At 45.6% G+C, this 45234-nt stretch carries 52 protein-coding genes (1 of these 52 cut by a window edge); 12 read left to right on the forward strand and 40 right to left on the reverse strand.

Going from position 1 to position 45234, the window contains the following annotated elements:
• Window positions 1-447, forward strand: partial view of a restriction endonuclease subunit M gene (locus tag R7Q48_RS19605; RefSeq protein WP_160188496.1) — the 3' portion only. It extends 189 nt beyond the left edge of the window; only the last 447 of its 636 coding nucleotides appear in the window; the start codon falls outside the window, past its left edge; its stop codon occupies window positions 445-447.
• A gap of 52 nt (window positions 448-499) precedes the next feature.
• Here the strand turns inward: R7Q48_RS19605 and R7Q48_RS19610 are convergent, their stop codons facing one another.
• The 25 genes from R7Q48_RS19610 to R7Q48_RS19730 all read right to left on the reverse strand — a co-directional run bounded on the left by R7Q48_RS19610 (window position 500) and on the right by R7Q48_RS19730 (window position 16569).
• Window positions 500-772, reverse strand: a complete 273-nt coding sequence (locus tag R7Q48_RS19610; protein ID WP_160188495.1) for a helix-turn-helix domain-containing protein — start codon at window positions 770-772, stop codon at window positions 500-502.
• A gap of 48 nt (window positions 773-820) precedes the next feature.
• On the reverse strand, window positions 821-1987 hold the full coding sequence (locus tag R7Q48_RS19615) for a ParB/RepB/Spo0J family partition protein (protein WP_160188546.1): 1167 nt from the start codon (window positions 1985-1987) through the stop codon (window positions 821-823).
• Window positions 1988-1990: 3 nt separating this feature from the next.
• The gene (locus R7Q48_RS19620; protein ID WP_160188494.1) at window positions 1991-2776 is read right to left on the reverse strand and encodes a ParA family protein; all 786 of its coding nucleotides are present in this window, start codon (window positions 2774-2776) and stop codon (window positions 1991-1993) included.
• Between the two features lie 263 nt (window positions 2777-3039).
• Window positions 3040-3888: a hypothetical protein gene (locus tag R7Q48_RS31730; RefSeq protein ID WP_375338872.1), complete on the reverse strand. Its 849-nt coding sequence runs from the start codon at window positions 3886-3888 to the stop codon at window positions 3040-3042.
• Between the two features lie 136 nt (window positions 3889-4024).
• Complete coding sequence (locus tag R7Q48_RS19630) at window positions 4025-4204, reverse strand: hypothetical protein (protein WP_160188493.1); 180 nt, start codon at window positions 4202-4204, stop codon at window positions 4025-4027.
• Window positions 4204-5136 carry a ParB/RepB/Spo0J family partition protein gene (locus R7Q48_RS19635; protein WP_210635818.1) on the reverse strand — a complete coding sequence of 311 codons (933 nt, stop codon included), beginning with the start codon at window positions 5134-5136 and terminating at the stop codon, window positions 4204-4206. Before R7Q48_RS19635 ends, R7Q48_RS19630 begins: the two co-directional genes overlap by 1 nt.
• 133 nt (window positions 5137-5269) lie before the next feature.
• Window positions 5270-5617, reverse strand: coding sequence for a hypothetical protein (locus R7Q48_RS19640; protein ID WP_160188491.1), 348 nt, complete (start codon window positions 5615-5617; stop codon window positions 5270-5272).
• A gap of 11 nt (window positions 5618-5628) precedes the next feature.
• Complete coding sequence (locus tag R7Q48_RS19645; RefSeq protein WP_252515612.1) at window positions 5629-6723, reverse strand: hypothetical protein; 1095 nt, start codon at window positions 6721-6723, stop codon at window positions 5629-5631.
• Window positions 6724-6764: 41 nt separating this feature from the next.
• Window positions 6765-6962, reverse strand: a complete 198-nt coding sequence (locus tag R7Q48_RS19650) for a hypothetical protein (protein WP_160188489.1) — start codon at window positions 6960-6962, stop codon at window positions 6765-6767.
• Between the two features lie 48 nt (window positions 6963-7010).
• Window positions 7011-7403, reverse strand: a complete 393-nt coding sequence (locus tag R7Q48_RS19655) for a hypothetical protein (RefSeq protein WP_210635814.1) — start codon at window positions 7401-7403, stop codon at window positions 7011-7013.
• 4 nt (window positions 7404-7407) lie between these two features.
• Window positions 7408-7794: a hypothetical protein gene (locus R7Q48_RS19660; RefSeq protein WP_411979277.1), complete on the reverse strand. Its 387-nt coding sequence runs from the start codon at window positions 7792-7794 to the stop codon at window positions 7408-7410.
• A 17-nt stretch (window positions 7795-7811) separates the two neighbouring features.
• Window positions 7812-9275 (reverse strand): AAA family ATPase, encoded by a 1464-nt coding sequence (locus R7Q48_RS19665; RefSeq protein ID WP_160188486.1) that lies wholly within the window; start codon window positions 9273-9275, stop codon window positions 7812-7814.
• Between the two features lie 331 nt (window positions 9276-9606).
• Window positions 9607-9795 (reverse strand): hypothetical protein, encoded by a 189-nt coding sequence (locus tag R7Q48_RS19670; protein WP_210635810.1) that lies wholly within the window; start codon window positions 9793-9795, stop codon window positions 9607-9609.
• Window positions 9796-9819: 24 nt separating this feature from the next.
• On the reverse strand, window positions 9820-10677 hold the full coding sequence (locus R7Q48_RS19675) for a hypothetical protein (RefSeq protein ID WP_210635808.1): 858 nt from the start codon (window positions 10675-10677) through the stop codon (window positions 9820-9822).
• Window positions 10664-10894 (reverse strand): hypothetical protein, encoded by a 231-nt coding sequence (locus tag R7Q48_RS19680; protein ID WP_210635806.1) that lies wholly within the window; start codon window positions 10892-10894, stop codon window positions 10664-10666. Before R7Q48_RS19680 ends, R7Q48_RS19675 begins: the two co-directional genes overlap by 14 nt.
• Window positions 10895-10902: 8 nt before the next feature.
• A complete protein-coding gene (locus R7Q48_RS19685) occupies window positions 10903-11412 on the reverse strand; it encodes a nitrite reductase (protein WP_210635804.1) in 510 nt (169 codons plus the stop codon).
• A complete protein-coding gene (locus tag R7Q48_RS19690) occupies window positions 11409-11849 on the reverse strand; it encodes a Fe3+-siderophore ABC transporter permease (protein ID WP_210635802.1) in 441 nt (146 codons plus the stop codon). The genes R7Q48_RS19685 and R7Q48_RS19690 overlap by 4 nt, the downstream gene beginning before the upstream one ends.
• A complete protein-coding gene (locus R7Q48_RS19695) occupies window positions 11843-12208 on the reverse strand; it encodes a hypothetical protein (RefSeq protein WP_210635800.1) in 366 nt (121 codons plus the stop codon). The genes R7Q48_RS19690 and R7Q48_RS19695 overlap by 7 nt, the downstream gene beginning before the upstream one ends.
• 63 nt (window positions 12209-12271) lie before the next feature.
• Entirely contained in the window at window positions 12272-13129 is an 858-nt protein-coding gene (locus R7Q48_RS19700) for a DsbA family protein (RefSeq protein WP_160188484.1), read from the reverse strand.
• A 15-nt stretch (window positions 13130-13144) separates the two neighbouring features.
• Window positions 13145-14032, reverse strand: a complete 888-nt coding sequence (locus R7Q48_RS19705; RefSeq protein WP_160188483.1) for a hypothetical protein — start codon at window positions 14030-14032, stop codon at window positions 13145-13147.
• A 4-nt stretch (window positions 14033-14036) separates the two neighbouring features.
• Window positions 14037-14330, reverse strand: a complete 294-nt coding sequence (locus R7Q48_RS19710) for a hypothetical protein (protein WP_193325745.1) — start codon at window positions 14328-14330, stop codon at window positions 14037-14039.
• Between the two features lie 10 nt (window positions 14331-14340).
• Window positions 14341-14814 (reverse strand): hypothetical protein, encoded by a 474-nt coding sequence (locus tag R7Q48_RS19715; RefSeq protein ID WP_193325746.1) that lies wholly within the window; start codon window positions 14812-14814, stop codon window positions 14341-14343.
• Window positions 14815-14910: 96 nt separating this feature from the next.
• A complete protein-coding gene (locus R7Q48_RS19720) occupies window positions 14911-15432 on the reverse strand; it encodes a hypothetical protein (RefSeq protein ID WP_160188481.1) in 522 nt (173 codons plus the stop codon).
• A gap of 2 nt (window positions 15433-15434) precedes the next feature.
• Window positions 15435-15956, reverse strand: a complete 522-nt coding sequence (locus R7Q48_RS19725) for a hypothetical protein (RefSeq protein WP_318132415.1) — start codon at window positions 15954-15956, stop codon at window positions 15435-15437.
• A 4-nt stretch (window positions 15957-15960) separates the two neighbouring features.
• Entirely contained in the window at window positions 15961-16569 is a 609-nt protein-coding gene (locus tag R7Q48_RS19730; RefSeq protein ID WP_193325748.1) for a hypothetical protein, read from the reverse strand.
• 821 nt (window positions 16570-17390) lie between these two features.
• Between R7Q48_RS19730 and R7Q48_RS19735 the strand changes: the two genes are divergently transcribed.
• Entirely contained in the window at window positions 17391-17912 is a 522-nt protein-coding gene (locus R7Q48_RS19735) for a hypothetical protein (protein WP_411979278.1), read from the forward strand.
• Window positions 17913-19137: 1225 nt separating this feature from the next.
• Here R7Q48_RS19735 and R7Q48_RS19740 read toward each other — a convergent pair.
• Genes R7Q48_RS19740 through mobI form a run of 3 tightly spaced genes read right to left on the reverse strand, consistent with a single transcriptional unit; the run spans window position 19138 to window position 21060 of the window.
• A complete protein-coding gene (locus tag R7Q48_RS19740) occupies window positions 19138-20208 on the reverse strand; it encodes a plasmid replication protein (RefSeq protein WP_354665765.1) in 1071 nt (356 codons plus the stop codon).
• 20 nt (window positions 20209-20228) lie between these two features.
• Window positions 20229-20519, reverse strand: coding sequence for a hypothetical protein (locus R7Q48_RS19745; RefSeq protein WP_193325750.1), 291 nt, complete (start codon window positions 20517-20519; stop codon window positions 20229-20231).
• A gap of 1 nt (window position 20520) precedes the next feature.
• Window positions 20521-21060, reverse strand: coding sequence for a conjugative transfer protein MobI(A/C) (gene mobI, locus R7Q48_RS19750; RefSeq protein WP_193325751.1), 540 nt, complete (start codon window positions 21058-21060; stop codon window positions 20521-20523).
• Between the two features lie 498 nt (window positions 21061-21558).
• Here mobI and R7Q48_RS19755 point away from each other — a divergent pair, with 498 nt between their 5' ends.
• Genes R7Q48_RS19755 through R7Q48_RS19765 form a run of 3 tightly spaced genes read left to right on the forward strand, consistent with a single transcriptional unit; the run spans window position 21559 to window position 23273 of the window.
• A complete protein-coding gene (locus R7Q48_RS19755; RefSeq protein ID WP_160188478.1) occupies window positions 21559-22542 on the forward strand; it encodes a ParM/StbA family protein in 984 nt (327 codons plus the stop codon).
• A 16-nt stretch (window positions 22543-22558) separates the two neighbouring features.
• Window positions 22559-22852 carry a hypothetical protein gene (locus tag R7Q48_RS19760; protein WP_160188477.1) on the forward strand — a complete coding sequence of 98 codons (294 nt, stop codon included), beginning with the start codon at window positions 22559-22561 and terminating at the stop codon, window positions 22850-22852.
• Window position 22853: 1 nt separating this feature from the next.
• Window positions 22854-23273: an H-NS family nucleoid-associated regulatory protein gene (locus R7Q48_RS19765; RefSeq protein ID WP_160188476.1), complete on the forward strand. Its 420-nt coding sequence runs from the start codon at window positions 22854-22856 to the stop codon at window positions 23271-23273.
• Window positions 23274-23331: 58 nt separating this feature from the next.
• Here R7Q48_RS19765 and R7Q48_RS19770 read toward each other — a convergent pair whose 3' ends face one another.
• From R7Q48_RS19770 to R7Q48_RS19785, 4 genes are read right to left on the reverse strand one after another with little or no spacing between them, the layout of a single operon-like run.
• Entirely contained in the window at window positions 23332-23883 is a 552-nt protein-coding gene (locus R7Q48_RS19770) for a FlhC family transcriptional regulator (RefSeq protein ID WP_160188474.1), read from the reverse strand.
• Window positions 23880-24488 carry a transcriptional regulator gene (locus tag R7Q48_RS19775; RefSeq protein WP_210635790.1) on the reverse strand — a complete coding sequence of 203 codons (609 nt, stop codon included), beginning with the start codon at window positions 24486-24488 and terminating at the stop codon, window positions 23880-23882. Before R7Q48_RS19775 ends, R7Q48_RS19770 begins: the two co-directional genes overlap by 4 nt.
• A gap of 8 nt (window positions 24489-24496) precedes the next feature.
• On the reverse strand, window positions 24497-25030 hold the full coding sequence (locus tag R7Q48_RS19780) for a transglycosylase SLT domain-containing protein (RefSeq protein ID WP_210635788.1): 534 nt from the start codon (window positions 25028-25030) through the stop codon (window positions 24497-24499).
• The gene (locus R7Q48_RS19785) at window positions 25030-25245 is read right to left on the reverse strand and encodes a transcriptional regulator (RefSeq protein ID WP_375379170.1); all 216 of its coding nucleotides are present in this window, start codon (window positions 25243-25245) and stop codon (window positions 25030-25032) included. The genes R7Q48_RS19780 and R7Q48_RS19785 overlap by 1 nt, the downstream gene beginning before the upstream one ends.
• A gap of 761 nt (window positions 25246-26006) precedes the next feature.
• On the opposite strand from R7Q48_RS19785, the gene R7Q48_RS19790 reads away from it, so the two are divergent.
• The gene (locus R7Q48_RS19790) at window positions 26007-26369 is read left to right on the forward strand and encodes a permease (protein WP_193325752.1); all 363 of its coding nucleotides are present in this window, start codon (window positions 26007-26009) and stop codon (window positions 26367-26369) included.
• Window positions 26370-26405: 36 nt separating this feature from the next.
• Here the strand turns inward: R7Q48_RS19790 and R7Q48_RS19795 are convergent, their stop codons facing one another.
• The 4 genes from R7Q48_RS19795 to R7Q48_RS19810 form a co-directional block, all read right to left on the reverse strand.
• The gene (locus tag R7Q48_RS19795) at window positions 26406-30008 is read right to left on the reverse strand and encodes a conjugal transfer protein TraG N-terminal domain-containing protein (RefSeq protein ID WP_193325753.1); all 3603 of its coding nucleotides are present in this window, start codon (window positions 30006-30008) and stop codon (window positions 26406-26408) included.
• A gap of 12 nt (window positions 30009-30020) precedes the next feature.
• Window positions 30021-31454, reverse strand: coding sequence for a conjugal transfer protein TraH (locus R7Q48_RS19800; RefSeq protein ID WP_160188469.1), 1434 nt, complete (start codon window positions 31452-31454; stop codon window positions 30021-30023).
• 1 nt (window position 31455) lies between these two features.
• On the reverse strand, window positions 31456-32457 hold the full coding sequence (gene traF / locus R7Q48_RS19805; protein ID WP_411979279.1) for a conjugal transfer protein TraF: 1002 nt from the start codon (window positions 32455-32457) through the stop codon (window positions 31456-31458).
• Between the two features lie 149 nt (window positions 32458-32606).
• The gene (locus R7Q48_RS19810; protein WP_193325755.1) at window positions 32607-34118 is read right to left on the reverse strand and encodes a UvrD-helicase domain-containing protein; all 1512 of its coding nucleotides are present in this window, start codon (window positions 34116-34118) and stop codon (window positions 32607-32609) included.
• Window positions 34119-34472: 354 nt separating this feature from the next.
• Between R7Q48_RS19810 and R7Q48_RS19815 the strand changes: the two genes are divergently transcribed.
• The 3 genes from R7Q48_RS19815 to R7Q48_RS19825 all read left to right on the forward strand — a co-directional run bounded on the left by R7Q48_RS19815 (window position 34473) and on the right by R7Q48_RS19825 (window position 35942).
• Window positions 34473-34898 (forward strand): H-NS family nucleoid-associated regulatory protein, encoded by a 426-nt coding sequence (locus R7Q48_RS19815; protein WP_193325756.1) that lies wholly within the window; start codon window positions 34473-34475, stop codon window positions 34896-34898.
• Window positions 34899-35009: 111 nt separating this feature from the next.
• Complete coding sequence (locus R7Q48_RS19820; RefSeq protein WP_198089511.1) at window positions 35010-35156, forward strand: hypothetical protein; 147 nt, start codon at window positions 35010-35012, stop codon at window positions 35154-35156.
• On the forward strand, window positions 35157-35942 hold the full coding sequence (locus R7Q48_RS19825) for a hypothetical protein (RefSeq protein WP_255785248.1): 786 nt from the start codon (window positions 35157-35159) through the stop codon (window positions 35940-35942).
• 12 nt (window positions 35943-35954) lie between these two features.
• Here the strand turns inward: R7Q48_RS19825 and R7Q48_RS19830 are convergent, their stop codons facing one another.
• Window positions 35955-36830 (reverse strand): DNA replication terminus site-binding protein, encoded by an 876-nt coding sequence (locus R7Q48_RS19830; protein WP_193325758.1) that lies wholly within the window; start codon window positions 36828-36830, stop codon window positions 35955-35957.
• Window positions 36831-37374: 544 nt separating this feature from the next.
• Between R7Q48_RS19830 and R7Q48_RS19835 the strand changes: the two genes are divergently transcribed.
• Window positions 37375-38283, forward strand: a complete 909-nt coding sequence (locus R7Q48_RS19835) for a hypothetical protein (RefSeq protein WP_255785247.1) — start codon at window positions 37375-37377, stop codon at window positions 38281-38283.
• 115 nt (window positions 38284-38398) lie between these two features.
• On the opposite strand, the gene R7Q48_RS19840 is transcribed toward R7Q48_RS19835, so the two are convergent.
• Together R7Q48_RS19840 and R7Q48_RS19845 are read right to left on the reverse strand one after the other, a co-directional pair.
• On the reverse strand, window positions 38399-38893 hold the full coding sequence (locus R7Q48_RS19840) for a hypothetical protein (RefSeq protein WP_255785246.1): 495 nt from the start codon (window positions 38891-38893) through the stop codon (window positions 38399-38401).
• A 56-nt stretch (window positions 38894-38949) separates the two neighbouring features.
• Complete coding sequence (locus R7Q48_RS19845; RefSeq protein ID WP_255785245.1) at window positions 38950-39948, reverse strand: tyrosine-type recombinase/integrase; 999 nt, start codon at window positions 39946-39948, stop codon at window positions 38950-38952.
• A gap of 475 nt (window positions 39949-40423) precedes the next feature.
• Here R7Q48_RS19845 and R7Q48_RS19850 point away from each other — a divergent pair, with 475 nt between their 5' ends.
• Together R7Q48_RS19850 and R7Q48_RS19855 are read left to right on the forward strand one after the other, a co-directional pair.
• The gene (locus R7Q48_RS19850) at window positions 40424-40885 is read left to right on the forward strand and encodes a helix-turn-helix domain-containing protein (RefSeq protein ID WP_152112795.1); all 462 of its coding nucleotides are present in this window, start codon (window positions 40424-40426) and stop codon (window positions 40883-40885) included.
• Window positions 40885-41460 carry a putative toxin-antitoxin system toxin component, PIN family gene (locus tag R7Q48_RS19855; RefSeq protein WP_193325762.1) on the forward strand — a complete coding sequence of 192 codons (576 nt, stop codon included), beginning with the start codon at window positions 40885-40887 and terminating at the stop codon, window positions 41458-41460. The genes R7Q48_RS19850 and R7Q48_RS19855 overlap by 1 nt, the downstream gene beginning before the upstream one ends.
• Before the next feature lie 219 nt (window positions 41461-41679).
• Here the strand turns inward: R7Q48_RS19855 and R7Q48_RS19860 are convergent, their stop codons facing one another.
• The gene (locus tag R7Q48_RS19860) at window positions 41680-45147 is read right to left on the reverse strand and encodes a hypothetical protein (RefSeq protein ID WP_318132416.1); all 3468 of its coding nucleotides are present in this window, start codon (window positions 45145-45147) and stop codon (window positions 41680-41682) included.
• Between the last annotated feature and the right edge of the window lie 87 nt (window positions 45148-45234).

The following is a 45234-nucleotide window of genomic DNA, read 5'->3' on the forward strand; positions in this document are numbered from 1 at the left end:
GTTTTATCTGCCGCAATGAAACGCGATCCAACCAGCGATGTTTTGGGCTACGTTCTAAGCATGTCAGGCTTCCACAAGAAGGGCACTAATTACTTCCCCACTCCCCCAGAGATTGGTCGCCTGCTGTCACTCATTACCGGAGCTCAATCTTCCGCAGACTTCTATGAGCCCTGCTGTGGCTCTGGTATCAACGCCATTCACTGGATGGAAAACCTTATCGATAACAAAGGCCCTAAAGCCTTAACCAAAGCCTCAATCTACTTGGAAGACATTGATCCATTAATGGTGAAGAGCTGTATGCTACAACTCTTCCATTATTTCGAGTCCCGCAATACCACCCCAAAAAAATTGAGTATCGTCGGCATAGACACACTTAGCCGACAAACTAAGAACATCGCCTACTACGCAGAAAAACCGCCAGCATCCGTCGCCGCCGTTGCTGCATAAAAAAACCCGCCATTAGGCGGGGTTTCCATTTAATGCGCAGCTCTATGGCATCTTACAACTTTCCGTACCGGTTCAAGAACGAAGACCTGTCTAAAATTCCCCAGTCTGTCAGCATGTAGTAGCCGGTTGCACCCCGTTCGCCGGTAGATTCCCTGACGAACAAGATATTCATTCCAAACTCATCACGCAGGGCAGCCAACTGTCTCTTGATAGTTGATTCAGGAATTTTTGTTGCCTTGTGAAGGTCCTGGAGACTTGGCTTCTCCGTTTTATACAGGGTATTCACCAAAGCAAATTTTCTTTTCATGTCCTGTGAGATCTTCATATTCACCTGTTCTTGACAGGCCCAACCACTCTGGCAGGGCCTCCTTTATTAGCCTTCAACACTCAGGAGTTCAATGTCTGACACAGGCACATGAACATGCTTTTCCTTGCCTTCGCTATCGAGCGTTTTAACCCAGACAGTAGACGGAACCATAGCAACACGGTCGGTCATAATGACTCCACGTTTGGTCTCACCATCCAAGTTAATGTTGACAGCAATAATCAAACTGTCAGCTCGGACGTTCCGCCATTCTTTATCCTTCGGCAAAGGAGGAAGAACATCGCCGCAGTCTTCATCTTTGTTCTTGTAGCTGTTAGCTGGCTGCTGGTCAGGTTTGTTGCCCTCTTCACCACGCAAAGCGTCTTGATCATCGTCGTCCTGACCACATGAGTTTTTACCCCCATCCTGTTCTTTCTGGGCCGCGTCACTCTCGCTTTGTTCCAACGAGCCATTTCCACCTGAGTTAAAGGCTTGCTCATCGGTATTGCCAGCTCCAGGCTCATTATTCTGGCCGGAACCAGTCTGAGAGCCTTTTTGCATTTCGTCTTTAATACGTTTGGCATCATTCAGCAGCTCACGACTTTGTTTACGGGTAATCCCATCAGACATAGCCACTGCACAAACGGCGCGACATCTTTCCCCGTTCAGATCGAACAAAAGACGAAGATTATTCAAGGTTTCTGTATCAGAACATACTTCATTATCGTACAACTCGCGCACACAGTCAGGTAACTTGAGCAACGACAAATGCGTAGATACGAAAGAGATATTCTTACCAAGACGATCTGCAATATCCTTTTGTTTCCACCCTTCGTCAACAAACAGGTTTAACGCCTCGGCAATCTCCACTGGAGTCAAGTCATCTCGCTGGATGTTTTCGATCAACTCCCCAGCAGTTTCGTCTAGGGGGTTCTGAACCTTGTCATTAATCACCAAGTCGATGGTTTCAATACCCGCGTGTTTACACGCCCTCCAGCGTCGTTCCCCTTTTTGGATAACGTACTTGCCATCTTCATTCTTCGGGAACACGATGATCGGGGACTGCTGCCCTTCGGTCAGCAAGGTTGCCGCCAGATCTTCAATGTTACGGAAGCGCTTACGGACCTGGACCTTGGATACAACGTCGTCAACAGGTACAGTAAGAACTTCTTTTCCTTTCTTGCCTTTAGCGGCTTTAGCAAGTTCAGACAGGCCTTTTAAATTGTTCAATGCCATCACTTAGCCCACCTTCTCTAATAGTTCTTCTAACACAGCCTCAACCTCTTTGGCCGCGACATGCCCATAGCGAAGTTCCCATACAGGGATGCCGTCAGTAGTCGCCGTATCGAGCGGAGGTCGGTGCATTATTTTGTTCTCAAACAACAGATCTGGGACCGAATCTTCCAGAGACTTGAGGGCTTTATCGTGATTAACTGAACGGTCCATATCGTTGATCACGATACCCAAAATCTCCAAATCTTGGTTGTATGCTTCGCGCACACCAATAATCGTGTTCAGGAGACCTTCTACGCCGTCCACTGCGAAGCCAGAGAGCTTTACTGGACATGCCACATGGGTAGACATCACCAATGCGGCTACCAGCTTTCTACCGAGACTCGGTGGACAATCAATAAGCACGTAGTCGTAGCTATCAAACAGATCCGCTAAATGACGAGCCGGATTCATAGCTTGATCGAGAGGCACAGCCTCCATCTCAAACAAATCTGGGTCATTCTTCGGCGTATGAATAAGGTCTGCGCCGCAAGGACAGTGCATAACCTCAATACCGTCCAGCTCATAAGCAAACAGCTCTGCGGTTTTGGTTCCAGTAAGGATAGGCTCGTAGTCACCATCCTCAAGCTCTCGTCTGGGGGCCAGTCGAGAGGATGTGTTCCCCTGACCATCCATATCCAAAACTAGCACTTTCTTTTTCTTCCGTAACGCCAGATAAAAGGCCTGCTGGATACAGAGGGTGCTTTTACCCACTCCGCCTTTCTGGTTGGCGAAGCTGACTACTTTTGCCATATCCACCTCTATTTTGGTTTCTCGCAGGTGATCCTGACCACCCCCAAACTTTCACATGTGAAAGATTGTAGCGATCATAAAATGATACTGCAATATCTAATTATGGTTCTGTAAAAACAAACTTGAAACAAAAAACGGCCATAAAGGCCGCTTGATGGCGAGGTTTGCGCTGTCATTACAATTGATTTGCTGCCCCAGCCCCATTCTCCAATAACTGCTCGGCATCGTTTTATTTTCCTCAGCCTCTTGAGGCATGAAAGAGGCTACTCATCACGCCCCTCCGTACCCTGAAAGATGCCATTGAGTACAGAGGTCGCTTCGGCGCTCTTTACATCATGCTCGGTGTAGAAAGGCCACAAAGTAACCCCACCACCTTCAAACCATGAGCATCGGAACTGGATTGTCTGATCAGGAAGGACTTTGAACTCGATATGCTGAGGTTTGTCATAACGGCACATTTCACCCAGGTCTAGGCCAAACTTTTCTTTAACCCATGTGGATGACATCGCCCCCTGGCTCAAACCTTTACTATTAACCCAATAGACCCGGTTCATCGCACTAGCAATACCGATGAATATGAACGCCAGTATTGCCCACCAGGCAAAAATCCTTCCTGCTTTACGAATGGGACTATGCCACCGAGAGGGCTTGCCTCCCAAACTCTCGTTAAAACAGGCCAGCCCATTCGCCAATAACTGCTCGGCATCGTTGAACAACGCAGAGCCACGTTCCGGCTTGAGCAATTCCGGCATATTTTCTTGCGGCCAAGTACCGGCAACTTGAATGAGCAAACTTGCAGCCCAGTGAATCTGCATTTCTTTACTTTCATCGGCCAAGGTGCATATGATAGGAAAACCAAACTTACGACCCCAACGACTCACCTCTTTGAACGATACCAACTCAGGATTTTGCAGATCTCGGCTGTAGGCCTCAGCTATCAAATTATTCAGTTCTTGAGCGTCCATTACCCCACCTTTAAATTTTTCAAATTCGTCTTCAAACATCGTTTTTAATGTGTTTCGTAAATATTCATCTTGGATGTCATAGACATCAAAGGTGATGGCAATAACCTCACTTCCTCTAAGAAACTCTACTGGACTGTTTACCGGCATAGTCGAATCAGGGAGAACCCCAAGCGTGCAGCATTCCCACATATACTTGCACGGATGAGTAAAACAGCGATGACAGCTCAAACTTGCTGGTACTGACGCCTCAGCCTGTCTACTGTCTACTTAGGGCGATTTATGGTCACTGTTCATCATCAAGCTCTGCGAGCTGGACGCTGACACTTGCTGTCGCTGGAGGGGAGAACTGTACTACCAGTCCAGATTCAAGCCTGATAGAGGAAACCACCAGCGTCCCGAGGCTGGATAACGAAGATTCAACCGCAATAATGGTTCCTCCTTCCAGAAACTGGATGGCATCCATTACTGATTACCCGCCAAATCTTGTTGGTCTTCATTGAGCTCTTCGGTCTTAGGCTCCAACTCAGCCAACTTAGCTTTCAACGCCTGCAAAGCATCTACATCTTCCCTGCTCAGAATTAGAGTGAAGGTTTCACCGTCGTCGTTCGGCTTGATCTTATCTAGGCGACTGGTGATAGAGCTCACGCCTCGGCGCATGGCTTCAACAACTTTTTTCCCCAAACGAGGACCTTTCTCTACAGACTTTTTGGTTAGTTTTTTGGGAGCCGTCTTGCCGTCATTGCCATTGGCCTGCTCTTCCAGCGCCTTTTTCAGGATCTCAACAGCGTTAGTGCCGTGCTCGTTGTAGAGCTCCTGAGCATAGGTAGCAGCTACAGAGCCTTCCTGAATCATCCGTTTCAGTTCCAGAGGCATCTCTAGAAGGGCGCGGGCTATACGAACATGCTCAGCCGAGCGGCCAACGCGCTGGGCAATCAGCTGGTCACTCCACCCCCAGTTTGCAAGCCGAGCGTAAATCACAGCTCGCTCAAGCGGAGAAAGAGGGAGTCCGTCGTTGCTAGTTGCGATCAGGAGATTCTGTTCGGCTTCATCACCTTTGTGCTCTACAACCTGCACCAACTTGATGTCGGCACCTTCTTCGATAGCAAGCATGATTGCCCGGCGACGGCGATGACCTTCACGGACATACACCTTTCCATCAATAACCTTGACGATGATCGGCGGAACATAATCACCACGCTTGTAGGCATCAGCCAGCACTCGAATGCCAGCCTTGATGTCTGAGCGCTCGTAGTAGTTATCGCAGAAAGCACCACGGGTGTTAAACCCCTCTTCCTCCAGCAGAAGTTGGGGGGAAATAGTGAATCCATCCCCTTTTTTCAGTTCTTCGGGAGCGGCTACGCCTTTGAGAGCGCGGAGTGAGTTAATAGCAGCCATTCGTTGGTTCTCCTTGTGTGCTGCTTACTTTATAGCATCACTTTATGATACTGTAAACAGGCAACATAAAAACCACGACACGACTTATCTTTTCCTTGTAGAAGATAAGTACCGACACTGATACGGAGAAGCATCATACTGCCGCCTTGTGTGGGTTCCCGATAAAGAATTTGCCTTGTTTGTAGATCTCATCCTTCTCGAACACGATAGCATCTGCACGATTGCTGAACGGACCATAGCTCTTACCGTCTATCAAAACCTTCCATTGGCAACGCCAAACACGAGTCCATGCCGCAACTTTTGACTCGTCGGAACAAAGTCCGCGAATAACGTAGAATGCAACCATTAGAAAGCCATTTGTCGGTACGATGCAGGAAACTCTTTTTTTATTGTATTCCTGCACGTCAAGGCCCTTGAAAGAAACTTCATCAGCAAACCCGCAGACCACACCATTTTTGATTACAATGCGTTTTTTGCTCATAAATCACCCTGCTAATCTAAAATAACTTTGCGTTTGCCTGGCCGAACTTCGATTGGCTCTTCCTTTTGCACTTTTGGTGCCGGAGCTGACGAGCTGACAACCACAGGTTCTCTTCCTATGTTTTGTTGCTGACGTTCGTGAAGTTCACCCACTGATGGAGGCTCATTACTTTCGCGTTCAGCTCTTTCAGTACGCTGGAATTCTCTTAACACATCCCCAATTTCAGGGTAGCGCCGGTAATTAACAAAGGCTCTACAGACAAAGAAAATCAGCACCGGTAGTAATGCCACTAAAACGAAAGGAAATGAGATTTCGCTATCTTCCAATGATTTTGCGCTAGCTTCCCCAGTATCGAACATGAACCCAAGAACAGTTGGCATATTCATGAGTGCGAGAGAGGGGATGATTCCCATAACCACGGCCCAAACACTCCGTCTCATCACCCCTCCAGCAATCCCAACCACCAACCCCAATACCGCTATAACTTCACAAGCGTTCGCGATTAAACCAATAATGGAATCAATAGGCCTTTCAAATCCACGATCTACATTCTGCTTAGAAGGGTCAGTCTTTGAAACGCTCAAGCTGGCCGGTGTAGATGGCTGAGGAGCGACTTTCGGCACATCAATGTCTTGTTTCACCACGCCCAGGTTCTGAGTTTTGACATGCGTTTGTGCTGGTGGCGCTAATAGATATTTGACTGCCAAGTTGTTGCCGTGGATCTCAATGGTTTGCAGGGTGATAGGTTTACCTTCCATCTTAGTTAGAGCTTCTTGGAGAGTAAGCTCCTGAGCATCAGTCATCGCTCCCATAAAACCACTAAAGCCATCCTCATAGACACGACAACGTTGCCTTCCCGAATAGCTACGGTATTCACCAGGGCAAACAAAATAGCCTCCCTGAGGACCATCCAACTTGCGCCATTTGTTATTTTTTAAGACCTCCATTTTGGTCACAATCGGCTGACCATCATGATACTCAATGACCGTTTTACTCTCCGGGTCAGAGTTATTTACCTTCTTGCTACCAGAGTCATCTGAGAGCAGTTGCCCCATAATTACGCCAGTAACAAAATCACTGGCAAAGGCCGCAGGAGTTGCGACCATGAGCCCAACCAGCATAAGAAAGGGGAAACACCCTATTCTTCTCATAACCATTCGTTCTGTTCCGTTTCATGATGAGTTTGACCGGCGTTGAAGTGATACTCGGGTTTCAGCTCTTTTTCTTCGACTTCTAGCTCATTCAGGCGGATACGCTGTTCCAGAGCCTCACAAGTCTTCCCCTGAAACCCCGTAAAATCGGCAGCAATCTTGCCGCCCTTGATCTTGATGTTTACTTTTTTCACTTTGTCACCTCGTTGTTAAGTTCAGCCAATCTGATTGCCTTAGTGCTATTACCAAACAGCTTCCTCGGCTTCCAGTTCCAACGTGCCATCGTGATGCTGCGTCACCGTCACGCTAAAACCTTCCTCTTTCAACTGCTGCTCGTAGTGGAAAGCAATGTAGCGGTCCTGAACCTTACTGCTTGCCTGCTGCGTCCAGCGCCCATGAGTGCCGTAGTTTTCCTGATACTGCTCCCAAACACCGTTTTTTTCCTTGTAACCAATCCGGTGCTCCTTGTTGCTCTGATCAATCAGAACTATCGGATATTTCTCAAAGGTGTAGCCAACTCCAACGCGGTACAGCTTTTCGTTTTCAACAACGACACCAACACCCTCCAAAGCCTTCAACAGCAGATCTTTGTCTTTGTAAGCGACTTGCACCTTGCCTTTTACGATATGACTCATCTCATTACTCCTGAGTTGTTTCGGGCGTCATGTCGTGTTCCGACATGACAAAATTAAGCGCGGCAATGGAATAGTCTTGGCCTAAAGAAACTTCGAGCTTTCCTTCTTTCTCCAGCTTTCGGCCAAGTTCGGTAAGGTTTTCCATCATGGGGATGAGTTTGAACAACGAACTCATGTAGGTAATAGATGTGGAAACGTCTCGGGCAAATTGGTCCTTAACTTTACTCTTATCGATAACCAGAGGCTCCGGCCTATCCACCCCATCTTTTTCGGACTGGAGCTTGCTGCACAGCCTGAGCAGCTCAATTCCCTTTTCAATGTCTTGTTTGTACATAACGGTCGATTCTCGTCTTCTGAGTGGAATATCAATGACGCGGCAAGAAAGATCCAAAAACTTCACTCCATCGATTAGTCCGCGATGGCGAGTTTGCGTCCTGGGCCGCTCTGATCTTGTACATCGAAGTTATTGGCCGGGTAGAATCCTTGATCTCGCAAACTGCGGATCTGGTTTATGTCTTCTCGGCGAGTTTCACTGGTCGGGGTAATGCTAGCGACCGCATCCACCAGCGCTTCATTGTTGAGCTCTTTGTCTTTGGCGTTCGCCAGATACATTGCGTCAATGACCGCTTGCTCAATCTCTGCTCCGGTATATCCTTCGGAGGTGCGCAGTAGCGTAGGCATGTCAAACGCGGCGATGTTGGCTTTATGTTTAGCAAGGTGGATCTCAAAAATCTTCTGACGCTCAGCTTCGCTTGGCAGATCAATGAAGAATGCCCGGTCCCAGCGACCAGCTCGCATCAATTCAGGAGGCAGCGACTGAACCCGGTTGGCTGTTGCTACAATAAAGATCTTCTTTTTGCGCTCCTGGAGCCAGTAAAGGAAAGAGCCCAGCAGGCGCTTGGATACTTCGTGTTCACCATCAGCATTACCAAAAAACTTCTCCATCTCGTCAATCAACACTACAACGGGTGCTATCTGCTCAATGGTTTGTAATGCACGGTTAAACTGTCGCTCAGTTTCCCCGAGATACTTGCTGTAAAAGCGGCCCATATCCAAGCGAACTAAGGTTGTACCAAGTACACCGGCAGCAGCTTTGGCCGTCAGCGATTTCCCGCCTCCAGGTACACCAGCTAGAAGGACACCTTTCACCGGAAGGTCTTTATCCCAACCAGCTTTACGGATCTGGAGGAACTCTTTAAGATTTTCGAGACCGCCAACATTCCCAATATCAATAGCCTCAAGCACATCAAGACCGACATCACGTAAGATGTGAGCTTTTTCTTTTCGGATCTCACTCAGATATTCTTCCCCCTTGTATTTCAAGTAGGCGGAGTAGGTGAAGACGTTTTTCATCTGAGTGTGTGACAAACCAAGAGCATGATTTGCGATGACAACCCGCTCGTTGCTCTCAAAGACGCCACCGTCTTTCACGTTATCTTCACAAATTTGGAGCAGTGTCAGGATTTCTTGATTGCTCATAGCTGGGAGGTCTATGTGATAGACGAACTCTTCATTGAAGACGTCTTTGCCAGCAATGATGTAATTGATCCCCTCATTCTCCAGATAGATCAGAGATGACTTGAGAGCTGGAAGTGTTTCCGGGTTTGCGCGTTGACGGTCGAAAAAGAAAGTGTCGAACACGACAACACCGTTTTTGGAGGCCTTCTTGGCCTCGTCCGCTATTGTCTTCATCGTGCCCGGATCAGGCAGCTTCTTGAATGGCATTACGATAAAGTGCTTACCAACTTTCTTTGCAATTTCAGAGAAAACGTTCTCTGCACGACTCAGCTCAAAGGTGCTAACGTTGATAACTGGAAAAGACAACTTGATAGGTATCTCAAGTTTGTCCATTTGCTGCGTAATATCGCTCATAGCTTATCCTTTAAATAGATTTCGGCATGTTGAATACCTCACATCATAAGATCACTTTATGATACTGTAAATGCCTATTTCCAACTCTTTAGGTATTCACGACTGACCATCCACCAAATAACTTTGAATCGCTTACTCCATCCCGCTCACCAAAACTTTCACATGTGAAAGTTCACTCTTTCTTTGTTCTGCCGGTACAAAGTATTTTGCCTCACAGCAACTTATTTCCCCTCCCCCGCTCACGCCCATTTTGGGCAATTACAGGCTCAGGGATTACAGGTGTATGGCCGTAGAGCTGTTTATTAATTAGCTAATTAGCATTCCAATCAAATTACTTGTTTTTTGCAGCAGGTAATCCCTTGACCCAGCAGAGCCTTGTTTCGTCCACTTTGCTGTCTACTATTCGACAGGCATCCCAGTTACGAGATGACCAGTGAGCAATAGCGGAAGCCAACCAGTACCAGGGCGCTGTAAACTCCGGCAGCCCACCTTCCTTTGTTTTAAATATCTGGTATCGCATGTTGCGCCTCCTTTTGAATAAGGATTAGGCCTCGTAATAGAAATTTTTGGTTTCTGGATAGGGTTTGAAGCAATGAGCTGTGACGTTCCCCAAGGAAAGCATCGTAGCCTCAGCTACCGGCACCTCCTCGGTGTCTTCATGAGACCGCCCCCCAAGCTGCGTCACCCATTCAGCAGCGAGTTGCACCCCCTTATCAAACGGAACTTTGTTCTTTTGAAGCTCGTCCAGATAGGAAAGCAGCAAGCAGTTAGGCGTAATGACGGCGACGCTCCAATCAGTTGCGAGTTGTGGTTCGTCCATGTCCGCATACCAGGCATCAACCTGATGTTTTAATCCGATCTCGGCCATCATGCCGTGCTTACCTGCGACCTTTCTGCCTTCCTCTACGACATCAACTGGTGCATCCCAGTAGAAGACTTCCCCGCTCGCCTCTTGGGTTGCACACGTTGCTCCTTGCGGCCAATACCTCCGTTCCATAACAAGCTCGCAGAGTGTTTTGTTGCCAACAGGAGCCATGTAGTCCTCGTCGAGATTCACCACACTGATTTCCTGCTCCCGTTCAACCGGTGGCAAGTATCTGGCGACCAGAGGCATCGTTAAAATCACAGCCCCCTCCATGTGAAGGGATGTCGGTGCCTTTACTATTCGGTCCACCATCCAGCACCAAGCATGAAACAACCGATCCTCTACCTTGTCGTCAGCTTCAATTTCTTGAACAAACTGGTTGAAACGAACCTGATTATCTTTAAACAAACCTGAGCTCTTACACTTATCGCTGATCGTATGAATGAGCGCTGCCTGCTCCAGAAGCATCTCTCGGGTGACTTCTTCTGCATCACCAAATGCCTCAAACAAATTTGTCATGTAATCACGGAGTTGCATGTTTTTCCCCCTCGGCATCAAAGTGCTTTGCAAGCTCAGGATCACCCGCCCAGCGAAGGGCATCTCCCATGTGTGTGAAAGCGCGTTCATTGTCATCCGACTTATTCACCCTGACTGGCGTCTTCTGATCACTAGGTTGTAGCAGCCAGTATCCTTCTTCTTCCTTGATTAGTTCTGCAATCACCAACAAACCGCTTTTCGTTGCAATAATCATCATCAGCTCCCCTAGTTAATCCAGTACGCGTAAATAGTGATGACAAAGCCCCCAACAAGCACAATTACGATAGCGGCACGCTGACCCCACTTCGATGTACCAAACCGTGCTAGATGCCTCCCCAGGAACTGAAATAGTGCTGTTTTTCCGATAGTCCGAATAACCCAAGTCATTGCCAATAAAAGGAGGGCTATAATTGGGTATATGCCCACAACAAAGAGATTCATCTCTCCGACCACGAGCTGATAGATGAATGCAAGTAGCATCGCTACCCCCGTCAACTCGGCTACGGCTTTGATCCCGTTCTTCCAGTCCCACGCTTGACGTGCATCACAGGTAAAACTCACCATCGAGACTAGGAACGGTATGAATGACAGGTTCATGCTGGTGGGTTGACCCATTAATGCGTCAACCCCCACAAATATCACTGTCATAGCTACATAGAAAAACAGAGCGGGGACAAGCATGTCGCGTAAAGACTTAATCTGGTTGGTATTTGCGTCTTGAGTATTAGTTATCATTGTTTTTGCCCCTTCAATATTCCCCATAGCTGACAGTGGAGATCAGCGATTACCTTGAACGCCCCTTTTACCGCTGGTTGTTCAAGGGTCTTGAGCATCCACAGCGCAATGAACAGATTGGAAAGCAGCACCAACTGAATGTTGTGGCTACTCAAGTAGACGGCATAACCGTTTAAGCAAACACTCAGTAACAACCAGATCTTGGCAATCATCAATCCCCATTGGTGATAGGTAACAAGAAGATAAGCAGTTACGACAGAACATAGTGTCGTTGCGCTTGATGTGGCTAGATAGACGCCCCATGTACTTGCCTCTCCAGTTACGTAAGCGCCACTGACGGAGAAGGGTAAGCCAAAGATCCAAATTGCTGCATTACGGAGCAGGGCATCAACAATGATGTAACTGGCGGCAAGATTGATAATTCCGCGTTTTAGCATTGTTCCACCCCCTTATTCAGATACCTGTCGAGTTCAGCCTTGAGCCTACTAATTTCTTCTGTTGCTTCGGCCAACTGTTCCCGATACTTATTGATCTGCTGAAATGAATGCCAGGATTGCCCTTTCGATACTGACTTTGTGATGGCAGCGACTTCATCTAGCGTCAGCCGAGTAAGGTGTTCTTCTGGGTAGATCAGGATTCTGTTACTGTCCCAATCAAACCCAGCATGAATTGCTTTAACTCCTACGGTAGGGGTTCTACCTATTCCTCCTGGCTGGTGGATGACAAGCCTCAAAGGCGCTGATGGATTGAGAAGATTAAGGTTATCGAAAGTCTCTTTTGCTTCTTGTAACTCCATAAGTTCACCTCATAGTGAAAACAGGCCCCTAAGGGCCCTAACTTTCACATGTGAAAGTTTTTATTAGTTCGCAGCTTCGTCTTGTTGCGACTCAATCATCATTTTTCGCATCACCGCCATGATTGCTTGCGCCGGTTGTGCGCCACCGAGGAGCTGGCTCTTACCGGTTTGGTTGTCCACTACAAAAGTGGCCGGAGTACCGTTAACGCCATAGCTCTTGGCTTTCTGGATGTCAGCTTCAACCTTATCTTCGTATTTACCTGAGCGGAGGCACTCTCGGAACGCATCCAGATCAGCACCAACTCCAGTGACAACAGAGGCCAAATCTGCAACACCTGCTCCATTGCCTTGGCTGTGATAGAAAATGTCATTCACGAAGACCCAGAAGCCTCGGTTTCCCTTCTGCTCAGCAATACACTCAGCGGCCAATGCTTCCTTGCGAGCGGCGGGATTATGAAAATCGAGAGGCATGTGCTTCCACTGCACATTCACATTACCTTTACTTGCATCCACAATTTGCTTAGGCGTGTCGTGGAATTGCTTGCAGAACGGACATTCCATATCTGAGAACTCCACCAGCGTGAACCGAGCACCAAGATCCCCGTAAATGTGTTTGCCGTCTTCAACCTTCTCAGATGCCCCCTGAAACAGGACATACTTCTGTTCAATGTCAGCTTGTTGCTTCTGCGCGACAAACTTGTTGATGCTTTCCGCCACAGCAGCTTCAAACTCAGCCTTGCTTTTGAAGGTGATGCCTTCGGCATCCATCACCTGCTTGACCGAAGATTTCACGCTAGCGATCTCTTGTGCTAGCTCCTTCTCTTTCACGAACTGGTAAATGCCGAATCCGGTCCCTACGAGCCCCAAAAGAATGGAGGCAACAACCCCGAGACGTAGTGATTTGCTACTTTGTTCTGTCATATAAAACTTCTCCTATCAGTAAACTTTCACAGCGCTGAGTTCTTGCACGAAGTATTTCCTTTTACATGTCTCGATTATCTGTCCCCAGAACTCCTCATCAGCGCTATCAGCTCGGTCTTTGACTTTCTGGTAAACAAGGTTGGTGTTGAGCTGATGCTCACGACAGAACTGAGCAATGTTGCTGTAGGTCTTGCCCAGATAGGTGAATGGCTTTCCTTTACCTTTTTTCTTAGCGAGGATGAGTTTCCACTCATCATTGGTTAGCTTATCTGCGCCCTTCTTGGTGTCAGCAATGCGTCTACGCACCGTTACCGGATCAAGTCCATGCGCTCTGGCTATGCTCGTAACGCAATTGAACTTTCGACCGTCAATCATGACTGTTGGCAAATCACCAGTGGCAATCTCCTTGAATCGAAAACCTCTGTAACCGGGTTTGAAGATCCCAGGAGCAAGTTGCTCACGGAACACGATTGATTGTTCTGACCTGACAAATTTGCTATCGATTTTACCGAGCATGTACTTAGCCCGTGCGATGATCTGGTAAAGCGTCTTCTCCAAGAGCATGGCGTCAGCAGCTCGACTAGGAAGACCGATGTCGCCTTCTTGTTCGATACCTAACATCTCTGCATGGCTGGAGCCTTCGGCATGTCGAAAACAACCGTCGTACTCAAAAAGAAAGGAGGCTAAACCTCCTCTCAGTTTGGCTTTGAACCGGGTATTGGCCACGTTCTCTGGCGCAGGTGCTAGCTCGGATACGCCAACCCCCAACTTAACGGCCAACTTCCGTAGTTCGTCTTCTTCAATCCAGCATCCCGGTTGCATAACCTGAGCTAGAACGGACTCATCAACACACCCTCGTTCTTTCAGCTCAGCCAAGAGGTAGGGAACGCGTACTCCCCCCATAAGCTCAAGCTCCCCGAATCGCGTGAACCACTAGCTCACAGAGTTTCCCGTATACAGGAGCCAAGAGGAGTGAAGCCATCACCATACCAAAGGCTTTCGCTGGAGCTTCTTTAGCGAACTTTGTTAGCCACGGCATCATGCCGCACAGAGCGGCGATCATTGAGCCAACCCCTCCCAAGGAAGGGAATACAATCACTTGAGCCAGAATGAATAAACACTGGGCGTATGCCGCGTGGGTCATCGCCTTCTTATCTGCTGCCGTGAGCTCTACAACATCTACGTTTTTGATTTTTTCCATCACATACCCCTCATGCAACATCAGGTTTTCCGAAAAATCTCTCATACACTTCGAGATCGAAGGCCAACATGGTCTTTGCTGCGCTTTCACTAAGCTGGTGGAGGCTAAGCATCTGAACCTTTTCAGTACCAGTCACTTGTAGGTCCACTGCGAACCACGACCCACCTTTGGTTACGGCCAAAACTTGTACCATCCAGGGCTTATCCAGTCGTTCGGGCGGAGTGATCATGCTCGACACCTTTGCGACCATCGCGGTTGAACCTATCCAGTGCTTGTCGAACGCAATGACGTTCAACGCTTCAAACGCATCCCTCGCCGCTCTAAACCGGCTCCGTACAGCATCTTGTTGCTTCCAAGCCATGAACTGGATAATGGTCATTCCACCAGCAATAAGGGTGATAAGACTCAAACCATTGGCGGCAGCTACGACAGTCGCCAACAAGGCCCCCGCCATGACGTAGCTGTTATGTTTCAGCTGGGTCACTGTTCACCTCCTATATCAACTAGCGTACAGGACTTTTCAAAAATGCAACCCCGCCAAACGGCCCAATTCGGGCAATCCTGGTTCAATCTAAAAGTTTCACATGTGAAACTTTCCGCCACAGGAACAGGTGGTTTTTACCTGACCAGAACGTATGGAATGGTAGCGGTGACACAGCTTGACCACTTCTTTTTCGCTGAGAAGGTTTGTTTTGATGTAACGGACTTTATCCCCGTTAGCCGTCTCGACAACGGTTCGGACATAGCCGAATTTAGCTACGGGGGCTTTGTACTTATGGGAGAGAATTACCCGGTAAACTGAAAGCTGAATAATGTCCGACTCATAAATATGGTTTGATTGGCGCAGCTTTGTATCCAGAGGGATGAGAATCCCTCTCTTGGTTTGGTATACTTGATCAACCCTGCCGTGCATGGGCACCGGATGTGTGGTTGATATGTCTTGTTCAGACAAAAACAGAGAGGCCGAACGCAGCTCGTAAGGCATGTTCTCTGATTTCCACCATGCCCAAGTATCTCCGATTTCGCGCTTACGCCACTGGTCTACTTTTGCAATGACGAAAGGTGCAATGATTAGGGCGAATATCCAGAGAACAGTATTCATGACTACTTCCGGCTCCTAAACCACTCAGGATGATTGGACACATCCATGTTCTTAACCTGTGCTGAGAAGGCCTGTACTTCTTGGATTGTCAGGACGGTCTCAGGAGCACGAGCGATGAAAGGCCTCAGCAATCCAGAACCTGCGTAGATATTGATGATCATATGCAATCGCTCCGTTTCCTCAGACACTAGCCGCCAGCGTCGGTAGGCTTCCGTTGATTTGGCATAGCAGACCAAAGTAGGAGCTAGTGTGTCTGACTCTTTAGTATTCAACTTCCCTTTTGCTGCCTTTGATACAAACTCTGCGATCACTGAAGCCAGCATGTCGGAGGTAAGGTGAAGAGGCAGCTTTATCGTATCGAAGCCACCCTGCTTGATAGTGAACAGACGGATGTGATCGTTGCCGTAGTCTCGTACATAGATAACATGGCTATCGAAAGGGTTAGAGTGGTTAAAGGCATCCATACCCCAACCGGCGGCCTCAAGATGTGCGCTTGATACTGACTTGTCGTAATTAAATTCCACGCTATTACTCTCCGTCTTGTTGTTCAGGAATTTTCACATGTGAAAGTTTTCCGTCGGTCATGATGTCCAGAACGGCTTTGCCCAGTCTCATCCCTTTATGGTTTTGAACCGGGTCTCCTTTGTAGAAAAATCCTGGCTCGTTATCGGGATGGAATACCCCGTGAGGAATGTTGTTGTGATCGCCAAGCCACATACGTAGCCTCAGATCCACCAGCCACCCATCACCCAGAACAACCCAGAAATGCGGAGTCACGATGTCCTTGGTCTGTTCGTTTCGCACAAAGCCATACATGCAGTCATGAGGTACACCCGCTTCATTGAGTAGGTGGCTAATTGCCCATGTCATGCCGTCACATTCCATCTGGCAGTCATCCAAGGTCATAAGGACTGCTTCCAGTTCCCGGTGCCACTCCGTCATTTGCTTGGCCGCAGGTTTTACCACCAGCTCGTTTTTGTTTTCAGCCAAGATGATGTCTTCCTCATCAATATTGCATTCGTCTATCGCTTCCGAACGGATGGATACCGCTTCATCCCAGTCATCGCTCGATCCAAAAATGCTCCAACCCTCAAGACTGTAATTCACCCATACGATGAACCGCTTTATTGTTTTCATGTGCGGCCCCTTTTAACCGTGCAACGTTCCCACATATTGACCACCTCAAACTGTAACCCCATCCAAAAACCACTTCTTGATGATGTAAAATCAAGAACAACAGGTTCCCGCTGAACCGACATCACCGAAAAGCCACCGCCTGATTGCTTTTTGATGCTTATAAAGTTCTCCTAAGTAATTAGGAGTTTTGAGAACCTCACAACTCATCGAATCATTTTATGATACTGTAAAACATAAAAATGACCCAGTAAAGAAAAAGAACAACCGATTATTGAGATGAAAACATTAAAGTGATTTGTTCGATGACCAGTGATACTGCTGTTCTAGGTGTTAGTTCTCACCGGAATATCTTCTAGTCAGCGTAGTAACGATAGAACAACGTACTTCCTTGTTTATCTAGCGGTAAAGACTCGATAGCGGCGTATTTTCGGATGGTGAGCATAGGTTTGATAAGCCACAGATGGAGTTCTTAGCTCTGCTATGTTGATGAATTGGACCTTCATGCGTGATTACAACGTCCGCTTGGAGAGTGACTTAGCATCCGAACGTGCTTCTCGCGACATAAGCGCGGTTTTGAGAGCGAAACGCTCTTACTGCTACCCCTCCATTACGTAAAGATGATTTAGACGCCTCTAAGGCTTCCTGTAGCCGTTAACGTTCTAATTCTGACACTAACAACCAGTCGCTATTTAAAGAGAAAAAAATCCTTTTCATCACTGGTAAGCACTGGGAGGACAATTGAGTCTCGTATCTGGAGCAGAATATATGGGAAAGCTGCACGCTTAGTGGGTCATTGTTTATGACGACATCTCTCGGTTTATTTGGACCAAACTATTGGCGATATTGAGGCGTTTAAACAGGTATCCCAAGAAAACTGTATGTTCCTAATCTTTGTAGCAGAGGTAGCAATGTTGGATTTTATTCTTTTGGTGTTTATAGGTTTAGGAATATCTACGGTGCTGGTGCGTTGTTCTTCCCAAAAGGGGATGGACATTGAGCTGACATGGTTCCAGTCACTGAAAGTTGTATTGGTGCGAGGTTCTGTTGCATTGGGTCTAGGGTTTGGTATTGGAAGGCTGGCCTTGCTGGGTATGGAGTATGGTTTTCTACGAGAGTCTGTTCTGATGGAGCATGTTTTTGTCTCTGTAGCAGTAGTGCTGTTTTGCGGGCTTGGTTCATTCGTTGCGTTTCAGTGGATCGTTGGAAAGATCCTTGGAAGGTCGATTAGTGTCACTTCCGTGATCAAGGCAGTGATGTATGAGTTCAGTTACTTTGTGCTGTTGATGCTTATCTTGTTGGTAATACTGATTTTGTTTGGCTTTGCATATGAGATTCTTTTCTAAAGAAATAGAGTTGATTGTTTTTTATTCGGTGATCTAAAGGATAAATATAAAGATCTTTAGATCTTTGTATAAAGGATAGAACAGGATAAAGATCGGTTAGATGAGCTCAGTTATGCCTCAACACCTTGATAATGATATTGTTTTAGTGTTTCTTCCGTGCAACAAACCCATATAGTTACGTGCAACGTTCCCATATGTTGCCGTGCAGCGTTCCCATATATGTTTGGATCTTTTCCATTTTTATCCACACAGCTACCCCATTTTTTCCACAAAATTCTTGAAAAACAGAGTGTTCGTGCAGCGTTCCCACATATTCTGGTGGGCATTCCAATGCATCTAAGGCCATTCGTGCAGCCGCCCCATATACTATTTTCTAAACGTGCAACGTTCCCATATAGTAATTTCGGTCGTTTTTTGTACCGTGCAACGTTCCCATATACTATCGTGCAACGTTCCCATATAGCAAAACCCAGTTATGCACAGAAAATGTGGATAACTTTTAGCCTATTTTAATGTGATAAAGATCACTTTTTTAGCTGTCTGAGTCATTTTGGCCACTTTTTTAGGTTTGTCCTGTTCTGTCAACCTTCGTTCTGCTTCGTCAACCGTGCAGGCTTCCCATATATCGAGAGGTTTATGACCTGCTTCCGTGCAACGTTCCCACATATTAAATCTGTATACCGTGCAACGTTCCCATATATATGCCCCTTTATTATCAATGAGTTATGTAATACTCCCTAGGGAGTGACCGGTGTAACATAGCTCTTATCCTTCACAATTTCTTCTGCTTGCACGATACCAAGACCCCACTTGCTACTACCGTGCAACGTTCCCATATATTAAATCTGTATACCGTGCAGCATCCCCATATATCAGCCCCTTAATTATCAATAAGTTATATTGCAACCTCTCCGTATTCGGCTACCGTGCAAGGTTCCCACATATTAAAATTCATAATGTGCAAACGTGCAGACTTCCCATATATTCACCCATTAATTATCAATAGATTATGTAAGCCGCTCTATGGGCGTAACCGGCGTAACATGGAGCTTATTCTTCATAATTGCTTCTGCTTGCACGATACCAGGACCTCACTTGCTACTACCGTGCAATATGGGGATATTCAGTTGTTGGTACTGCTTTGATGGAGTTCACTGCATTCTCTCCCGGCATAAAAAAAGGCGCTGACGCGCCTATCTTTCTTTTCCCTAGGGAGAATGGGAAGCTACCTTCTTCTCTTACTACGCGGAGATTCATCAATGATGTCGTGGTCGATCAAGCTGTGCTCGATGGCTCGTAGTTCTGTCAGTTGCTTACGCTTGTTGGATGCCATCACCTGTTTCACAAAGTTCTGGTGAGGCCTTATGACGTACCGCACGTCAATGACTTTGCGGCCATCCCTGATCTGGTTTGCGTCGTAGTCGCTTATGACCTCTTGTTTGATGAGAGCCTCCAGAGCGAGCTTCATGGCTCTGACATTTTCTGGCATTCGTGGGCTCAATTCACGAGGGCTCTGGGTCAGGAAACTAATAAGCGATGGCGTGTACGGCGAATCTGGCGATGCTTGAGTCCAGTAGTGGCTCATTCTCTTGTAGATGTATCGTGCAAGAGGAGAGCGGATTTTCATTCCGATTCTGTAGTTATACTGACGAAAAGACAGGTTCATGATCGATTCGTTTACCATCGGGTTGAACTGCACATAGCACCTGGCATTTCCACCTTTCTTGCGAAATTCGCCTCTAGTGGTCAATCCCACCATCGGGAAGAAGCTGGTGCTGATGAAGGATTCACCGTCATCACTGATACATTCTAGTGTTGCTCCACGACAAACCTGAATTGCTTCTTTGATCTCGGTCAGATTGTACCCGTGCCCCATCTTTGCGAGCTCCTTCTGGAGTTCGTACAGAGTGAACATGACTCCAGCCTTGCCTTCGATGATATGGCCTTGCCCGTTTACAGCGAGCTTGCGTAGAGCATCCTCAAGGATTTCCTCTCTCTGTCCCGCGTAGATTAGTACGGTTCTTCCATCATCCTTCTCGATGATGGCTGGCTTCATCTTCACTGTGAACTGCTGACCTCTGATGGAGCATTGTCGTGTTACTATTGCGTTGGATAAGTCTTCGTGCTCGCGCTTTTGGTCCCAAATGTACTTAGGCAACGCATCGTAGATCTCGATGGTATTGGAGTAGTCGTCTTTCTTGGTCGGAGATTCAATGATCGCAAATAGACTCATTTGCGGTGAGTCTTTGATTATGTGGAGTTTCTCCACGTCTTTGTCTTTGGTTGTCTTGCTCATGATTGTTCCGTCAATACTTTCTAGCTGGTGGTCCATGCCGCCAGAAGTGCCAAAACTCCCGCGGCTACCGTTGCTGAAAACACTAACTGGTAGATACGACGCTTAGCTCCCTCAGTGCTGCTCATGAAGCGCAGAGCCGCCGCTTCATACCGGAAATGGGCAAGCTCGCCCCGAAGGGTCCTATCTGTTGTTCCTTGTGGTGATTGTGGGCGCTTTGACAGGGTTGAGCGAGGGTGACTGGTAGCTTTCTTGATCATAGCTTCACATTTCCCCAGCTTTGCCAGTTCAGTTGCCGCTACAGATGCTGTCATGTCACACCTCATCGCTATGTGTCTTGTTAAGCAGACGCTCATACTCGTTCAGCGCCCGGCGCATTTTCGCTAAGGCGGAGGCTCGTTGTCTTAACGCGGCATATCTGCCTTCTACTTGCTGGATCAACTCTTGTGCCCAAGCTGGCTCTTTCTTGAAGTGCGACATGCTATAGGCGTGACCTCGGCCTTTCTTGATATGTGTTGATAGAACCCTTTTCTTTTGTCCGGGAACTTGCTCAACAAATCTGTTGCGATACCACTCTGCAACGAGTGATACGCCAAGAATGCGAACCCGTGTACCGACGCGGCCTTGTTCGTTCGCTGACGCTTCTTCGCGCGCCGATTTGTGCGCATTCCAGTACATGTCCGCTTCTTGCTGTGCCTCGACAGCAAGAACCGCTAAGGCGTGATCCAGCTTGCTTCGTATCTCTGCGACAAATTCCCGACCTTCTTCCTCTAGCAGATCCTCTGTTATCTCGGATCGTTTTTCTTCGAGCTTAGGATCTAGCAGGTCTAGCCATCGCTCCGTTGGTAGACTCACCTCAAAAACCTCCCAATTCCTATCCAATTCCTATCCACAATATTATCTATCTGGAATGTAACCCTAATTATTCCAATACTGGAATCTAACGTTGTCACTAGGCTAACCTATCTTTGGAATTTGTCAAATATCACTCTATCTATCTGGAATCTTACTTGCCTGATTCTTCAAACTCCTAGTTCTGTATGAATTTATATATGAATATTCCAGATATATTGGATAAACATATAAAGATTCCAGTTTTGTCGAAAAATCCTTCTCTCGATGCGATGGTGGACGCGCGGTTCTGAGTAGAGGAACGGTATGTTGCTCTAAACCTATTCGTGCAGCGTTCCCATATGTTTCCCTGTTCATCTATCAAAAAGCTACCGAAAAGCTACCTAAACGCCCCTTTTGGGCAATTACAGAGGCCATTTTTCCTCGCAATAGGCTTTATTCTCTATCCAACATTCGACAAACAATCGAAAAGCAATCAAAAAGCAATCTTTGGAGGATTTCATGGGGCAATTTGTTTTGGGTTTGGATATTGGTTACTCCAACTTGAAAATGGTAATGGGACATAAAGGTGGGGAAGTTCGTACTGTCATCATGCCTGTGGGTGCTGGTCCACTGGAACTAATGCCACAACAGTTAACTGGTGGTGCTGGAGCCAGCATTCAGGTTGTGATTGATGGAGAGAAATGGGTTGCAGGTGTTGAGCCTGATCGCTTGCAAGGTTGGGAGCGTGAGCTTCATGGTGACTACCCTTCAACTAATCCATACCGAGCTCTTTTCTACGCAGCACTCCTGATGTCTGAGCAGAAGGAAATTGATGTGCTGGTGACAGGTCTGCCAGTGAGTCAGTACATGGAAGTTGAGCGCAGAGAGGCGTTGAAAGCTCGATTAGAGGGTGAACACCAGATCACGCCAAAACGTTCGGTGATGGTTAAGTCTGTGGTGGTTGTGCCTCAACCTGCCGGGGCATATATGGATGTTGTCAGTTCAACTAAAGATGAAGATCTCCTGGAAATTATCCAAGAAGGCAAAACAGTTGTAATTGACCCAGGATTTTTCTCTGTAGATTGGGTGGCTCTTGAAGAGGGAGAGGTCCGCTACCATTCATCGGGCACCAGTCTCAAGGCGATGTCGGTCTTGCTACAGGAAACAGATCGGCTGATTCAGGAAGACCACGGCGGAGCGCCAGGCATCGAAAAGATCGAGAAAGCTATCCGTGCAGGTAAGGCCGAAATTTTCCTTTATGGTGAAAAAGTATCGATCAAAGACTATTTCAAGAAAGCCTCAATTAAAGTTGCTCAAAACGCGTTGATCCCTATGCGTAAGTCAATGCGTGAAGACGGGATGGATGCTGATGTTGTTCTGCTGGCCGGTGGTGGCGCGGAGGCTTACCAAGACGCGGCTAAGGAACTTTTCCCTAAGAGCAGGATCGTACTGCCTAACGAATCCGTGGCATCTAATGCCAGAGGATTCTGGTTCTGCGGCTGATTAATAGGAGGTCGTCGTGGCTGGTAGCAAATGGGATGGAAAAATATCTAATCTGAATATATCAGAGCAAGCCTTTCCTGAGCTCTATCGTGAACTGTCCCAGATGCAGCATAAGGCGCGTAGTGATCGGCTCCGCGCCCTTGCTCTATTGGGTCTTTATTCTCTTCGATTTTCTGGCAACATTGGGTCGTTTGAACAGCAGAGTTCCGAGACTCAACCTGCACAACATCAAAAGCAGCCTATGCAGGTTGATGCAAAACTGAACTCTCAACGCAATTCACTTAAAGGAAAACTGATGAGCTCAGTATGATATGAAAGATCACGAAGCGTTATCTACGCTATCAGCGGCTGAACGTAGAGAGTTAATAATCGCAGAGTTAAAGCGTAAAAGCCGCATTCGCACTCTGTTGCGAGGGATCTCTTTAGATGAAGTTCGGGAGATTATTGACAGAATGGCTGGCGTTCTCAATGAACTGGAGGAGGAGTATAAAAAGCGAGAAGAAGATGAAAAAGAAAAAAGAGTTCAGGCCGAGCGGATAATGAACGACATGGAATCCTGTGGTGTGGACATTAGCTTGCTTAACGAGATGTTCACGAGCAAATCAGAACCTGATAATGCTAAATATTCAAAAGACGGCGTTTCGTGGAGTGGGCAAGGTCGTCGCCCGGATGCTTTTAAAGGATTGGGCGCTGTCGAGTTGGAGCGCTACCGCATTCCACAAAAGAAGTAAAAAATGAGCGCCGCAAGGATTGGGCGCTCAATTTCTGGTTTGAAATGTCATAACCTACTCAAGCACACTCTTTCTCCCCACCTCCATGTCTTCCTTGTTCTTTGCAGAAAGGACATTCAACGCCGGTTCTTTGATTAACAGAGGTGAAGTACGTACACTTGCAGCTATCGCATTCCTCCAACATTGCCTCTCCGCTTCTCAACTCCGAAGCAAGACACCAGGCATCAGTAATATCAAACGGAGCCCATCTAGCTCCTTTCATTCCTGGGACTTCTTTTCGGATAGCGTGATACATCCTAAATGCCTTGTTCAAGGCTTTGATGTTCACAGACCGCAACACAGCTTCCCCACCAATGTTGAAGTAGAGTTGTATTAGAAGAGAAGCCTGTATCTTGGATGTGTGACTATGAATAAGTGTCGCACCACCACGGAATGTTCTGGATTTTCGCTCTAGGGTATATCCGTCCCTTTCTAGGTCCTGGTAAAGCCGTCTGACCTGTTTGTAAGTCAGGCCAGTCTCGATCATGATGATTTTGGTGATGTACCCTGCAAGGGCCATGTGTCGAGCTGTAACCCAGCGACCCAATGTACCAGTGTTGCCAATGTTCATCTCCACCTCCCACGACCCTGTAGAGATTGTTGCAGTTTTTTCAATACTGGATGTGTTAGCTCTTCTCGGCTGTCATCGATAATTTCCTCAATGATGCTGGGAGCAAAACGAAGCGTAAAATGCGTAACCGTTGTTCCAGACATATGGCGCAAATGGCTGTCTGTTGCCGTAGCCACCAGCTTCGCAAGTTCTCGTGAAACACCAAACACTTCCTTTGCCATCTCTGGGTCTCTCGATGCAACGCGATTAAATAGTAACCAGTAGGCGGCATCAAATGCGTCAACGCTGTGATTGATGAAAACTACTGGGTCGTACTCACCAGAGAGTCGTGTGATGATGTTTTGCTCTGCTGTTTCGAGCTTAAAAGAGATCAACACGCCAGAGGCTAATGCTTCCAATTGGGAAGGTGTTGCCATTGACAGCTTCTGAACGGTGCTCATACTCAAAGAAAATTGTGAGGCTGCATCCTCCGGGCGTTCTTTTGCCAGAGTGCATAGTAGGTTCCACAATGTCAGATCAAACTCGTAGACGTTCCTATCAGCTTCTTCTTGGGCGAGGTTGACGGCCCTTGCATCCAGCGCACCAATAATATCCAGTTCCAACATCACGCCCCTCACAAATCCCGAAGGTTGCGATAGATAGCTAAAACTCGGCTACCATAGTTTCTTGCTCTAATTTCGTTTTGCCAGGAGTGATAGCGACCAATGCCAAGCTCCAAGTCATTTGGAGATGACTGAATGGCTTCTGATAGTACCTCTGTCCCAATCTTGACATTGGTTTCTGGGTTGAGAAGCTCTGCTGGAGAGGAAACTCTATGACCATTCCAGCGGATGTTCACTTGCATGGGCCCGACATCAATGTAATGACCATATTGCTGTTGAAACTCAGCGAGTTTAGCTTTTGCCTGCTCTTCTGATTTGGCATAGAAAGGAAGACCGGGAGCGCGAATCGTCCAAGGCCAAGGACTTATATTACCATCACCTCTCCCTGATGCTGATTCGGCCAATGCGACCGAATACACTAGAAGAGGATCGAGGTTATGTTCTTTCGCCGCTTTGTCGAAGATGGTTCCGTTCAGGTCAATAGCATTCGCTGCTGATGACAGGAGTGCCGTAGATAGAACCAGAGCTTTGAATTTATTTCTCATCAACTTTCCTCCTGATGTCTGAGGGGGATTCCATGTTCTTTGTCGTACCGTTCCGGCCATAACTCCGACGGCTTCATACCCAGAGCGGTCGCTATTTCATGCTCCCAGCGTGGGCTTGGCTTGTAGAGTGCCGTTGACACCACTTGCCGAGATGTATTGTGTTTTCTTCCTAATGCGGCCAGAGATAGCCCTTGGATTTTGAGTTTGTACTTGATCCACTCACGTTTTTTTCTGGATCACTCGGAATGTCAATTACTTGGCTCTTGTTCATTGGTTGCCACCGCTAAACTGCGTTATTGCGCACATAAAAATGCGTTATTAAATTAATGCTTTTAGAGTATTTCTATTGTCGTAAACTGACATATTTTGCGCATTTATAAGCCCAATTAATGATACTGTCAACAATAAAAAACCTTTAAAAACATGAACTTAACTTTGTACCGACGTAACAAAGTTGCAATTGTGTTAGCAATCAAGTGGATACGAGTTTTTTGTGGTGGTGATGAATGTTAATTGAAAGTGCGCCAAACATATGGCGGAAATAGCGCGCATTTGGCGCGGTATTTTTGATATTGAATAGCGTTTAGGTATAAGTGATTTTAGGGATACAGCGAGGGCTGAAATTGCGAATACAGCAGGAGCTGATGAGGCCAGAGTAGGCAAAATGCGCCCAGGCCACATGAGGATGATTGTTTTACTGATATTTGGGAAAGGTGACTCTGCTGTATTGCAGATGGGAACCAAAGCGTTAGCAATGGCCTATTCAATAGTCTATGCGATTTGTTTGATATGTTCAACTATGTAATGCTTTGTCAACAAATGCCTTATTCTGTAAGGGCTAACTTTCACATGTGAAAGTTTCAGGGCAAAGCATGAAAATTGCTAATGGTATGCTTATTTAGCCAAAAATTGTTGGGCTTCATGGTTGCATTTTTTGATGCCGTGATAAGCTGGATATAAAGGATGAGGGGGGCGTATGAAACATGTGATCAATATTTTTCTGCTGGGAATTGTCCTTCTAGGGATAGCTATGATGGCTGATACCCCTTGGGGACTTGCTGTCGCCCTAGCTCCTTTTGCTGTTTGGGGCGCGCGTTTCCTGTTTTTTATTCACAGAAGCCTTTGGGCAGCGGTTATCTTCTGGGGGGGAATTGCTTACTTCCAGTGGCAAGTTGCTTTGGCAGTAGGGGGGCTATTTGGACTAACATGGTTTATCCGTGTTGCACGGTCGGCATATCAAGAAGCTCAGCCAATTCGGCGAAGAAGAAAACATGCTGGTGGATTTCAAGATTCCTATGATTTTGATCAGCGTTACCATATTGGAGTGGGAGACGAATAAGGGAGCCTGTGGCTCCCTTATTATTTGGTTGGGCTTTTAGAACTGTTGATTTGCTATGTTGTATCCTCTGACGGCAGTCAAATAGCTTCCAGAACGATCCCCAGCTCCCGTTGAGTTTTGCAATACGTTTACCAGCTTGTCTGTGAACTCTTCGTTTTGCTGAGAAAGAACAGGCTGACCACCTTGCATCATCACTGAACCGTCCGGATTACGTTCGGCATATTCCATTTTTAGATTCTGAACTGCCTGGCTCATGCGACCTTCGTTTGTGTCAAAAGATTCAGCATAAACAGCAGATTGCGCTTGAGTCAGTCCATAGCGATTTTGAGCAATTGATTGCATAGTCTCTTTGAACTCATCGCCGTACTGGCTCATAAACTGTTGTGCTGCTCCACCACCGGCTTCTGAGGCAGAGGATAGAGCTGCTGCATAGAACGCTCCACGTTCCTCAATGCTCATCCCCTTAGCGGCCTCCGATAGGTCCGATTTACCAGTTAACCATTCTTTTGCTGCGTTATATCCGCTTGCCGCAGCTCCCATGACGTTGCGGCCAAGTTTAGCCATTCCAACCATAGCATCTCCGGCCCAGCCAAACTCTTCTTTGACTGCTTGGTCGCCACGTTGAGTTGCTGCGATGAATTGGTCGCGTTGCTCTGGTGTCATTGTTCTCATTTGATTCATTGCTTTTGAGAACGCATCAGCACCAGCTTGACCACCAGCAATGAGTGCTCCACCTGCTTGTTCAGCTCTGCGGCCCATCCAGTCGCTGGAATTATCCCATGCCCCCCATGTCGAAGCGCTCCAAGACATTTTGGGAAGCGAGTTGATCAGGTTATCTTGGGATTTTTTCATTTCAGGTGCAGATACATTTCGTTCTGTTTGCTGTGCCTGGTTTTGAAGAGCTGACGTACCGGCTGCATGTTCGTTTTGAACAAGGGGGCTATTCGTTGGTAACTGACCTGCCTCTGATGCTGGGTTAGTGCCTGCCATCCCAGCCACATTTTCTCGGAATCCGGTTGGGACGTTAGGTCCACGGCCTACAGCGCCTTGAACTTGACCTGGTAGCCCTTGAACATTCGGGCCTTCAATCCCCCTATTTCCGTAGGCGTCACCACTAAAGGCTCCATTGCGTCCAGACGCGGTATTGATCGCCTGTAGTGCGGCTTGATACCCACCAAGCTCCTTACCGGGTTCGTAATTTTTGGAGTTAGTCATTGCTGTCATTCGCGCTGCTGCTTGGGCTACCTGAGGTGACATCCCGTAGGCTTGGTATCTTTGCTGTAGTGACGCTGACTCGTCTTTAACTGACTGCGGCGCGGCATTTCGGAAATAGTCATTCAGTTGGTTCATAGCTGCTGGGGTTTGTGCCACTGCACCTCCGAGAGTTTTAAAGTCGGTGTTAGTCATGGAGCCCATTTGATTCTGAAGTTGACTCATTGTTGTGAAGGTGTCAGATGCAGACACCAGCTCAGAAGCTGACTTGGATAGGTTCTGGGATAAGCTGTCTCCCCAAGTTTGCTTAAATGACTCACTACCAGAACGGCTGAAACCCTGTGCCAATTGATTCGTCAGCGCCTGGCTGTCTGTTTGTGAATAGCCCACCCCTTTCATGAACTGGGACACATCACTCGCTGACCAACTTGAAGAGTCTTGAGCTGAGGACTCTGTTGCTCCCTTCGCTTGCGCTTTGATGTCCAACACATCACTACCGCTATCACCACCAGCAGGAACGAGGTCTGTACTGTTTGATTTAACACCAGCCGCGGCCTTCATTGCAGCTCTGGCCTTACCAACCATAGGCATAAGCATGGATGCAGCTTGGTCAGCATCAAGAGTCCCCATAGCTTGCATGGCAAAAGCACCTTTGACAGCATCTGAATGGCTATCATCTACTTGGAACTTATCCATGAAGCTCTTGGCTTGTTGATTGACCAATTGGCTCTGAGCTGTGCTTTGCGACGAAACGTTACGCCCAACATTGGATAGTCTTGAATAGGCTTGATCCTGACTTACTCCATCAGAAAAACCTCGACCGAGAGTGCTTTGGAACGCCTCCGATTTCTGACTTTGTAATGCTTGCGCGGAGCTTACGCCTGATGCCAAAGTGGAGCCAAGCGAGAAGGTGCCGATCATGCTTTCTGCACCGTTTGCAATCGAGCCACTGAATTGGTTGTGACTATACGCTGGCTGGCTTTGCATAATCGGACCTTGTTTGAGTAGATCTGGCGTTTGCGTCTTTTCGTCAACGTGGTCAGCTCCACTTATTCTCGATGCTAAGCTGGTGAAGGCATAAGTGCTGCCTGTGACGATAAACAGGGAGATTACAGGAGTGGCCGCAGCCAACATGCCGCCGGTTGCAATCCAGTGTTGTAGCACATCTCCAGTTGAGGAAAGTGCGTACATGGAGTTGAGACCACCAGCACTGAGGCTAGACATCTCATTTGACGCAGCTGTATGAATAAACAGGTTGATGATTGAGAGGACTGGCATCCATAGCTGAATCCAGAGGATGGTTTGTACATATTTACCTGCTAACTGGAGGCCGAAGCTGCCCATAACAATAATAAAAGCAATAATCGGGGTGATAGCGTAAATGAAGCCCTCAAAGAACGTCAGCATTGGTCGGACGACAGTCATGAACATTGACTGTTCTGCGGCCCACTGTGTGTTACGTTGCTGAATGGCTTGGTTTATCATCAATGCAGAGCCATAGTCCTGGAGGTCCTGATAACGTCCTGCGGCAGCTTCATAATAAAGGGGCTCCAGAACTGCGGCTTTCATGTAGTCGATTGATGAGGTGGTTGTAGCTCCCATAGCTTGAAGCGCATCAGTCAGCTTCGTTAGAGCGTTATCTCCTGTGGATGTGTCAATACCCAGTAGGCTGTTAAGAGCATCAACAACAACCGGGCTGCTTAGGTTGGCAGTCGCAGAACTAATAGCAACCCATCCATCAGTACATGTATAGTCAGTACCGTCAGGATTTGACGTGGACAAATACAACCGAGTTCCGTAGAGCTGAGAGTTGAACCGCAAAGCTGAGTCGGTTGAGCGATTCATCAACTCATCAAGGGACATTAGATTGAGATCAACTTTGGTCAATGTGCATTCCCGGATGTAATTGTTCCAGGAACGTCTCACGTCAACATAGCCTCCACCATTTGCTGCATTAAGCGCAGTGAAAACCCCGGTATCATAGGCTCGCCGTCTAACGTCATTCAAAAGTTTCAATGTTTCGGAGAAGTGGCTTTCCGTGACATTAGGGACGATTACGCCATATCCGGTTTCAAACAAATAGGTGATGGTGTATCCCACATTGGATATGACTCCTCCAGCAAAGCCTAACCCAATAGGCACATTGGCGACGACTCGGACTTGCCCTGTGTAAGCGTCCTCTATAGTCACCGTTGTGGTAGGGCCGAAGAAACAGGCATATAGAATCCAGCCCACCAGCACTTGCTGGAGGTTGATTTGCTTTGCGCCTTGAAATACGCACTGAATACAGATCATCAAGACCCCAAGAAGCAGGCCAATACTGACCATCTTCTCGAAGTCTCCGGTGCCGGTGATCATTGATACAGCTATCAGGATTTGTTCCAGAAAAGCAGAGTCACCGATAGAGTGGATTGAAAAAACTCCCATTCCAATGGCCCCTTAGTTCGTGCTAGGAGGATTGGACAAAGTTGCCAGCATGTATTTTTGCTTGCGGATGTTGTCCAGCAGGTTGTTGTATTTCTCAATCTGGCTTGATAGATCGCCGTATTGAGAGGAGAGGATTGTGTATTCTTCACGGATTTGCTGTTGCGATTGAGCGAGAAGCTCCAGCGCCTCTTTTTTGTAAGGTGACTTGCTATTAGCCATAGCAATGCGAGCTGCGCGGAAGAACTCTTCCGAGAAGCTATACATCATCGTCAGGGCTATTGCTCCTGATGACTCTGTTGCAAACAGGTTAGCGCCGTCTTGTGAAAGGACAGACAAGTTACGAACGATAGTGCCAATCCCACCAGGTAGGTTAGAAACAAAGGCCTTTTCTGGGTCGGTTAAGGTTCCAGAGTTCGTTGCGTATTTGTATATGACACCCGGCGTAGAGCTCGTTCCCAGTAGCATGTCGGTGATTTGGTTCTTGATACCTTTGAGCACGACATTTTTATTTCTGGTGCCAGCGCTCAGGCAGTTAGTCGTATCAGAATCACAGGAATAGATCTCGATAGAACCGCCTGAAATCAGGTCTGACAAGGTGATCTTGTTGCCTGGTAAGGTTGTCAGAGGGGTTGTTTTCGCACCCGAGCCGCTTGAGTTAGGGTCGTTTACCAGATCACCAATGATGACTGTACCGGTTAAAGACATGATGGCTTCAAGCAGCGTGTTATCCCCGTACTGGAACCATGTGTTAGCGTTATTGCTCTTGAGTTGCTTCCAGACGATATTGCCAATCATCTTGTTGTATTCGTCTGGCTTGTTAGCTTTCAGCTCTTCTAGGGGAGTCTTGCCGCTGGTTTCCTGTTTGGAACCGAAGAAGTCTTCATACAAGCCGGAAGTTGTCGCGGTGATGGAGGCATCAGTTTTGTGTTTGAGATCCATACCACTGGTTAGGTCGTTCACTAAACCTTGAGCGAGCTGGCAGGAGTTGCCCAGATGTTGGTTGAGTGCTTGTACTTTCTTCTGAAAGTTCTCTATCCACTTTGCGCCGTCCGGAAAAACGTTGTCGAGTGCAAGCTGGAAGGCATACCCCTTGGCGTTGGCTGCAACAGCCCGGAGGAGCTGGACAATTTGGTCCGCGTTAATGAAGGAGAGCGACCCGCCAAAGAGATCCACTCCACCGCAACCGGCTTTCCACGAAGGAGGGGCTACGCTAACTAGGTTCTCGTCGAAAATTCGAGTCTTAGCCGTGAATCGGCCACCAGCTAAAACGCCACGCCGTTGGCTTTCATAAACGCCTGGTGGAGTTGTGTTGCTCATTTCATTGAAGAGTTTGTCCATCTGAGATTGGAGGCCATTAGCGGCTATTACCCCTGTCGGAGCTATGAAGAGACTGGCCGCCACACTCAGGGCAAGCAGGCTCCTTTTCACTGTTTTGTGTGTGACCATCTTAGTTCTCCTGTAATTTGTCTTGGATGTACTTCATGAGTTGTTCCGGTGGTACAAAGTTGTCTTTATCACCGCTTGCTTGAGATAATTGTTTGAGATCTGAGCCCAGCTCTGGTGAGGCTAGGCGTTCGGCAATGTTGTTCTCTAGGTTGAGTACCGGACGTGTACGGTTGAACTCTTCGTCTGTGACCCAGGCATTGCGTTTTGCTGCGACCAAAATCCGGTGATTAAGCTCTGGAAGAGACATTGGCCCTTGTCCTATAGGTGCGAACTGACCATCTGGAGATGCGAGGTAAACGGCAGGGAAAGTCACGATGCCAAGTTGTTTGGCATGGCCTTCATCGGTCTTGTAATGGGGGAATAGCCCGCTGGGGAGAGGTTTGCCGTCCATAGAAACAGGAATGATCGAGAAGCCTTCTCCTTGTTCCAACATCTTGATGAGCGGTGCTTGTAATTCACTGTACTCATCATCTGACTTGTAAAAAAAGAATATTCCTACGCGTTCGGCAACGCTTTTGAGCAGCTTGTTTTTGGCGTTACCAGCATCACGATCCACCTGTTGTGAGGCAAACGTGGCCGCAGGTCTTCGAGTAATTTCATCCAAGAACGGATCTCCAACGACCGCCAGTTCTGTAGCATCGGAAAACTGTTCAGAGCGATCTATCGCAAATCTCTGCAAGTAGAGAAATGTCCTGACGTTTTCAACGGTAGGATTGTTCCACGCAAGGTCTTTGTACTTGGGTAAGTTTTCTCTGAACCATTCCGCAGAGAACATTTCAGGACCATTCGGTAGCGGAGCAGCAGGCAACGGTTGTGCTGGTTTTGCTTCTGCTACTGGCTTAGGTTTGGGCTTTTCAGGCTTCTTTTCCGGTTCTTTGGGCTCTTCCTTGTACCAGAACCAGCCTTCTTCTTTCCGCTCATAAAAACCAGAGCTTGTGCCATCTTGAGCCCAAGCCTGATGTGATGCCCCCAGCGTGAGCGCTGCAAGGAGCAGTAAATTCAAAGGTGATCTTTTCATAGTCTCACGCACGTATTTTCCCATACTCGATATGGTAGAGGTGGGATGCGTGAAATAAGGCAGGTGTAAGCGCCCATTTAGGGCGCTTAGAGCGTTTTATTAGTTAACTTTCACATGTGAAAGAATTGACCAAACTATTTGGGCGTACCTTCTTCAATTTCTGTCGCCACTGCCGCTATCTTCATCTGCTTCTCGATCATGCGTTTTTGGGTGATGTAGCGGATGACCATCTCTACAGCGCTGTTTAACGCGAGGATTCGCATCGCTCTGGTTGATGCGACGTAGAGCAGGTTTATTTCATCGTCACGGGCCATTGGATCGAGTTCTGGGTCCAGTACATCAGGGAAATCGTCATAGAGCTGAACAAAGTCCCATTCCAGCCCCTTGCAACGATGAGCAGTTGAAACCGTAATGTCGGCCCCAAACTCTTCTTTGACTGTATTGCGTCGTAGAGTAGTGAGTCGCTCAGGAATTTCATCGTAGCTACTGATGATCTTGACAGCCCTCATCATCTCAGGGTCTTTGGTTGCCTTCGCTACTTCTTGATACTCAAAATAGTCGTCATATTCATCAAGCAGTTTCTTATTTTTCACGCGGTCTGGCTCAGACATCGAGAACCAATACAAATCCTGGAGCTCATTGATCTGATAAGCGTCGATTCCACCAACCCAGAACACCTGTTTTCCGGATGCTGTCGCAGATAGCGCAGTTTCGATAACCCCCATTACTGTTCGGTGAAGAATTGCTCGATGGCTCACATCTTCTGGTAAAAACATGACTACCTGATCTGCGGGTCCTCGACCAACAACAGGTCGCGTTTCTCCTTTGAGTTCAAGAAGGGCGTTTGCCACTAGCGAAACGTTGGGGCCAAAGCGGAAGCTATGAGTGAGATAGAGTTGGTCTGCGTTTATGAGTTCTTTGCTATTAAGAGCGTTGTTTGCACCTCTGAACCTATAGATCTGCTGGTGGCGATCTCCAACTAGGATTACCTTGCAGTTTTGTTGTAGGACGATGCTGCTTGTGACGGGGTTAGCATCTTGGGCTTCATCAAAAAGAATAGTGGTGTAACGCAGAGATAGATTCGGCATACCGAGCTGATATTGTTTGAGGTAGCAGTCGTGTACGGTAGGGAATGGGTCTTGAATGTTGGTCATCCGCTTCCATATCAGTTCAGCACCTTCGATCACCTGAATTTGGTATCTCTCCTGTTTTGACGTAAGCACTTTACCTGTATCGGCGCGTGCAAAATGCGTATAAAGAATCCGCATGTCTGCACTGCACATGAAGGCGTTGAGCGTATCGAGAATGTCCTTGGCAAACGTCCAGTTTTTGGTGTTCACCGCTTGGGCAATATCGGTGAGCCGTAGGTTGCCGGTGAGTTTGTGATGGTAGCCCCTTCCTATGGTTGCATAGGCAAGCTGGTGGGACGTTTTGCAGTCTACGTTTGCTGGAAACTTTTCTCTTGCCTCGTCACGGATGGCTCGATTGTATGCCAGATAGAGGATGCGAGAATTGAGGTTGTTGTGAGCGTATTTCACTAGAGTGGTTGTTTTACCCGTGCCAGCGTAGGCCTTAACGACGAGGCGAGCTCCTTTGTACTGAGTAATCAGTGATTGTTCTGGTGTGTCATTGGGTAATTGTTTCATGCGAACTCCTACACTAAGCTCGTTATCGATGTTAGTGAGTTGACAAGCAGATACTTGCCTCCGGCTAACTCAGGCCCAGAATTTAGTTGGTTTTATACTTTCTCGTATTTTTGTTCTTAACCAACCATCTGTAATTGCCATTTTTAGGCAAATAAGTGTTTTTTTTTGCCACGAGTCAGAATGAAAATATGTTTTTGTTTTGATTGGTTTTGATTTGTTTTGTAGCGGTAGGTGTTCTGCATTAGGATGAAATTTGATTTGCATTCATTAATTTACGATGGCATCGGTTAACTATATAATTATTCACATGGTGTGATATTTCGTTAAATTTCAATATTGATGGAGTCATTGTACATGGACATTGAAACTAAAGATCTAATTAAGTTCTTAACTAATATTCGCTCTCTGCGAGTCTTTGCTCGTGATATGGAAGTTTCCATTTTGGAGGATATGCTATCGAAACTTACCAGTGTTGTAGATGAGCGTCGTGAGTCAATTGAAGCTGAGAAAGCAGCTAATGCTGAGCGTTTAGAGAAGTTAAAAATATATAAAAAGATGCTAGAGGACGATGGGGTTTCTTTAGATGATCTAATGTCATTAACTTTAGAGCAGCCAGCAAAAAAACGGACTCGAACCCCACGCGCGCCGAAGTATGAATACCGTGATGATAATGGAAATATGAAAACGTGGACAGGTCAGGGACGTATGCCGACTCCGATAGCTAAAGCTGTTGAAGCAGGAAAAGAGTTAGATTCATTTTTGATTAACCCTCTTGCCTAATGACATCTTTGCTTGGGGGCTTTTTGCCCCCGTAACGTTACACTGTAACGTTTGGTGTTTGATTCTTTGAATGAATATGTCAGTCACAATCAGTTAGGGTAGGTATGAATAATGAAGTATTACATTAAAAGTGCGAAAGGTTTTTGGGCCCCCGGTGGATTTGGCTATGTGTCAAATCGTGATGAAGCGGGGGTGTTTACTATTGAGCAACTCGCTAATTTTAATCTTGATGGTTGTACTTTAGAGCGGGCTGATTAGATGGTTGAGTCACATTTAAAAAATGGGGATGCTTACATATTAGATGTAAAAATTGACGGCAGTAAAAGAGCTGATGCGCATATTGCTACAATCCTAGTGAAACATGAAGAGTTCTATGAAAAACAAGATGGTGTTATTACTCGGGCTTGGATAAAAATTCATTATCAGAATTTAACGTGTAAGGGCGATGAGCAAGGGCTAATGTTTTGCGGTGGTTATGATGGAAGTTCAAATTTTGTGTCTTTGAGTTCAACAAAGATGACGCATGGGTATATTTTTGTCGGTTTGAACAAACTAGAGGGGTATGGCATTGGCTCGTTCTTTATGAATGAAATTGTTAAATGGGTCAAGCAGTGGCCTGAGTCTAATGTAAAGCCAATAGCATTGACTGACGGGCTTGCGACTCCGGACAATAAAGAGCGGCGAAACCGATTTTATGAAAAATTTGGATTAGAGTTTGAGTATAGTTCACCAGAGAGAGCTTCTGGATATTCTCGTGTTATGCTTGCTAGGGATTTAGTGTCCTTTGATTCTCCACCACCTAATATCTGTGTGATTAAAGTTGAAGAGTATCTGTATCAAATGCTTAAAACAGAGCGGTCACTGAAATTGGAACGGATGAGTTTGGTGAGAGATCAGCGTGAATTGTTTGAGGCGCAGAAACATCCTATTCGATGGATGTTCTATATGATTTTTAATAATGCTAAGAGGTCAAATATTTTTTTGATTATTTCTTCTGTCATGTTACTTGCCGTGTTGTTTTGGTTAAAGATAAGTGCGAATTGAAGGCGTTAATCTTTATTCCTGAAACGCTTCGATAGTGATACCTTTAAAAGTGCCTAACACCTCAGACGCAGCTTTGTCTGAGCGAGTTTTACGTTGTTCCGAAGCGTCGAAGTTATGTAGCATCTTAATTTCGAGCTCCTTGTCCTGAATCACGATCAATGGCATAGGCGCTGTGACGGTTTTAAGCATTCCTGCTGCCATAATGTTTGCTGCGGGCTGAATTTTAACTTTCTTACGTTCTCTTAGGCGCGTTTCCGGCGTGCTAATGATTTTCTGGATAAGCTGCTCAAGTGGTCCTTTAACATCGGGTCCAGAGCGGTCCATTTCCTCTCTAATTCGTTGTAGCAATGCCTCTTTGGCTGGGATCTTCAATGAGTCCTTCTGTTGCCATGTAAAACGAATAGAGTCAATGTCGCCATGACTATAGCAGCGAATTTGCCTGTATAGGTGTAGGGTCATAACCCCCGGACAATCAGCTCGTAGTGCCTCAAACCGTTCCTGCCTGGTTGAATACGTGGAGACAATATAGTTTTCAATGTTGGCTTTAGCCGCGTTAATACGTTCAACGGTTGCGATGATTTCATCAGCGATACCAATTCTTGTAGGTGAAAACCAGAGAACGCCAACAGTACGTCGAGCGGACTTTTGCGAATAGTCCGAGTTAATGTGTAAATCATGATAACAGCGAACTGCCAGCTCGATGGCCTCATGAGAGGTTTGTTCCGTGAGGACAATCTTTGTGACGGGCTTATTCTCAAGTCCCTTTGGAGTGGGGGGAATAACCGCAACTCGGGCGTAGCGCGGAGGGATATGGGCAATGATGGAGGATAGGTGATTTAGGCCCTGTGATAAGGATGAATACTGTTGATATATGTAATTATCAGACATGGGCTCACCTAGTGAAGTTTGTACCAACGCATCATTTATACAAATAATAGCCAAACCTAGACCATCATGCAACGAGGGGGAGGAGACACCGCCTCCTTTGTCGGCGGGAGGTGGCGTTTAGATTTGGATGTTTTGTGGAAACAATGTTGGGTCGGTTGATTTTGATTCTGGTTGAATTTGATTGAGTCCTGGATGGCGTCGCTCGCGGGAAATTAGATAGAGAAAGAGAGAAAAAGAGAGAGAAAGAAGAAAAGCGGCTTTGGCAGGGAGGATGAGGTCTATGATAGATGTGAGGTTGTTTCGGTGAGTGGTTTTGAGCTAATTTGCATGATGGTCTAACTTTGTGTGAGGTTACAAGTGGGACCGCTTGAAAAACGGAAAATATCCTGCGTTCTTTAACTTAATATGCACAAGGAAAAGAGAAATCTTGTAAGGTTGGGATTTTGTGGACAACTGCAAACTATCACTATGATTATGATAGGAAATTGCGTACATGGCTGGAATGGGAGATAATCTCTTTTAGAGATTATTTTAGAGAACTATTATGATGAATCTGAATTTTCGCTCTGCAATAGACTTTGAAGAATTTTGTTGTTACTGGATGACTTATATCATAAAGAAAGGTAACGGTGATCGCGTGCGTTTCGTTCGTTATGGTTCATCAGGCCAGGCGCAGAGCGGAGTTGATATTGTAAGTAGTCCTATCGGAAAATTTCCAGCAGTAGCTCAATGTAAATGCTATTCACGCCCTTTTACCTTGGCAGACTTGAAATCTGAGCTGGAAAAAACTGATAATTATCCTCACCCGATAAAATACTATTTTCTACTGACGACTGCGAATCCACATACTTCAATTCAGAATGAAATGTCTGATGGCTATTTGATACATAAGCGCAAAGATGGCACTTCATTTAAAGTTTATATCTATTACTGGAGCCAACTAGAGAATATTGATTTTTTGCCACAATCTGCATGGCAGCGTTATTTTCCCGAGGTAAAAATTACGCCAGTAATTCATCAAGACCCAAACGCTATGGAGAAACAGTTTGCTCTTCTAAAGCAGCTTTTAGAAGAAAAACTGCCTGTGGCTCATTTAGACTGGCTAGAGGAATGGGATTTCAGTAGTGGCTATATGAATAGCACTGATTTTGAACCGTTTCACGAACTGGTATATGAGTATAATTTGGTTAAGTCATCTTTTGACAATAGAGATCATCTCTTCCTAGATACTCCTCTACGACTGAAAATATATCAATGCCTACCAGCTGGAAATGGTTTCTTTCAAGCTCTTGTCGCGTTTCATGACAGCGTATCATCGCATATAATCGGTGCTTCAATTAATGGGAGGGAATCTCTATCCGTTCTCGACCTGCCAAACAGACATAAAATTACTCGGCAGTGGATAAGCAATGCCGAGTATCTCGCAAAAAAATATCGTGATATAGCCTTCTAACGTGGTCTCTTTCCAGATTTCTGATTCTTGGGACGGGGCCACGAATCAGAAATCACCATTAAATATGCCAGTGCCTTTTAGGGTGATTCAAACATGAAATCTAACTCGCTTACCTTCAACTAAGGTTTTTATCCATCCACGCGAGCTGTCGTAAAAGAGCTATTGTATCGGATGGGCTAACTTTCCATGCTGTGGCAAGTTGGCGAACAGCAAAGACAGCGAGCTCCATTCTGTCGTCATCACGAATAAAGTTCTGGAGCTGACTTCCCCGCTCGCTAAGGATAATCGCCACACCAGACTTACCATTATTGTATATAGCAAAGCTCTTATTTTTAGCATCACCGTGAAAAGCGCCCTTTGCTTCGCTACGTAATCCAAATAGAACGCTACAAAATGCTGTTAGCTCGCTGCGAGTAAGTTGCACCGTAATCTTATTTACCCAATCAGCACTTGCTTTGGGTTCTCTAATTGGGGCAATTTCAATACTCAACGTTGGGTAGTCGTTTCTAGTTAACGTATGCTGAATATTAATTGCTGTCCGTTTAGCGGGGTCTTGTTGTCCATCAGAAAAAAACTTGAGACTTTCGCCGTAAAACTGTTCTGTTACCACAAATATACCCTGTATTTATATTGAAGTAGCGAGTTCCTGTTACTGATTTAACTACATTAATCCACTATATCAAGGCGCTGGCTCGCTCTTTTCAAACGCTCATCTCCACGTCTGTCATATTTCTGAGTAGTGGCAATGCTTGAGTGCCCCATAGCATCCTTTACCGTTACAATGTCCTCTCCGTTATCCAGCATTGATGAAGCAAAGGTGCGCCGTAAATCATGGGGCGCGAACTTCTCCAAACCAGCTTCCTCTCTTCTAGTCTCCAGGATGTGATAGATGGCCTGATCCGACATCCGTTCTACCGTCACATCATCAAACCGTCTGATCCTCGGAAACAGAGGCCCCTCATGGGTTCCTCGAACTTCTTCAACCCATTTATCCAATCTTTTCCATGCGCCACCAGGCACATAAGCGATTCTCTCTTTATTGCCCTTACCGAGGACTTTGAGAGCGCGGTCCTTATAGATCATGCTTTCCATGTCCAGAGCAACGATTTCCGAACGGCGCAAGCCACACCCGAGGAGCACACCAAGAATGGCCGCATCCCTAAGCCCTTTAGCGCTTGAATCACTTTCACATGTGAAAAAAAGGCTGCGAATCTCATGGCGTTCAAGTGCTCGTCCCTTCGGGAGTCTGGAGCCACGAACTGAACGGACTTGCTTAATGTGCTGGAAACTGTCCGTATCAATTTGCTTCATCGTCCATGCCTCAAGAGCCACACCTTTGAGCGCTGACAGGTAGGTGTTGATCGTTGCAGGTGCCTTTCCTGCATTACTTAGCATTTCCAATACCGCCAATATGTGATGTCTTCTCATTGAGCTCCAAGCACAATCACGAAGATTCTGAAAACCGATCATCTTAGCAACGATGTTGAGAAATGAGCTCATAGTTTGCCTGCTACGTTTTGACCCTAGGCTCACTAAGTACGCAATAGCTGGATTAGTCTGAATATTTTGAAATGAGCTCGATGTAGGCAGCAAGGTCTGTTCTGCTAGAACAACGGCTTTCACATGTGAAAGTTGGATCTCTTCATCGTCGTTGGAATGGTACACGGCTATCTCTCCAGCCAATAGGCGATTAATGTATCGACCTCATGTTTTGCTAGGTGTTTTTTAGTCAAAATGCTGATGGCGCTACGTGAAAAATGCAGCACTATCTACCACATCTATCTTAGATTTTTCACTCTACTTTTTCAAACGTACATTTTAATAAGTAGAGATAGGCGCGCAATTTATGATAAACATTATTGCTTCTGTAACACGTCAGTTGCGTATCGTGGCAAATCGATGTGATGTCTCGCAGGAACATACTTGAGAGGAGTCGGCTTGACGTCGATGTTACTTACGCACATTTCGTATATTTCTTTTGTTTCGTTTATTGCGTTTTTCGATTGTTTCGACTAATCTATTTGATAGCAGCAGCAGTCACTCTAACATTGAAACCACAAACTCAGAACGCATTGAAACTACAAACTCAGAACGCATTGAAACCACAAACTCAAGAACGCTCACACTCAGGAATGCAAAAATGACCAACTCAATTCTTGATAACCTTAGCCTTCCAGCTAAAGGGGAGATTGAGGCAGCTGTACGCGGACAAAGAGATCTTGCCGCCTACCTCTCCACAAAAGTGGAAACACAAAAAATTGCAATTCAGGACGCAGATAACGTAACCCATCATATCGAGTTGCCAACATCTTCACTGAAATTGCTTGAGGCAATTTTAGGTGAATTGGCCCTCGGTAACGCGGTTCAAGTTGTTCCTGTACATGCAGAATTAACTACGCAGGAAGCAGCCAATATTCTGAATGTTTCACGCCCTCACATGGTGAAACTGTTGGAAGAAGGCCAGCTGCCTTTTCATAAAACAGGTCGCCATCGCCGCGTGCTTTTCGCCAATTTGATGCAGTACAAAGATAAGCGAGATAAGGAAAGCAACAGCGCAATGCAGGAGTTGGCAGATCTAAGCCAGGACCTTGGACTTTACTAATGAAGCATACACCTTATCCCGTAGTTTTAGACGCTTGCGTACTTTACCCGTCATTTCTACGGGATTTATTGATCCGTTTAGGGCTGACCGGTCTGTATCAGCCGAAATGGTCAGCCATTATTGAAGATGAATGGCGGCGAAATCTTTTAGCGGATAGAACTGATTTAACCTTAGAACAGGTTCAACGCACTGCTACACTGATGAATAAAGCAGTTCCCGATGCGATGATTACTGGTTTTGAACCGCTAATTGATAGTATCGTTTTACCTGACGTTGATGACCGTCACGTCGTCGCCGCAGCTGTTCGTAGTAACGCTGAAATCATAGTGACACTTAATCTTAAAGATTTTCCGACACCGGCACTTGATACTTTCGGTATAGAAGCGTTACATCCTGATGATTTTATTATGGATTTGTTCGATTTAAATAGCGCGCTCGTACTCTCGGCAGTAAGTATGCAGCGTAGCAATCTGAGGAAGCCTCCAATATCAGTTGATGACTATTTAGCAGCCTTACTGCGGCAAGGCATGGCGCAAACAGTGAAAGAGCTAAACAAGTATCGCCAACTGATCTAGGCTGTGTCCCTTAATCACCAGAGCCAATTAAGGGACACAGCCTAAGTAGCCGATAAGGTCACTGGGCTACTACTAAGTCTGAATTTACCTCTAGTCTGCTTGGTGGCCAATAAGGCCACTGGGCTACTACTAAGTCTGAATTTAACAAAGAAAACGACGTAATCATACTTACAAGCAAAAATGTATGAAAAAATTTAATTTCATTAATCCGGTTTATAGTTAATCATGTGTTTCACAGTGAAAATTAATAACAAAATGATAAATGGAAACATTAGCATTACCACGTTGTCGTTTTTCTTTCCCCATCCAAAAGGTATCTGAATCTTCACCATTTACAGTTTCAAGAGAATAACCATTTTCTTTGGTAAAACCTCTGTGCTCTCGACTTTTTATATGAGTCTTATATTTATTCAATATAGTCGAAAAATCTTTATCGAATACATATACTATGACAAATATAATATCAAACACCTCTTGATCGTACCCTGCCAATTTATCCATGTGCTCATCGATAGGGGTCGTACTCCACACAAGAAGACGAAATGCTTCAAATAACGCGATGCGTTTATTTTGCCTGCTATCTACTATAACACCATCAAGCTCTCCATAGCTTCTACCTGAAGATGAACTACCAATTTGGGTTTGGTCCATAATATGAAGTGGAGAGTTTCTTTCCCTCATATTAAAAAGACTACAAAACCATTGATTAATTCGATCTTCGTTTAGCGGCTTATTAGAGTATCCAGTTGATGATGTATTATCTCTGATAGGTATGTAAATATTCTTATTTCTACTAAGTAATTCTTTAGAAACAGCAGTGACGGATTCAACCAAATACTCTTCAACAGTGCTACCACTTACTATTTTTACATATGTTTCCAGATCACTACCATTAATAATCTTAAAGCTATTTGCTAGTTGCTCAGGGCTTCTTTGATTATTCTCTGCAATGCGGTCGATGTACTCTGTAACAGGATGCTCTCCAGCAAAAGCATTAATTATATCTTTAGCAATTTCCACCAATTTTTCAGGCAATATTTCTTCTTTACCTAAGAATCTCATGTAAGCTGAAAATGCAATATCAGCCTCTTTCACCAAATTATGTCTAAGTAGTAATTCACAATAAGGCTCAAGTAACTGAGGGATGATTTTCTGAGCGGAGCTTAATAAGCTCCATACTGATACCATTTTACTAACATCATCAATCGTTAAATAAGCATTCAGTATTCCTGCAACCCACGACAACGGGTATTTCGAAATGACAGACCACTTTGTTTTTGCCGAGCGCTCTACTTTTGACAAGGTATTCCGAATCGGCGTTATATTTGAAACTTCATGATGGTTAGCAAGATGAGCATGTAACAACATTAAAATATATTCTGGGTTATTAGTCTCTTTGATCAATCCGTCTAAAATACGGATGCTCTTATTGGTATCATGGTTGATAAGATAATATGCTAGATAATAGCGCCTAAAATACTCACATTCCATGCGATATTTTCTTTCTTCATCTGAAAATGGAATGGGGATATTGTTAATTTTTGACTGGAAATCAGTATCGTATTCATCTTGATTAACAGCTAACAATGTAACATTCAATTTATACCGATAGCATTTTATCAATTGGAGTTTTTCAACTAAGTGGCGATGGAACGGCCCTTCAAATTGGAGTTCATTCAGTTGATTATCAACTTTATTAAGAACGGTCAGAGCAAGGCCAAACTCAGAAGATTGGTACGCGGATAGAAATGTTATTTCTAAGTCATTCAATGAGCTTTTTTCAATATTATCTAATGCGAGCGTGGCAATTTTTAATTTTAGAAATTCTTTTTTTGCAGGATGAATACAAGCCTCCATTAATTGGAAAAGCTGTGAGTTGGTTAGTGTAACTTCATTTGAGTCAAGAAAGTTTTCAAAGTCTGAGTGATCGACTTTGTTTATGTAAACACAGAAGTCAGACCATAGATCATGATCATCTGGAACAAAAGTTTGAAACACCCCATCTCTTTCTTCAGAGGCAAAGCCTAGATGATCAGCAATCGACATGATTCTTTTATTTAATTTCATTAAACCCTGACAAGATTCATGATTTGCAATCTCCATCAGTATTTGGAGGTAACATCTTATAGCTCCTTTGGCGTTACACGGATATTTATTTACAAATAACAAAGCAGCCGACCAATCTGCTTTATGCCTTTTAGAAATCGACAGTAGCCGTTCAATGTTATCGTCAAAAACTAACTTATACCAAGGGAACTGTCTGATAAGGGGTGAAGCACTCAGATTTGTTTTTTTTCCTTCAAGGTTTAATGCTAGGTCTTTCTCTAGCTCATTGGTAATGAGAGAAACTAATTTAGTTATGTACTGCTGTGTAGTATCAAGTGCATTTTTTTCAATGAAATCATATGCCCACCATAACAAAAAATACTTGTCATTGCGCAAGTTAAACACCGATGAATTAGCATAATAATGCGCACTTAAATCCACACGTTCAATAGTATCAATCATTGACAGTATTTTTTTAGGGTGTTGATGTTTTAAAAAATTATCACACAGCGTGTAGTGACAAGAGTGTTTAAAATCAGCTCGGTATAGGTTTAACTTATCAGTTAATACAAGAATGATATGAAGAAAGCCATCATCGCAATCATTGTTAACTTCGTTTATCTCTACGTATTTTTTTGAAATAAGTACAGCTAATGCCTCAGTAATATCTATATTTTTAATCTTGATTGATATTTCATGATAAAATTCAGAAAGCAAAAATATTGCGAGGTTACATGTCTCCTTTATAGATAGGAGAAAGCAGAAGCATTTAGGCGATAAGCAATATTGAAACAGCTCACTGATAAATAAGTGTTTAAGCAAAGGATGTGTCAACGAAAACCTAATAAGATCTATAAGCGAACGAGGATAAATAAGTGAATTATTATTAATGACAATACTTTCCTCCAAGAGATCATTAATCAACCACTTGTAAAATCCACCAATCCTCTCGCCATAAGGTCTTGACTCAGAATAATTTCTTTTCTGAGAAAACTCATTTTTATTTATCTGGTATTGATGAGCATTAGATGATGGTAGAGAGCTTTTTGTAACAACATCTCTCCTAGGCTGACTTACATATTTTTCAGAGCTGCTAGAATTGATCTCCATTATTTTAGTGTGGCTTCGAACAGTATCTGAAAAATATGATCTATTTAATAGAGAACGCATTAAATCTTTAGGGGAAGGTATCTCCAATAAATGTTTTTGCAATTCGTCCGTGTATGCCTTGAACTCTACATCTGAGATCGCACATTGAAGAACAGGGAAAGCAGTCTCACATGTAAGGCGCATGATGCGCAGCCATTTCTCGAACGCGTCTTTAGGGCTACTGGAACTTGCTAGAACCTTTTGCCACAAAAATGTACTAACTAAGCGGTTAATATTATTTTCATTGTCATTTAATACATACAAGTCGCCCTCTTTTTCAACGCAATCTAGTAAAGAAGCGCTTCCATTGAACGCTTTCTCCCATATTTCTTTTGTAACAGAAAGATGTGGTTTTTTATAGCCATTCAGACCGCGCTGAATATTTCGCAAAGATATAATCGTTTCTATTACAGGAATTAGAGAGTCATCAACGAGATTAACAATGTTACTTTCTAAGTTACAGGTAATCAAAAGGAGATCAGCCTCGAACATTACAAGGCAGGGTAATCCCCCCGAAAAACTGAGGTGCTCATAAGTAGAATTTTCTCGTATCTTGAACGCAGGAGGTTCTACATGAAA

It is taken from the genome of Vibrio sp. 378, from assembly GCF_033339435.1.

Coding starts and splice junctions, on each gene's coding strand:
- R7Q48_RS19610 (WP_160188495.1), bottom strand. CDS start 772: ATGAAGATCTCACAGGACATGAAAAGAAAATTTGCTTTGGTGAATACC.
- R7Q48_RS19615 (WP_160188546.1), bottom strand. CDS start 1,987: ATGGCATTGAACAATTTAAAAGGCCTGTCTGAACTTGCTAAAGCCGCT.
- R7Q48_RS19620 (WP_160188494.1), bottom strand. CDS start 2,776: ATGGCAAAAGTAGTCAGCTTCGCCAACCAGAAAGGCGGAGTGGGTAAA.
- R7Q48_RS31730 (WP_375338872.1), bottom strand. CDS start 3,888: ATGCCGGTAAACAGTCCAGTAGAGTTTCTTAGAGGAAGTGAGGTTATT.
- R7Q48_RS19630 (WP_160188493.1), bottom strand. CDS start 4,204: ATGGATGCCATCCAGTTTCTGGAAGGAGGAACCATTATTGCGGTTGAA.
- R7Q48_RS19635 (WP_210635818.1), bottom strand. CDS start 5,136: ATGGCTGCTATTAACTCACTCCGCGCTCTCAAAGGCGTAGCCGCTCCC.
- R7Q48_RS19640 (WP_160188491.1), bottom strand. CDS start 5,617: ATGAGCAAAAAACGCATTGTAATCAAAAATGGTGTGGTCTGCGGGTTT.
- R7Q48_RS19645 (WP_252515612.1), bottom strand. CDS start 6,723: ATGGTCGCAACTCCTGCGGCCTTTGCCAGTGATTTTGTTACTGGCGTA.
- R7Q48_RS19655 (WP_210635814.1), bottom strand. CDS start 7,403: ATGAGTCATATCGTAAAAGGCAAGGTGCAAGTCGCTTACAAAGACAAA.
- R7Q48_RS19665 (WP_160188486.1), bottom strand. CDS start 9,275: ATGAGCGATATTACGCAGCAAATGGACAAACTTGAGATACCTATCAAG.
- R7Q48_RS19670 (WP_210635810.1), bottom strand. CDS start 9,795: ATGCGATACCAGATATTTAAAACAAAGGAAGGTGGGCTGCCGGAGTTT.
- R7Q48_RS19675 (WP_210635808.1), bottom strand. CDS start 10,677: ATGCAACTCCGTGATTACATGACAAATTTGTTTGAGGCATTTGGTGAT.
- R7Q48_RS19680 (WP_210635806.1), bottom strand. CDS start 10,894: ATGATGATTATTGCAACGAAAAGCGGTTTGTTGGTGATTGCAGAACTA.
- R7Q48_RS19685 (WP_210635804.1), bottom strand. CDS start 11,412: ATGATAACTAATACTCAAGACGCAAATACCAACCAGATTAAGTCTTTA.
- R7Q48_RS19690 (WP_210635802.1), bottom strand. CDS start 11,849: ATGCTAAAACGCGGAATTATCAATCTTGCCGCCAGTTACATCATTGTT.
- R7Q48_RS19695 (WP_210635800.1), bottom strand. CDS start 12,208: ATGGAGTTACAAGAAGCAAAAGAGACTTTCGATAACCTTAATCTTCTC.
- R7Q48_RS19700 (WP_160188484.1), bottom strand. CDS start 13,129: ATGACAGAACAAAGTAGCAAATCACTACGTCTCGGGGTTGTTGCCTCC.
- R7Q48_RS19705 (WP_160188483.1), bottom strand. CDS start 14,032: ATGGGGGGAGTACGCGTTCCCTACCTCTTGGCTGAGCTGAAAGAACGA.
- R7Q48_RS19710 (WP_193325745.1), bottom strand. CDS start 14,330: ATGGAAAAAATCAAAAACGTAGATGTTGTAGAGCTCACGGCAGCAGAT.
- R7Q48_RS19720 (WP_160188481.1), bottom strand. CDS start 15,432: ATGAATACTGTTCTCTGGATATTCGCCCTAATCATTGCACCTTTCGTC.
- R7Q48_RS19730 (WP_193325748.1), bottom strand. CDS start 16,569: ATGAAAACAATAAAGCGGTTCATCGTATGGGTGAATTACAGTCTTGAG.
- R7Q48_RS19740 (WP_354665765.1), bottom strand. CDS start 20,208: ATGAGCAAGACAACCAAAGACAAAGACGTGGAGAAACTCCACATAATC.
- R7Q48_RS19745 (WP_193325750.1), bottom strand. CDS start 20,519: ATGACAGCATCTGTAGCGGCAACTGAACTGGCAAAGCTGGGGAAATGT.
- R7Q48_RS19755 (WP_160188478.1), top strand. CDS start 21,559: ATGGGGCAATTTGTTTTGGGTTTGGATATTGGTTACTCCAACTTGAAA.
- R7Q48_RS19765 (WP_160188476.1), top strand. CDS start 22,854: ATGAAAGATCACGAAGCGTTATCTACGCTATCAGCGGCTGAACGTAGA.
- R7Q48_RS19770 (WP_160188474.1), bottom strand. CDS start 23,883: ATGAACATTGGCAACACTGGTACATTGGGTCGCTGGGTTACAGCTCGA.
- R7Q48_RS19775 (WP_210635790.1), bottom strand. CDS start 24,488: ATGTTGGAACTGGATATTATTGGTGCGCTGGATGCAAGGGCCGTCAAC.
- R7Q48_RS19780 (WP_210635788.1), bottom strand. CDS start 25,030: ATGAGAAATAAATTCAAAGCTCTGGTTCTATCTACGGCACTCCTGTCA.
- R7Q48_RS19790 (WP_193325752.1), top strand. CDS start 26,007: ATGAAACATGTGATCAATATTTTTCTGCTGGGAATTGTCCTTCTAGGG.
- R7Q48_RS19795 (WP_193325753.1), bottom strand. CDS start 30,008: ATGGGAGTTTTTTCAATCCACTCTATCGGTGACTCTGCTTTTCTGGAA.
- R7Q48_RS19800 (WP_160188469.1), bottom strand. CDS start 31,454: ATGGTCACACACAAAACAGTGAAAAGGAGCCTGCTTGCCCTGAGTGTG.
- R7Q48_RS19810 (WP_193325755.1), bottom strand. CDS start 34,118: ATGAAACAATTACCCAATGACACACCAGAACAATCACTGATTACTCAG.
- R7Q48_RS19815 (WP_193325756.1), top strand. CDS start 34,473: ATGGACATTGAAACTAAAGATCTAATTAAGTTCTTAACTAATATTCGC.
- R7Q48_RS19820 (WP_198089511.1), top strand. CDS start 35,010: ATGAAGTATTACATTAAAAGTGCGAAAGGTTTTTGGGCCCCCGGTGGA.
- R7Q48_RS19825 (WP_255785248.1), top strand. CDS start 35,157: ATGGTTGAGTCACATTTAAAAAATGGGGATGCTTACATATTAGATGTA.
- R7Q48_RS19830 (WP_193325758.1), bottom strand. CDS start 36,830: ATGTCTGATAATTACATATATCAACAGTATTCATCCTTATCACAGGGC.
- R7Q48_RS19835 (WP_255785247.1), top strand. CDS start 37,375: ATGATGAATCTGAATTTTCGCTCTGCAATAGACTTTGAAGAATTTTGT.
- R7Q48_RS19850 (WP_152112795.1), top strand. CDS start 40,424: ATGACCAACTCAATTCTTGATAACCTTAGCCTTCCAGCTAAAGGGGAG.
- R7Q48_RS19855 (WP_193325762.1), top strand. CDS start 40,885: ATGAAGCATACACCTTATCCCGTAGTTTTAGACGCTTGCGTACTTTAC.
- R7Q48_RS19860 (WP_318132416.1), bottom strand. CDS start 45,147: ATGTTCGAGGCTGATCTCCTTTTGATTACCTGTAACTTAGAAAGTAAC.